The organism is Paenibacillus sp. FSL W7-1332 (assembly GCF_037969785.1).
GTDB lineage: Bacteria > Bacillota > Bacilli > Paenibacillales > Paenibacillaceae > Paenibacillus_AQ.
The window spans coordinates 6311912-6367995 of the sequence record NZ_CP150209.1; the positions used below are offsets into that span (position 1 = coordinate 6311912).

A 56084-nucleotide genomic window follows, 5' to 3' on the forward strand; every position below is an offset into this window, starting at 1 on the left:
GGGAGTATCAACTTTCTTAGAGGAGGAATTTCATGAATCGTGCAAGAGAGCCCTTGAAGCTGAAGCCCAATCTGAAACAGCTCATCGCGCCTGCCGCAGTCGGCCTGATTCTGTTCCTATTATTTCAGGTGTTTCCGTCGACGAATTCGGATTCTACCGAGATGGCATCTCCGAATATCATATCCAAGGAGCAGGCTCGGCAAGCGGCTTCAAGCTTTGCTCAAGAGTTTTTGCAGTTTACGGCTGCAAAAACGGATGACACGCTGGTTACATATCAATCCAAATCGGAACTTTACGGATATCTGGCGAAGGAAAAGAGACTTTCGGAATACAACAAAACCTATGAAGCCAAATATCCCTATGACGTATACCGCGTTCGCTTCAGCAAGCCGGGTGGTGGCGATGCCCTCAATGTGGACGTGCACATGCAAAATTCAGGCATCGTCGGCTTCTCGTACGATTACGCCCGCTCCAGCTATGACCGGATTGAGCTGAACAAGGGCGATGTACAAAGACAGATGCTGCTTGTGGTCGAGGACGGCATGTCATTAGCCGAGAAGCAAGCTCTTGCGGAGCCTTGGCTCCAGCGAGCGGGTTATGACCTGTCGCACCTGGAGCTGGTCACGCGGGAAGGGGAACCCCAGCTCCGGTATGTGGACCCGGATTCCAAGATCAGCGACTCCAGATTGGAGCACCGTTTCACCTTCGAGCAGGGGAAATTACGCTCCTATGAGCCATCTTTTTCGGTTCCGGCCGCCCATTCCGCCTATGTCAACAAGCAGACCCAAGATGCCACGCTGCTGACGCTTGCAGGGTATGGCCTGTTCACCCTCATCCTTGGCATTCTTGCGATTGTGTACAGCGTGAAGACCAGAGCCTACACGTCGTTTAAGCGCGGCCTCTTCCTATCGGCGCTGCTGTTTGTCATTCAGATGCTGAATACGTACAATCTGATTCCCGTTTTCAAATCCGAGGGGATGTCGCAAACCGGCATACTCGGGATGATGATCTTCTATGCGGTCTATTCGCTCATCTTCTCCGCACTGCTCTATTTCTCCCTTGTCGGGGGCAGCGGGCTATGGCTCAAAGAAGACGGGCTTAATCCATGGCCGCGCGCCAAACAACCCGGATACGGTCATTATGTGCTGGACAGCATGAAGCTGGGGTATATGTGGGCTTTCATCCTGCTTGGGGTCCAATCCATTATCTTTGTCGTTCTGGGCCTGACCTTGAATACATGGTCCACCACGGATGCCACACAATCGCCTTACAACATGCTCTATCCTTGGCTCTTCCCGCTGATGGCATGGCTGGCCGGGATATCCGAGGAGGCCGTCTATCGACTGTTCGGGATCAAAATGCTGAAAAAGATCGTCCGCAATACGTTCGTAGCCAGTTTGATCACTTCGATCATTTGGGCGCTCGGGCATACACTCTATCCGATATACCCTGTAATTTCCCGGCCCATTGAACTGGTGATCATCGGCTTGCTGTTCAGCTACATCTTTTTGAAATACGGGTATTTGGCGGCTATGTTCTCCCACGTCATCTTTAATAGCATCTTGATGGGCATTAGCCTGATCCTGCTCAAGGATACCAGCAACTTGCTGATGGGTGCGTTCTACATGGTGCTTCCGGCGATGGTCGCCTATGCGATTTACCGTTTCAATCCAACAAAAAAAGAGAAGCCGTATGTCACGACTCCTCCTCACGAAGTGCCTTAAGAATTTCCGTTGCTAATTTCTCACCGATTGAAAGGGGCTTGAAGTCTTCGACTGAAGCCTCTTTTATTTTTTTGACTGAGCCAAAATGCTTTAACAGCAGCTTGCGGCGCTTCTCTCCAATGCCCGGGATGGAATCCAGCTTGGAGGATACCATCGATTTGCCGCGCTGTTCGCGGTGGAAAGAAATCGCAAACCGGTGAACCTCATCCTGAATGCGCTGCAGCAAATAGAACTCCTGGCTGTCCCGGGGAAGCGTAACCGGCTCCGGCGGGTCTCCGACCATGAGCTGCGCTGTTTTATGCTTGGCATCCTTCACAAGCCCGCAAACCGGGATAAACAGCCCCAGCTCATTCTCAAGTACATCGATGGCGGCGGAAATCTGTCCCTTCCCTCCATCCACCACAATCAGATCGGGAAGCGGCAAGTTCTCCTTCAAGACGCGCTCGTACCGCCGCCGGATGACTTCACGCATCGTATCATAATCGTCCGGTCCCAGCACGGTACGGATCTTGTACTTCCGGTATTCCTTCTTGTCCGGTTTCCCGTTGGTGAATACAACCATGGCCGATACCGGATTGGTCCCCTGAATGTTCGAGTTATCAAATGCCTCAATCCGGTTCAGCGACTGGAGGCCGATCACTTCCCCCAGATTCGCCGCGGCAACCGAGGTGCGTTCTTCATCGCGTTCAATCAAGCGGAATTTCTCGTCCAAGGACACCTTCGCATTATCCGATGCCATGCCCACCATCTGCTTCTTCAAGCCGCGCTGCGGCACATGCACCTTCACGCCGAGCCATTCCTGCAGGGCGGCAGCCCCTCCGGCTGCATCCACGATGCCCGCAGCTTCCGCCTGCTTCTCCTGTGCCTGGGCAAGGGCAGCCTGCTGCGCATCCAATGTCCCTGCGGAAAGCGAATTCGCCGAATCCGCGGCTTCCTCTGCGCTTTGCACACCTGTATCCGCAGCCGTTCCCGTAACCGACTCCGAACCAGCCTCGTCTATCAACAGAGGCTCAGGCAGCAGAATTTCCTGCGGCAATGCAGGATTATCGCTGTAATACTGGGCAATAAAAGACATAAAGTCGCTGTGCGCATCGCCGTAGAACGGAAAAACGGACTTGTTGCGCTGCACCATTTTCCCTTGGCGCATGTACAGGATCTGCACGCACATCCAGCCTTTATCCACAGCATAACCGAATACGTCGCGGTCCCGCGTATCCGTCGTCGTAATCTTCTGCTTCTCCATCAGCGTATCAATATGGATGATCTGATCCCGCAGCTCTTTGGCACGCTCGAAATACAAATCCTCCGCGGCCTCCTGCATCTTGCGCTGCAGCTCCTTCTTGATCTCCTCATGCCCACCGCTCAGAAATGAAGTAATCTCCCCGGTGATCTGTTCATATGCAGACTTCGGAATCTCCTTCACACATGGAGCCAAGCATTGCCCCATATGATAGTACAAGCACACTTCTTTCGGCATGACGCCGCATTTGCGCAAAGGATACATCCGGTCCAGCAGCTTCTTGGTCTGCTGTGCCGCGTAAGCATTCGGGTAGGGACCAAAATATTTGGCTTTATCTTTAAGCACCCTTCTGGTTACTTCCAGACGGGGATGCTCTTCATTCGTTATTTTAAGATATGGATAGGTTTTATCATCCTTCAGCAGCACGTTGAATCTCGGCTGATGGGTTTTGATCAGGTTGCACTCCAGAATCAATGCTTCCATGTTGCTGCCGGTTACAATGTATTCGAAATCGCGGATTTCCGAAACCAGCATCTGGGTCTTCCCGTTATGGCTTCCGGTAAAATAAGAGCGTACCCGGTTCTTCAGCACTTTGGCCTTGCCCACATAAATAATCGTGCCTTCATGATTCTTCATCAAGTAACAGCCGGGCTGGTCCGGCAGCAATGCCAGCTTGTGGCGAATATTCTCCAGCGCCTTCTCCTGCTCCTGAAGCTGTTTGGAAAAATCGTCCATGCTGTCCCTCCTCTCCAAGGAGATTATATAGTATTAACCATAAATATAAAACACTATGAATAACCACACAAAGCGCCTCCGGGTTTCACCGAAGGCGCTGTATGAAAGCAGATGGCGGTCTAGGACCAATCCTGCTTATTGATGTTTTGCAATGATGCCTTTCAAGGCTTCTTTGGAGTTCAGACCTACCACTTTATCGACAGGTTGGCCGTCTTTAAAGAAAATCATGGTCGGAATGCTCATCACGCCGAAACGTGCTGCGGATTCCGGATTCTCATCCACGTTCACCTTAGCAATTTTTACATCATCGCCGAGTTCTGAAGACAATTCGTCCAGAATCGGAGCAAGCATTTTACAAGGGCCGCACCATGGCGCCCAGAAATCAACTACAACCGTTCCTTGACCTTCAACTTCATTCACGAAGGTTTGGTCGGTAACATTGACGATAGCCATTGTATTCTCCTCCTCACAGGATAAGATCAGGTATAGTGCGAATCATAATTGTCGAATGGGTCGACGAATTTAGTATACCACAATCGGCCTTAAAAAGTGAAATATACTCACCTAAAGAAAGAGGATTTCACGGGTTTTTTATGCAATCTTTACAAATGATTTGCGCATTGGGTATACTACTAGTAACAAGTCGGGTGACTGTCAAGTTTTTCGAGTTGGCACGGCATGTTCACCTTTTGAGGAGGCAAGCACCATGGATGTAAACGTACGCGTTAACGATCCACGGGAGCACATCAATGAAGAACCACGCAATGACTTTGGCGATTTGATGATGGGCTTCGTGGGGATGTTTGGTTTCATGACCATCATCTTTTTCGGATTCGTCATTATCAAGTTCTTGGTCGGCTAATACTTGATGACTCCTTGTGCGTAAATAAAAAGTCTGATCCCTGCCGCGTTCCATACGCTAACGGGATCAGACTTTTTACAATTCATGGGAGGTTTGTCCATAGGAAGCTTGCTTGCAATACTAGAATTTACCTCTCTGGTTCTCCCCGAATAAATGAACGACATCCACAAAAGGCGCAATCCGGTTCATCAAGCGCTGACCTTTGTGAAGCTCCTCGCCATCCTTGCTCGTGAAGCTCAGATGCTGTTCAAGCCCGTCGAGCGGATAGTTCGACGTATAGAAGGTCGGCAGCCGGTTCATCCGGAAATTCAGGATGGAGCCGAGGACATGATCCCGAACCCACGGATTCAAATTCTCCGCTCCGATATCGTCAAAGATCAGCAGATCGCAATGCTTCATCGTCTCCACCATGTCCTTCAGCTTCTGTCCGTCCTGCATCATGGTCTTCAGATCTTCCACGAAATCAGGCATATACACGATAACGCCCGAATGGCCTGCTTTCGCGAGCTCATGCATTAGGTAGCCCATCAGGTAGGTCTTGCCCGTACCAAACGAACCGGTGAGATACAAGCCGCGCGGAGACAACCCATTCTCCTTCGTATCCCGGATGTACTTAAACACCTGGTGCACCGCAGGTGCCCGCAGGCGGTCCTTCGCCATAATCTCCATATTGTCATAACCTTCGTTCAAGGCATGTTCATCGACATAAAAGCTGCGGATCCGTTTTTTGATCTGATCCTCATTGGTCTTCGCAATCTGCAGGGAACACGGCGCCTTCCGCTCATAGATCTCCACGGTTCCGTTCATCCGCTGGATATCCAGCTTACTGAAATGTCCCTGGAAATCATTCGGACACCGGTCGAGACCCGGACATGCCTTGCAGTGGGCCTGATCTCCCGCATATTGGTACAGTTTGCTTAAATTCAAACGAATGACCCGGTCATCGATCTCCGGGTATTCGCTCCGCAATGCTTGAATCAGAGGATTCCTGAGCAAATCTTCCATAATCTGCTCGGTTCTGCGCCGGAGCGCAGGACTTTTCATGCTTTCCAGCAGTTCACCAAGGGACTCCATCTCTAGTTCCCTCCTCTCTTAAGCAGGATTCTTTATCCGCCCTTCTTGCTGCCAGCCTGCATTTCTGCCGCAAATCGCATCATTTCTTCGAATTCCTCATCCGATACGGCTTCCGCCTGATCGGATTCCAGAGCCACTGGAATTTCCGGCTTCACCTTTCCGCCTTTAGCGTATGTACGCGTACGTTGTGTGGTCGCCTTCTGCTTGCCTTTCATCTTGGCTTGATCGCGTATATACTGAACAGCTTTCTCATAGCTGTTCACCTGCTTCAGCAGCATATTGGAAGCAATAGCCTCCACGAAATTGCGGTTGATGCGCTGCTCGCCGCCTGCGGCCATGAGTGACATTAAATAATGAATGAGTACGTTGATGACTTCACCCGGCAGCTTGTAACTCAGATCAATCTTTTCGAAAATGTCCAGGAACTGCGCTGGAACCGAGCCCGGGAAGAAGGTCTGCAGGAGCCGGGTATAAGGCTCGTTGCGAAGCATCATATTATATTGGTGAATATCGCACTTCGATTGGAACTGAGTGGGAACCTCTACATAGTATTCCATCTCTACCGCATGCTCCTGTGCCGGCTCTTCCGGATCGGCCGTCATCTCCTGCCGCAAGGCGACGACCTTGCCTGCCGTAATCTGCCGCTTCTCCTGCATCTTCATTCCCTGCCTAAAGTGAAGACTGGCCTTGTGCTGAAGATCATCCAGCACGACCTCGCCATGCTCGGTAAATATGCCGTCCTCGTCCAACAGGCGGCACAAATCCTGCGTGCTAAGATCGTATTTCCGCACCACGTAATTCACGATGCCCATCTGCTCGTGGTCGTAGCGAAGACGCTCCACAAAGACCCGATTACGGGACTCACGCGGGAAACGGAGAATAATGTCCGCATAGTTCAGACCTTCTCCTTGCGGATTTGGCGTCGCCGTGGACTTCCGTGACACCGCGACCTCTTCCAGCGCTTGCTCCAGTTCATAATCAATGACATGCGTGTTCAGCTCAAAAATATCATAAAAGGGAACCGAAATGTTCTCCTTGTTGAAGGAAATACCGGACCATTCAAGGGGTTCCTTGCTCCAAAGCTCTTCTCTTAACGACAGCACGGCGAATTTCCCCACCTTGTCGCGAAGCAGCAGTGTCAGATGCTGAGTGTTAAAGAACTCCGCTGGACTGAGCGGTGCTTGCAGCTCATATTCATAGATATGGTCATCCGTTTCCGGGACAAACATCCGGCTTGTCTGCAGTAAACCTACCGCTTCCAGCTTCGAGGTTTGCTCAATGAGAAATCGGCGTCCTTTTTCACTAGGCTCAAGCCCTAATGTCAAGAATAATCTTCGCTGCTGTTCAATAGCCGAGTAACCCACCTTCTCCACCGGCACATGCGATACGAGAAGACGGTACAGACTGACAGCAAACGCGCCAACCATCGGTTGATAAATCGAACCAAGCATTTTGTCATCCAGGCCGCTTAAGCAGAAGTCACGGTATACGCAGTAACGGTGGTTCTCGGTAAAATGTAAAAAATTAGTCATGCGCATCGTTTATGCTCCCCCTGTCGCCCAAAAATAGACTTCCTCTATTCTATCATAAATCCGTCGTCTCGAAGTCGGTTCTTTCGCATCAAAAATTCTGGAATTCTTGCACCCGCCATTTGCATGCTTCCACAAAATAATAAATGACGGCCCCCAGGTATTGCAGAGCCGCCATCAACACTACATTCAATTTGCGCCAAGCGCGTTAAAACATCCTAAAGCCTTTAATACGCAATGTCTTAATGGTCCATCCGCTCATGTAGGCACCAATCAGACCTGCAACTCCCGTTAAGTAATCCACCAGTTGGAAGGATCCCACGTGAGTCCAGAACGACATTTGGCCCCGATCCCACAAGCTGTATACAACGACCGGCAAAATGACAATCACGAACAGAAAGCAAGGAAACCAGGTCGTCTTCATCAACATATTTAGGATAAAACCGATACCGAACATCATGACAAAAAACAAAATCATCAGCACGAGCACAGGAATAAATTGAAGCATGATCGCTGTTTTCACCTCTTCTTTATCACCTACGCGTAGCAGCTATTCTACTCTATTGCAGCAAGAAACAGCACACCAAGCTTTAGCTAATAGCTAGTTTACTAAAAATAATGTCACAGATCAACGAACAATCGTGAATACATTGTGTCGGCGTTTGCCCTTCCGACTGCGCTTACAGTACAATATAGGAAGTTAATGCAAGCGGTCATCCGCTTCAATTATAACGAACATAACGTTTAGGAGTGATCACATGAACGAAGCTGCAATGACGCTTGAGGGCTGGTATGCGCTGCACGATTTCCGCACCATCAATTGGCCGGCCTGGAAAGCTGCAGATGAAGAAGTACGTGCTTTTGCGCTGGACGAGCTGAACGCGTTCCGCGAGGAATGGGATGCCGTCGAAGCTGCCCAAAAAGGCAGTACCGCTGTATATACCATCGTCGGTCAGAAAGCCGATTTTGTATTCATGCTTTTGCGCGAGACGCTGGAAGAGCTGAACGCGATCGAGAACGCCTTTAACAAAACAACGTTCGCCCAGTTTACCACCAAGGCTTATTCTTATGTAAGCATTGTCGAGCTGAGCAACTACCTGGCCGGCTCCTCCGATGAGGATCCGATGCAGAATCCGCATGTCATTGCCCGTCTGAAGCCGGCCCTGCCAAAATCGAAGCATATCTGCTTCTATCCGATGAACAAAAAGCGGGATTTGTCGGACAACTGGTACATGCTCAGCATGGACGAGCGCAAATCCATGATGAAGAGCCACGGGATGATTGGCCGCGGTTATGCCGGCAAGGTCAAACAGATCATCACCGGTTCCGTTGGATTCGACGATTGGGAATGGGGCGTAACCCTGTTCAGCGACGACGCGCTTCAGTTCAAGAAACTCGTGTACGAAATGAGATTTGACGAAGTAAGTGCGCGTTTCGGCGAGTTTGGCCCGTTCTATGTCGGCAACCTGCTCGATCAGGCTTCATTTACAGATTTAATGAAGGTATAATTCCTTCTGCACATAAACCAGCATGTACAAAATATCCCCACAAAGTGGAGCCTATGCTACGATGTTTATTCCAAATACTTTGCGGGGACCCCAAAAAACTTATAATGTCAAAAAAGGGATGCTCTCAACACGAGAGCATCCCTTCTTCTATTCCTCACCGTCGTCCTCATCTTGCTCTTGCTTGCGCAAGGTTTCAAGATATTCAGCCGTCGCCCGATCCCGGGCACGTCCCTTATCCTTGAGCCGCTCAATAGCAGGAAGTATGAGAATGTCGACCTCCTGCTGAATGGTGTAAGCCAGATCGTACCGCTCCTGCGACTCCAGATAGGAGCCGACCTCCATCAGGGCGTTATAACGATCAAGCTCATCTCTGGTGAGCAGCCCCCGTACTTGAACGCTGCAGTGTCTCATTATAGAAACCTGCCTTTTTTCAGGACGAGCGGAATCCCTCCAATAATGAAGAGGTAGCGCAGATCCACCAACTTTTTCAGCTGGGCCGCTTTCCATCCCTGATATTTCTTATCCCCGACAACCGCAATGCCTTCGCCCCGTCCAAGAGAAGCTACCGTGCCTTTGTTATGGAACTCGAATTTGCGCATCGACTTGTCCCGAATTGCCGCAACGATATTTTGGGCACAGCACACGCCTTGCTGCATCGCCATTTGGGCGGTTGGCGGATAAGGTCTGCCTTCCTCATTAAAAATCAGGGAGTTATCGCCGATAATATAAATGTTCTCGTATCCGGGAGCACGCAAATATTCATCAACCTTGACGCGGCCTCGCATCGTTTCGAAACCGGCTGCTTCCACCAGACGGTTCCCGCGAATGCCGCCGGTCCATACCACCGTTGCCGCCCGGATCTCTTCGCCATTGTTCAGAACGACTCCGCCTGGCAGGCATTCCTTAATCGCAATGCCCATCTTGAAGGTAACGCCTTTCTTCTCTAGAACGTTCATGGCGTACTCCACCAGTTCCGGTGCAAACCCCGGTAACGCGGCAGGCGCGGCTTCGACATTATAAATGTTCACCAGCGTCGGATCGACGTCATATTCCTTGCACAGTCTCGGAATGCGGTCCGCCAGCTCGGCTACAAACTCGATGCCGCTGAATCCGGCTCCGCCAACCACAAAGTTAATGCGCTCTTGCGGTCTGCGCTCATTTTTATATAAAGCAAACTGATACTCAATATGCTCACGTATCAATCGTACCGAGTTAATGCTTCGGATCGTCATCGCATGCTCTGCGAGTCCTGGAATCCCGAAGGTTTCCGGCTCTCCGCCGAGTCCAATGACAAGATAGTCATAGGATAATGTTCCATCTTCAAGAATAACCTTCTTATCGTGAAGGCGGATTTCCTGAACCGAGGATTTGACCAGGTCGATTTTGAATTCGTCGATCAACTTGGAAATGGATACCCGGGTATTCTCAATGCTGTCTGTTCCTGCTGCCGGCATATGCAAATGCGTTGTAATATAATGATAATCATGGCGATTCACCAATGTAACATCGGCCTCATTATAATTCAGCTCTTTTTGCAGCCGCTGCGCTGTCAATATGCCTCCGTAACCCGCGCCAAGGATTACGATCTTCGGTATGCTGCTCATTCTATTGCTCCTTCCAGCTTACTCTTTATATATACAGTATGGTGCACATGTTAACATTCTGTGAAATTGCATCCAAAAAAAGAGAAGAGCCCTAATCAGAGCCCGTTTCAACATTTGACCTGATGGTTCATTAAGGTTCAAAAACAGCTGTAACATTAAGGTTTCCTTACTTCGGCTACAGTTGACAATATATAGGACTACCCTGTAATGAACGCAAGTTATCACGTTAATCATATGCATAAACTATGCAAATATCAAGAAATTTTTTGCCATATAATGTGCAAATCATTCCGCCATTTATCCCCTTACTTACTAAGTAAGCGTATCCATTCCAATGTTAGGTATTTTAACTCATTTCTCGTCTTTTCATGCCGCTTCGGGACGATTATAATAGGTAAGGAATTCGTGAATCAGCTTTATCCGGACAAGAACGTCTGTCTGATTCGAATATAAACTCATTTTATGGAGGTGCTTACCGCATGACAACGATGCCACAAGACAGCAATATGACGGATCTTTTGATTATCGGTGGCGGACCTGCAGGTATGTTTGCTGCTTTTTACGGCGGAATGCGCCAAGCTTCGGTTAAACTTATCGAGAGCATGCCTCAGCTTGGAGGCCAATTGGCTGCGCTGTATCCTGAGAAATATATTTATGACGTAGCAGGCTTCCCGAAAGTAACCGCTCAAGAGCTTGTGAACAATCTGTCCGCCCAAATGGAGCTCTTTAAAACGGACATTCGTCTTGAAGAGAAAGTACAAGCTGTGGAAAAACTCGAAGAACGTCATTTTGTCGTAAAAACGAATTTGGGTGAACACCACGCCAAAGCTGTTATCATTACAGCCGGTGTAGGAGCGTTCCAACCCCGTCGACTGGAGATTGAAGGGGCAGAAGCATACGAAAAGACCAACCTTCATTATTTCGTCAACGACCTCAGCCGCTTCAAAGGCAAGAAGGTTCTCATCAGCGGCGGCGGCGACTCCGCGGTAGACTGGGCGCTCATGATCGAGCCCATCGCCGAGCAGGTTACACTGGTTCACCGCCGTGACAAATTCCGTGCCCATGAGCATAGTGTGGAGCAGCTCATGGCATCGAAGGTGAACATCATTACACCAACCGAGATCACCGAATTGCATGGTGAAGATACGATTACGAAGGTTACGCTTTCACATATTAAGACCAAAGAGACGCAAGAGATTGAAGTGGACGATGTCATTGTCAATTTCGGATTTGTGTCCTCTCTCGGTCCGATCTCCGAGTGGGGCATCGCCATTGAAAGCAACTCCATTGTGGTGGATTCCCGTATGGAAACAAGTATCCCGGGCATTTTTGCAGCCGGCGATATTACCACCTATCCGGGCAAGGTCAAACTGATCGCTGTTGGATTTGGTGAAGCACCTACCGCCGTGAACAATGCCAAGGTTTACTTCGATCCTGAGGCCAGATTGGCACCCGGCCACAGCAGTAACATGAAATTGTAAGGGCAGCTAGAATTTTTAACTTCATCTACATCCATATTCATAGAAAAAAAGGTATCTTCGTTCCGAAAGGGGTTACACCCGCCCCGGAACCGAAGATACCTTTTCTATTCTTCAAACCATATGTAGAACTTGGTTGAAAGCTCCCACATTATATACGTATCATGTCGTAAGTTATCTATTCTATATACGAAAAATCTGATTAATGCAGGATGCTGCCGGAATCGGTGTCCAAGTTCCGTTTATGAATTTCGGCTAGCAGTAGAGTGATGAACTCTCGTTCCAACTTCAACTCAACAGCCATATGATAGGAATCGAGAAGCATCTCATCCGTCAACATAGCCATCCCTCTCACACCCCTTCCTCAAATTTCCTGAATCTATCATATCAGACATGCTAAAACGGAACAACTGTTCGCTTATCCACAACCTCTTGTGGAAATCCTGTGTATAATTTGTTGGTAAGTGTAAAAAACAGGGTCATATCAAAGTGGATTATGGGGATAAATGTTATACACAGGATATAGGGAAATTCTACTATAAAAAAAATTGATCAATTATAATATCGGTAGATTGTGGTTATTTTTTTATTACCCTATTAAAAAATCATATAAACGTCTCCATTTGGGAATATTAAACAAAAAATTCAGCTTGGTCTTGTATTAACCTCCAAAATCCAAATCTTACCCTCGTTGTCTAGTCCGTAATCAAACCCCAGCTCCCCGATTCCTGGAAAGCGGGATTCCAGTATCGTTATGCACTGTCTGGTTAATTGGCGCATTTCATTGCGCTTTTCCCTCGCATTAATGTGGGGCAGTGACAGCCGGAGTGCAGGACCACAACGAAGCAGCGTCCCCCCTTTACATATATTCGTCACAAAAAGCCCTGGGCTCGCGAGCCGCCCAAGCATGGCCCGGAATTCCCATCTCCCTCGATCCTTGACTACCTTTACACGGTAATCCAGCGGACGTCCCTGAATTCTAGCCAAATGAATGCCCTGCTGTATCATGTAGCGCCGTCTCAGCCTCATCCTGCTCAGTACGTATAACAGGGAATTCAATGTATCTACATGAACAGTACGCCTCTTATGGGTTACCAAGTATCCCGTTCCGTCTTTCTGTATTCGGATGACTCCGTTACCACCGGTTCCTATAATCGGCTTAATCACGACCATTTCGTGTTCGGCCAGCATTGAGACCAGGGTATCCCCTCCATACGACTGGGTAGCCGGAATGTAGGGAGCAACCTGCGGATCGGTCAGCAGCGCTTCCGTCTTCAACCACTTGCTGGCCAGTTGTCTTCCCGCCATGCTGCTTTCGCCTCCTTTTATTCATGACATACGTTATCCTATTCCCCTATCCGCGCTTTGTCTTGGATGATTGTCCGTGATGGTATGCCTAATAATCGAGGTTCTTGCTGCCCCACGGGAGCCTCCCTTTGCAAATGCTGTGATCTATCGTATAGTAAGAACAGAACTTTGTCCGTATTAAATCCATCACCTTGGATACCTATAAAGGAGGCTTTGTCACCTTGGCAGCGTTATTTGAAATATTGTACTGGATTGCCATTGTCGGCATGTCGGTTGCCCTAGCAGCCATCACCGTTCTTATCTTTGTCATGGGCTTCAAGTTCATCAAGGATAAGCGCAGAGGGCTCGGAGCGGGCTGCATCGTATTTTCGCTTGTGGCTGCCGGCATGATCGTGCTGATGCTGAACGATACCTTCTTCTTCCCGGTCTGAATAGGAAGAACCCCCAAAAAAGCAGCCTCTCCTTATCGCGGAGTTGGCTGCTTTTTTGGGGTTCATATGGCTACGCGGATGTTCCCGATAACGCAATAAAGACCTCTCCGACAAGATTGTCGGGAGAGGTCTTTAACTGTTGGGACTTAGGCTTTAGCCCTCTAGAGAGTCCTTATTAGCAAGGCTCCTCGTTCGGTTTGCCCGCATCCGTTGCCGTACGGAATGACGAACCGCAGCCGCAAGTGACGGTGGCGTTCGGGTTGTGGATGGTGAAGCCGCCGGTCATGCCGGATTCCTCGAAGTCGATTTCCAGACCGTTCAGGTACTTCAGATCGTCCTTCTCGACAACGACTTTCATATCCTGCAGGTCCATGTATACGTCAGCTTCCGTTTCTTGATCGTCAAAGCCCATTGCATATGAAAAACCACTGCAGCCGCCGGCAGTGACACCCAGTCGAAGGAACATATTGGGCGTTTCCTGTTCAGCAAGCATTTCTTTCAAACGTTCTGCAGCTGAGTCGCTGATTGTAATCATAGGTCACCCTCCTTTTCGTTCACTCTTTCAGTATACTCCTCTTCGCGAATTCGCTCAAGGTTGTTATGATGGCGTTTGATATGTAATGAATAACCTATTTTCATTTCCTCTATTTGTGTTGCTACCCCGAGGGGTCAGGTTTATAATAGGGAAGGAACATGGGCGGCAACTGTTGGATATTTGTCACATCCCCCGGCTAAAAAGCGGCAAAGGTTATGGCTGGTCCACAGTTGTATATTTTTTCACAAACTTACTTATTTATTCAGCCCATTATTGATGTTTGTTGTTATACCACTATAAACGGACCGTTCCCTTAGGGGAGTGATTCACTTTATGATCGCTTTTTCTGCTGGATCTTCTATGCAGGTCAAGTGTGAACAGGAGGATTGAACATGTCCACAATTGTGACACCATTTACCGATCAGAGAATGGCGGAGATCGTTGCGAAAGTCCAAAACGGCGAACGCCTGAATCTTGAAGACGGTGTGTATTTGTACCAAACCGATGACCTGCTGACCCTCGGGCAGCTGGCTAATGAAGCAAATTTGCGCAAGAACGGGAAAAAAGTTTACTTCATTGAGAATATGAGTCTCTATTTCACGAATGTATGCGAATCCCACTGCGCTTTTTGCAATTTCCGGAAAGATCAAGGCGAGGAAGGCTCCTACACCCTCTCCGGCGCTGAGATGATCGAGTATGTCGAGCAGCATATTCATCCCGGGATTCGTGAATTTCACATCGTTGGCGGACATAATAACCATGTGCCGTTCCAGTACTATGTAGACTCCCTGAAGGCATTGAGCGAGCGTTTCCCGGAAGTAACCCTGAAAGCCTATACCGCGGCGGAGATTGAATTCTTCACTCGCATTAGCGGACTCAGCACGAAGGAAGTACTTCAAGAACTGCAGAAAGCTGGTCTTCAGTCTTTAACGGGCGGCGGCGCCGAAATTCTGTCTGACCAATACCGTCAGAAGATGAAGGTGGATAAAGCCAACGTAGATCAATACCTCGACGTTCACCGTACCGCACATAAGCTTGGCATGAAGACGCATACGACCATGCTCTACGGATCGATCGAGAGCCATGAGGACCGGATCCGCCATATGCTGCAAATTCGGGATCTTCAAGATGAAACCGGTGGATTCATGGTATTCATTCCGCTGTCCATGCAGCCGAAGAATAAGAATGCAGGCATCATGCGCCGCAATTCGGCCTACGAGGATTTGAAGACCATTGCCATCAGCCGTCTGATGCTCGATAATATCGACCACATCAAAGCGTACTTCATTAATATCGGACCGCAATTGACTCAAGTTGCTCTCAGCTTCGGCGCTTCCGATGTCCATGGTACGATCCTGAAAGAACGCATCAGCCATGCTGCAGGAGCCTTGACCCCGGAAGGGCTGACACGCAAAGAGCTCGTCTGGCTCATCCAAGGCGCTGGCCGGATTCCGGTTGAACGCGATACCTTCTACAACGAGATCAAGGTTTACGAATAAGTCTTACCAGCAGGATTTAAGCAAACGAGAGACGTTCCAAAAAACGGAAAACAGGTTAAAGAGATAATATAGCGTGGGTAACCTAAGCCGCTTCCAGCGGCGTTTTTCTTGCGAATCGGCGCTCACCTTCTTATCTCTTGAGAAAGGAAGAAATTTATGAAAAAGCTCGTCATTCTCGGCGGAGGCTATGGTGGTCTTGCCCTAATTCAAGAATTATTCAGCAGCTATCTTCCTCCGGACGTGGAGGTCGTGCTCATCGACCGCATGCCATACCAAGGACTCAAAACCGAATACTACGCGCTGGCAGCAGGCACCGTGGCCGATACCGCCGTTCGTGTTAAATTCCCGGTGTATGACCGCCTCCAAATTGTATATGGTGAAGTCACATCCATCGATCTAGAGAAGAGGCTTGTTAACCTGACGAACAACGATCCCGTGGAATACGACCAACTCGCCATTGCTCTGGGATGTACGGACCGTTATCATGGCGTACCGGGCGCAGAAGAATTCACGTTTAGCCTGCAATCTTTTTCTGCATCCCGGGAAACCTATTTGCACCTGAACAACCTCAGACCTTATGGTCATGTTCATATCATTGGCGGAGGCTTAAGCGGCATCGAACTCGCTGCCGATCTTCGTGAAAGCCGGCCTGACCTTAATATCGCCATTTTGGACCGGGGACAACGGGTACTTTCTTCTTTTCCTAACCGTTTGTCTGCTTATATTCATCGCTGGTTTGAGGAACACCATGTGGATATCCACAGCGGGGTTTCCGTATCCCGAGTTGAGAAGGATGCCGTGTACAATCTGGATGTGCCTATCGCAACCGACCTGGCCGTATGGACGGCAGGCATTCAGCCCGTAAAGGTCGTACAGGATCTCGATCTGCCAAAAGACCGCAGCGGACGCATTCTGCTGAACGAGTGGTATCAGGTTCCGTCCCATCCGGAAGTGTACGTGATCGGTGACTGCGCCAGCCTTCCGTTCGTCCCAAGCGCGCAGGCAGCCGGGGCTCAAGCCGAGCAAGTGGGACATGTCATGAAAGCCTTATGGCGTGATGATACGCCAAAGGTATCTCCGCTGAAGCTCAAGGGAACCCTCGGCTCCCTCGGCAAACATGCGGGCTTTGGTCTCATGGGCAGCACGTCGGTGCTGGGACGGGTACCAAGAATATTGAAGAGCGGCGTTCTCTGGAAATCCAAGCGTCATTACTAGCAACGAACAGACTGCAGTCGCTATGTTCTTCCTTACGGAAATGCCAGGTATCCGGCGTCAGTTTTCCTCTTCGCTGTCCTGAAAGCTTTCCAGTCTGGCTATGACAACGTCAAGCAGCTCTTCAGCCGTGGGGGCCTCGACCCATTCGCCATCCACATAAGCGAAGGGCATCAGGTAGCACTGGCCGCAGCTGGTCAGGCAGCCGTATTCGATGACTTGACAATCGTACTTGGCTTCAAGCGTCTGCAGAACTTTATCCGTTCCGAAATAGGAATTGCTTGTGCAAAACTCAATGATAATGGACATTGTTATTAGACCTGCCTTAAGATTGGCATTTTATTTTGCCGGTTTATGTACTATAATATAGGGAGGAAAGGAGTTGAACAAGATGAGTGAAAACACGCAAACCACTGTATATGATGAAGTGGCTGAAGTGCTTGATAAACTTCGTCCGTTCCTTCAGCGCGACGGCGGTGACGTGGAACTGGTTGACGTTGAAGACGGCATCGTTAAGCTGAAATTGATGGGTGCATGCGGTAGCTGCCCTAGCTCCACCATTACTCTGAAAGCAGGGATCGAACGCGCCCTGGTTGAAGAAGTAGAAGGCATTCAAGAAGTAGTTCAAGTATTCTAAATCTTCTTTAACTATAAAGAGTCTTGGTTTCCCTCGTGGAACCAAGACTCTTTTTTTGAAATTAAAGAATATATAAGTTTTCAGCGGAGCATAAGCAATTCTTTAACTGCAATGATATGTTTAGGGAGCCCCGCAAAGTAAAAAGAATTTGGAATTAGCATAGCAGCATGGACTCCACTTTGTGGCGTCATTTTAGGTTATTCCGGTTTAATCAACGGACGGATCGGATCCAGCCCGCCGGATATATCCATGATATTGCCGGTAATGAAATCCGACTTATCCAGGCATAAATATTCGATCACCCTGGCGACGTCCTCCCCGCTTCCCGATCGTCCGCGCGGGGTCAGCCCGTCTTGGATGCCCGATACCTCATCGATAGTCTTCTCCTTGTTGGCTCCGCGAATATCCCCCGGACAGATCATGTTCACGGTGATTCCATACGGGGCTTCTTCCACCGCAAGGGTCTTCGTAAAGGATACCAGGCCCACTTTAGCGGCAGCGTAGGCTGAACGCTGAGGCCACGCGCGGGCTTCCCCGGCATGCCCGAACCCAAAGTGGATGATGCGTCCCCACTTTTTCTCCCGCATGGCAGGCAGAACACGGTGGTCCAGCAGCATGACGCCGGTTAAATTGCCATTCACCATATGTACGATTTCGTCGCGGCTGTACTCCGAGAATAGACGACGTTCCCGAATGAACGGCCCTGCGTTGTTCACCAGGATATCGATGCTTCCCAGCTGCTCCTCCGTCTGATCCACCAATGAATACAGCTCACGCTCGCTGGCGATATCGGCTTTAATCGCAATGGACTTCACGCCAAACCCCTCGATTTCGCGGGAGAGCGCTTCCGCTTCATCCTTGCTGTTTACATAATTTATAGCCAAATGACATCCCTGCCGGGCTAACGACAGCGCCGTCATTTTCCCTAATCCTGTCGCACTGCCTGTAATCAGCGCCACTTTTCCCTTCAAGGCTTTCCCTCCTCAGATGGATATCCTTCCTTCAGTATAAAAGATTTGATATGGCCTAACAACTTGCAAACCCGGCAGAAGGGCCCATTATACAAAAAAAGAAAGGGATTATCCATAAAGACCCACGGTCTTTTGGATAATGCCCTCTCTTCTCGAATACGATGAAACTTATGTTCAGCATCATCGAGCCTTGGTGCTCGAATTAGAATGCCGGAATGACAGCACCTTTGTACTCTTCTTCAATAAAGGTCTTCACGTCCTCGGAAGTCAGCGCCTTCGCCAATTTTTGAATGGCGTCGGAGTCCTTGTTGTCCGGACGAGCTACCAGCAGATTGGCGTAAGGGTTCTCTTTGTCTTCGATAAAGAGAGCATCCTTTGTTGGATCCAGTCCCGCTTCAAGCGCGTAGTTCGTGTTGATGACAGCCAGATCCAGCTCATCGAGCATACGCGGCAGCATCGCGGCTTCAACTTCTTTGAACTCCAGGTTCTTCGGATTTTCCACGATATCCTTAGCGGTAGCTTCAAGCTTGGTTTCATCCTGCAGCTTAATGACGCCATTCTTGGACAGCAGGGTCAATGCACGGCCCGCATTCGATGGGTCACTTGGGATCGCCACAACGGCTCCATCCTTCAGCTCATCGGCCGATTTAATCGTTCTGGAGTATGCACCCAGCGGCTCCACATGCACGGCGATCACGGACTCCAGGTCCAGTTTGCGCTCTTTGATTTCATTATCCAGGTAAGGCTTATGTTGGAAGAAATTCGCGTCGATTTCCTTGGAATCCACTTGCGTATTAGGCAGCAGATAATCCGTAAATTCCACGATTTCCAGGTTCACGCCTTCCTTTTCAAGCGCCGGTTTGATATGCTCCAAAATTTTGGCGTGTGGTGAAGGCGAAGCACCTACTTTCAAGGTTACGGTCTCTTGAGCGCCGCCTCCTGTTGTTCCCCCTGGCTCAGCCGCGTTATCCGCAGGCTTGCTGCCGCACGCAGCCAGCACCGTAACCAATGTCAAGCTGATCAATGCCAATGTCCATTTTTTCATTTTAAAAACTCTCCCTCCGAAAATATATTATTTTTTTATATTGTCTTCCTTGATGCCTCATCCATTCCGTTATTTTCTTGTAAAATGTCGGACCAAGCGATCTCCTGCCATTTGCAGCAGTTGTACCAGCACAATCATTAATACGACGGCCAGAATCATAATCTCGGTCTCATAACGGTAATATCCATACTTGATGGCCAAATCGCCCAACCCGCCGCCGCCGACTTGACCGGACATCGCGGTATACGAGACCAGGGTTACAATCGTAATGGTCATCCCAGCCAGCAAACCCGGGCGAGCCTCCGGAAGGAGAACCCTCCATATGATTTGGCTTGTCGAGGAGCCCATGGCATGAGCCGCTTCAATGACCCCTTTGTCCACCTCATTCAAGGCGGTTTCCACGAGTCTGGCGAAGAATGGCGCCGCGCCTATCACGAGCGGTGGAATGGTTCCCAGCACGCCATAAGAAACACCCACAAGCGATTTCGTAATCGGAATCATCGCAACGATCAGGATAATGAACGGAATCGAACGCAGGATGTTCACAATGAACGACAGGATCGAGTATCCGAAGCGTACCAGGCCGGATGTGGATCTAGCGGCCATGTAGAGCAGCACGCCAATCGGCAGTCCGATAATGAAGCTGAACAATGCCGATGCCCCCAGCATCCGAAGGGTATCCAAGGTTGCCGTCCATATTTCTTTCCAGTCGATCTGGGTAAAATCGAGTTCGAACATTAATGAATCACCTCCACGTCTAATCCTTGCTCAAGGAGCTTCCGAATCGTATCTTCAATAGCGCCCTCTTCCCCTTCAAAACGGACAATGAGTTGGCCGTACGGCGTTTCTTTGATCGTGGAAATGGTACCCTGCAGAATTGCAAAATTCACGCCCGTCTCATGGACGGTATGGGACAGAATTGATTCGTACGTTTTCGATCCAAGGAACGTAATCTGCACCGCCCTTGAAGGTCCGTTTGTCTGTCCCTGGATGGCCAGCCGGAGCGCTTCGCCGCTGTCCATCTCCTGACGGATAAATTCCTGGGTTACCTCATGCTTCGGCTTCAGGAACACTTCCGTTACCGGCCCTTGCTCCACGATGCCGCCTTGATGAATGACGGCGACCCGGTCGCATATGCTCTGAATCACATGCATTTCATGGGTAATCAGCACGATCGTCAGATGAAACTTTTTGTTAATGTCCAGCAGCAGGCGCAGGATCGAATCCGTCGTCTGCGGGTCAAGAGCCGAAGTGGCTTCGTCGCACAGCAGTACTTCCGGATCACTCGCGAGCGCTCTGGCGATGCCCACCCGCTGCTTCTGGCCCCCAGATAGCTGAGACGGGTACTTGTCCCGATGCGCCTCGAGCCCGACCAAGGCCAACAACTCGGATACTTTACGTTCCAGTTCGGCGTTCGGCGTCTTGATCAGACGCAGCGGAAACGCAATGTTATCGTACACCGTCGCCGATGACAACAGGTTAAAGTGCTGAAAAATCATGCCGATTTTGCGGCGTTCCGCCTGAAGCTGCTTCTTGCCAAGCGACGTTAAGTTCTTACCGTTCACCCACACCTCGCCCGAGGTAGGACGCTCCAACAAATTGATACAACGGATCAATGTACTTTTACCTGCACCGGAGTGTCCGATCACTCCGAAAATTTCTCCTTTTTCAATCGACAAATCCAATTCGGACAACGCAGTTGTTAAAGTTCCGGCTTTTCCGTACTGCTTCGTCAATTGCTTGAGCTCAATCAATCCGATAATCCTCCTTTTTCCATAGCTTCATATCTATTTACCCAAAAGAAAAGAGCCTCTTTTTGTAGAATCAAAAAGGGCCCTCTTTACGTAAAAGTCAACGCCTTTTCTCATCTGTCAAAGCCAAAGGATATCCTGTAGCTTTGAAGGAATTAGCACCATGTCACTCCATGCGTCATCGCGTTAAGCAATTACACGCTGGAGTCGGTTGCCGGGCTTCATCGGGCCTGTCCCTCCGCCTCTCTCGATAAGAAAACATCGATATGAAATTTTTCCGATTAATTTGATCTGATTTGATAACATTTAATGAATGCAATAGTTAGTATAGATTCTTTTCAGGTTTTTGTCAAAAGGAATTTCATGGCGATTTTGTGCCTAAGTCCTGACTCCATTTTTCGCCCAAAGCTTGTTCGTATATTTATAAGAGGCCGCCAGACTCCGGCATACCATATCAACGCCCTGTTTGAGATCGTCCAGGTGCTGGCCGATATCCTCCAGCTCGATCTTGTCCGACAGTCCTTGATGACGCTGCCACAAATCATCCTGCATCTCGGAATTCATGTAATGGATTTCGGCGTTGCGCCGTTTCCGGAGGGTGTTCAGCGGTGTTTTGTAACGATCCTTGATCTCCTCCAGCTCTTTGGCCAGCTCTCCGTGGGCCTTCAGGAATTTAAACTGCCGCAGGACCGTAAAATAAGAGAAATGTGCCTTCACCTTGGAGGTATGAAGATCATACAAATCGTTCAACACCGTCCCCAGCTTGTCAAGGATCGAGAATACGCGGATGAAGCCGTTTTTGTAAAAATACACATACCGCTGATATTCCCCTTGCTCCTGAATCGACATGTCATCGATGTAACCCGATTGGATCGATTGGCTGAAATGCCGGGCCGCATTCCAGCTCTGTTCCAGCTCATCCAGGGAAACGATCAACCCCCGGGTCCAAATCTCAAGCTTGCGAAAATCATGCGTCGGATCCTGATTTTTCTCCATTTCCTTCTGCAGCAGCCGGGTTGTTTGGACCATCGATTCGATGGCTTCCTCAAGCAGGCCGTTATTCTGCCGGGGCTGTTCCCCAAGTAGCATTCGAAGCATGGCGGTACCCCCTCGCGTCATCAGATTAACCTTGGTTCTTGGATCGCTATTTGCCAAAATAGGGATTCCACCGCGTTTCAACCGTTTTCACGATATCCTCACGCGGGAATAACTCATCCGGGTATCCCGGTTTCATTCGTTCATCCATCAGGGGATTGTTCTTATAGGATGCCCCCGAAATGAGCAGACAACCCCCATCTCCTTGATATCGGACACGTCTTGCGGATGGCTTGGTTATCATCGGCTCCCCCTTACTATACAACAAAGCCCTCGAGGCAAGGCTCGGGGACTTTGCATAAACGATGTTGCTTGAAATTCGATCTTTTTTTTGCTTTTTTTCTTATACGATCTTTTCGCTTGGCATGCTATGATCCTGCCGCATTTCGGCTTTAACCGGCCTGCTGAGCTGCCAAACCCTGACACTTAAATAACACAGTACGCCGAATAAGGCGGAGATCAGCAAGGTATGTCCCAGTGCGGAGAATACGTAAACCTCCTCGTTATGCATCGTTGCCATAATGAGGGCGCCGCTGAACACCTGCAGCAGACAGAGTACGGTTGCCGAGATGCCCAGCATCTGGATCTCCCGGTTGTCGCGGTTGCGCCAATATGCAAAATGCCCCATCACCGCCACAACGATCAGCAGCAGAAGCGCCGCCACGCGGTGCATAAAGGCGATGCCTACCCCTCCGCTCAGCTCCGGTATCACTTCCCCGTTACACAGCGGCCAGCCGGAGCACCCTTCCCGGGAATCGGTATGGCTAACGAATGCACCGATATAAACCACGATGTAACTGTACAAGGCTGTGCCCCATACTAAATTACGGAAGCCCTTGCTTACCCGAGGCAGACGCTCCAAGTCTATGGGCCCCTTCGCCTGTTCTACCCGCCGCATACCCAAAGCCAGCATGACAGAGCTAGCAAAGGCAATCAGCGAGAAGCCAAAATGCAGCGCCATAATCGCAGCCGATTGAGGCTTAACCACCGCAAGCGCACCCATGATCGCCTGTACAATAACGAATACCGAGGTCCCGATAACATAAGCCATCAAATCCCGGCGATCCCGCTTGTACTTCCAGAACGCAATCAGCGAAGCGAGCGCCGCCAAACCCGCCATTCCGCTAACGGCCCGGTGTGAATACTCAATCATGGAGGATACCGTGTAAGCGGGAACAAATTTACCGTTGCACAGCGGCCACTCCTGACCGCAACCGAGTCCCGAGCCCGTCTTTGTCACAACCATGCCACCGAACGTCGCGCAGAACATAACTAAGCATGTTATGTAACTCAGCCATTTTAGTTGTTTATCATTCACTTATCTCACCTGCTGCTCCTAATCATTCACTATTTAAACCTTTACAGGATCGCATCGTACACAGTCCACATTTCATTATACCTGATTCTGCCGCCACGGTCACTTGAGCGATTGTGACAAAATGTTCAAAAATGAGAAAAACCTTCATGATCCAGGTACTTGACTTCATCGCCATATCTTTATTCGATATATAAAACAACACCGCCGCCAGTTATAGATCAAGGCTGCGGTGCTATGGTCACCCTTACTTATGAATCGTACTGTATACGTCCACGGCACGCTGCAGGAAATCTTCAATTTCCTCGCGCGATTTGCGGAGTTTGTTAACATAGCGAACCAGCTCGCGTCCATCGGAGTATGCAACAAAGCTGGGGATACCCAAAATATTTTGCTGCTGACTCACGTCACCGACAGCATCGACGTCAACCTCTACCAGAGTCAATTGGTTTGAGAACTTCGTCTCAACCTCCGGCATGAATGGATCGATAAACTTGCAATCGCCGCACCAGTCTGCTTTAAATACGGCAACAGTCAGTCGCGGAGACTGGATTGCAACCTGAAATTCTGCTTCCGAAGTGATTTTTTCCATTGATTATCTCCCCTTTACGTCGAGTTCCTTCACCCTTAGTGAATCAAAATGTTGAGTGGAAGTCAAATTTTAGAGCATACTGACATTATGATGTTCACAGGCAGGGATTAACCATCAGAAAGTGCAGGTGACCCCCGAATGCACTCGAACGGAGTCAAAAATAAAAAAAACCAGGGCAAGGATGTATGGTCATGGGCGTCAGCCATTCCGCAGGCCCTGACAGAATCATGGTCGGGGATGATTGCATCATGGCGATTCTCCTTAAAGCTCCGGACAAGCAGACACGAATTGCAATGGGACCCTGCAGCGGTAAGGGGAATTCGCGTAAAGCTCAAGGAAATCCTATACTCCCATCCCTATCTGCAGCAGAGCGTTACCAAGTTTCCGCTGCCTTCCATGCAAGGGTATAGCGATATTCGGATTCATGAACCAGGTGCAGATGTTCAGCTATCCCAAGAAGAGCAGCAGTTGATTCATCATATTCAGGAGGCCGCAGCCGCAGCCAACCGGAGCAACGTAACGCGTACGCAAGCCTATTTGGACTGTTATATATCGCATCCTGAGCTGCATTGGGCTTTGCTGGCCCATATGGTATCGCGTAATGCCGGGTGGAATATGAGCGATCTGAAAGGCGGATTGATGTCGGATCTCACGGATCCGACATTCAAGAGCAATCTGTACCGTTTCCTGGAGCGCTGCAATGCGCTGATTTTCCAGGACGCCTACCCCCAGCTGCTTCTCTATATACACAGTCGAAATAAAGGCAAGCCCCTATTTCATTTACTCCCCCACTTTCATGTTTCATCGTTCATGACACCGTTCTGGGAACAGTTCTGGCAGGATCAGAGCAGTTCGCTGCTTACGGTGGCACTCATCATTAATGAACAGAACTATATTGAGGGGCGTGTGGCGAGACATCCTTTTTACCAACAACATATTCTGGAGAATCCCTTCTTTCGGATGCATGAGCTGACCCGGTTGAATCAAATCGTGTTTCCGCTGGGTCAAGTCCAACGAACAGAGTCGGGGGAAAGCGCTGGGCCAAAGCTCCTATCCCCAACCAGGCCGCTGGCCGGACTTACCATCCCCAAGTTTGACGACCTGTCCATTCGGATCAAGGCTGGCCGTTCGCTGTATGCTTTATTGTTTGGGTATGAGGAGATTTACCGCGCTGTGCTGGCCTTCGCGCGATCCACCAAGCACCAAGGATCGCGCGCTGAATACTGGCCGGGCTTATTTACGCCGACCCTTGAGCAAGCCATGAATCATGGCCACGCGGGATCTGACCTCATCACTTCCGAATGGCTCCCGGGTGGCCAACGTCTGTACAGCCCTTATCTTGAGGAGATCTGGGAGGATGACCCCCCCGAGCCGATTCCCCGGTACGACTGGTTTCAGGGCCGTGCGATGTTTAGGCATATCCGCAAACCGTTACGGCCGCTGCTGCCGGATATTACCCACGCCCATCGGGCCGCTCTGGAGAAAACCTCCATCGTGCATGATGTGTCTGATCAGTTCCATCCGCATTAAAATGAAAAGAGACCGTCCCGATACTGCAAGGAAGGTCTCTTTTCGGTTCTATTTACCACGATAAGTGCGTGTTCAAAAAGGTCGATTTTCAGCACCGAACGTTTGGGTACGTGAGCACCTGATATGTTTCCGCAGGAAACATGCTTCGGAAGCTTTTACTTAGGCCCGGCTGAATTCAAGATTCGATGCAGAGCTGCTTCCTGATTCCCTTCGTGTTAGATATAGAATTTATGAGTTATCAGTGGAACTGATGAAATTCTATATCGCAAGAAAACCTACCTATGCATCGCGGTCGCTCATCCTTGAAGTGGCCTCGATAGAGGTTTTCTTATCAAAAGCGGACTTTTTGAACAACCTCTATAAGTGAAACTTAGTCTATGTCTCTATCCCCGCTCCCGCATACGTGCAGGCTGCAGTCTCATAAGCGGACGGAACACCTTCTGCAGTAGGCGCGGGTAACTGCTCAGCTCCGATTGCCGCAATACGCCAAACACCACCAGCAGGACAAGATATATAATGACTACGGCCACGCCTACAACCAGGCAAGTCAGCAGGAATGCCAACCGTGCCGGCATGACATCGACCATTTGAATACCGGCCAGATTCAGGCCATATCCGATTCCCCCGGCAGCAATCACCGTCAGCACGAAGCCCGTCCAGCGTTTGCCCAGGATGGAGAAGGATACAATCCTTTTAATCGATCTTATATTCAGTATCGTAATGACAAGGAAACAGAGCGCCGTGCTCCCTATGATCCCGTAGATTCCAAAGAACGGAGCAAGCAGGAAGCTGGCTGCAAGCTTGACCACAACCCCAACCATCACGTGAATCATCGAGAGCTTGGCCTTGCCGATTCCGAGAAGAATGGAATTTGTGGTCATCATCGTGATTTGGAAAATCGTACCGAACGTCAGAAATCCAATAATCCCGCTGCCGCCCAAGGAACTGAACAGCAAACCATTAATGGAATAGGATGCCACGCATAGCGCAATCACCATCGGCATGCCTGTTAAAATGGCAATACGCATAGCCAGCGATACTTGCTGTTCCAGATGCTCCTGATCTTTCTTCGCAAACGCTGCAGAGATGATCGGAATGAGCGAGGTGCTCAGGGCAATGGCTAGAATCGGCGGAATCCCCGCGACGCTCTGCGCCCGATTTCCCAGTACAGCGAGGGCTGCAGTCGCCTGTTCCAAACCAATCTGTCCGATCAACAGCGGCTTGACGATCGAGCTGTCAATAAAGTAAACAGCCGGAACCGCCAGGGAAGACAGCACAATCGGTATAGACAACGTGAATATATCCCGGTATATCCCGCCAAGCGGAATGGAACGGTCCGCTGCCGGCATCTTGAGCTCACGATCACTTCGACGAAGTTTAACCGTGAAGTACAGCATGACTGCAAATGCTCCGATACTGCCGAGTACGCCCCCGAAGGAGGCGCCGGCTGCAATCCAGGTATCGTCGTAACCCATCCGCAGCAGCACATAGGCCAAACCGATCGCTGTCACAACCCGTGCAATCTGCTCAATAATCTGCGATATGCCGCCAGCCGCCATATTATTGCGTCCCTGGAAGTATCCCCGCATCATGGCGATGGCCGGAAACAGCAGCAGCGCTGGGGCCAATGCCTGAATGGCCGCGGCGGCCTCCGGCTGCTTAGCAATATGGGTAGCATAATAAGGGGCTCCGAAATAAAGCAGCAGCGTCATGACAACGCCTGCTGCTCCGGCAAAAATAAGCGCAGCATGATAGACACGACGGGCCTCCGCTGGCTTGTTCAAAGCATGGCGCTCAGATACCATTTTACTGAGCGTGCTGGGAATGCCGGCCGTTGCTACCGTTAACAGCATTAAATACACGGCATTGGCGATCGTAAATGAGGCATCCCCTATATCATCCAGCATATGCTCCAGCGGCACCCGCTGGACGAGCCCCAGTACTCGGGCTACCAACGCAGCAGCGGCCAAGATGATCGTACCTTTAATAAATGACTCTTTCTTTGACAAAACCGTACCCTTCTTTCTCCTCCAAAGCGCCTCTTACAGCGATTCCTAAGCGTCTATTAGAAAATCCAAATGAAGAAAATAACAATCATCGCGAGCTGTAAAATAACCTTCACCACAATGCTGCTGAACAATCCAATGACCGATCCGAATCCAACCTTCATGGATTTGCTCGGTCCCGAACCTGCCAGCATTTCACCCAAAAATGCTCCGAGGAACGGTCCGATAATCAATCCAAAAGCGGGAATAACGAACGGCCCGATAATTAAACCGATGGTGCTGCCCCATATCGAGGCTTTGGAACCGCCGAGCTTCTTAACCCCCCAGGCGTTAACCGCATAATCGGCAATGAAGAGCACCACCAGAATGATGGTCTGAATAATCCAGAACCATGAATTGTAATGCTCGAATGTAAAGAACCAGCCGTAAACGAACAGCGCCAGATAAATGGCGACAACCCCCGGCAGAATAGGGTAAATCGCTCCGGCCATCCCAATGATAAACAGAGCGATAACGATAATCCAGCCCAATATGTCCATCAACATCTCACCTTTCGATCAAAATATGATCCCTGATGACCTCAACGATGCCGTCCTCATTGTTGCTGGAAACCACAAGGTCCGCTTCATCCTTAACCGTCTGCTGGGCATTGCCCATCGCCACGCCGAGGCCGGCCTGCTGAATCACAGCCAGGTCGTTCAAGCTGTCGCCTACGGCTACGACTTCGGACATGCTAATGCCGAGCAGCTCGCACACCTGTCCGATTCCGGTCGCTTTGTTAACGCCCTGCGGATTGATTTCCAGGTTATCCGGCGAGGAGTTCGTGATCTCCAGTCCGCCCATATCCTGCAGGCGCATCAAAATGTTGTGACGCACCTCATGATCATTCGTGGTGTAACCGAATTTCAGCCATTCCTGATTCGCGATATCGTCGGTCCAGTTCTCAGAGTTATACAATCTTTCTACTGAATACGCCCAGAACCATGATCCGGTTTCAATGGCCAGTGCGTGCATTTGCTCCACGAGCTTGCTGTCGAGCAATGCGCGGCGGTGTAATTCATATGGCGCACGCCATACCTCGCCTCCGTTCACCGTTACCATCGGTGTCGTCAGTTCAAGCTGTTTGGCATACGGATACGCGTCCTGAAACGGCCGGCCTGTCGATAGACAGACATGAATGCCGTGCCCTACCGCTTCCTTGATCCACTTCACCGTTTCCTCAGACACTTCATGATCGTCCCGCAGCAGCGTACCGTCCATATCCAGTGCCAACAATCGATATTTATGTTTCATGGTATTAACCCCCTTACGAATCACAAGCAAACATAACGACATTTTACCACAAAAGGCATGGCGTCAAAACATTTCCCCTATGAATAGCCGCCCCGGACATGCCAAAACTGAGGTAACGCTAGCCTCAAGTAGTATTTCCCAAGCTCTCGAACAAAGCACACGACCCTTGAAATAAATGAGCAATGTAAAAGAAAGAATATGAATACCTATATGCTACGATATTACTGAAGACAACCCCGAAAGGAGTCATAAAATTCATATGACCAAACTCAATGAGACACCTGTCGTGACGGCAGAGATGTTGATTCGAAGACCCGTTTCAGAAGTATTCGAGGCTTTCATCGATCCTGAGATTACAACCAAGTTCTGGTTTACCAAAAGCAGCGGCAAGCTGGAGGAAGGCAGCCATATTCGCTGGGATTGGGAGATGTACGGGGTCCATGATGACGTGTACGTTCAACATATCGAAGTCAATCACCGCATCGCGATCGAGTCTTCGGACCAGACCAAAACCGAGTGGACATTCACGCCACGGGGCGATCATGAGACCTTCGTTGCCATTACCCACTCCGGATTTACAGGCAATGCGGATGAAATGGTACAGGGAGCTATTGATTCCATGGGAGGATACACCATGGTACTCTGCGGCCTCAAAGCGCTGCTGGAGTTTAACGTCGTCCTTAATCTGGTGGCGGACAAAGCTCCAGACGCCCATGTGTAACGGATAAAAAAACGGCAGCCAACCCATTGAGGGCACTTGGCTGCCGTTTTTGAAAATATCCTCTTATTCGTTACTGCCATCCCCATTCTCACCCTCGGTTTTTTTAGGATGAGGCGTACCGTCGAGTCCGTAAATCTCGTCATACGCGTCAAAAATTTTACGGGCAACCGGCGCGGCACTCTGGGAACCGAAGCCTGCTTCCGGAATGACCACGGCGACGGCCAGCTTCGGATTTTGCCGTGGAGCAAAGGCGATGAACACCCCGTTCTCCACCCGGATCCGAGTACCGTTTTTATAAATATCCTGCTCGGATGTTCCTGTCTTCCGTGCAAAATCATATTTAAAATCTTCAAATGCTCGAAGTCCTTGCGTATTCATCCCTGCAATGACTTCATTCCAGTACTGCTCTGGGAATTCCGCTTTATTTAATACCTCGCGTTTGAATTCCTTGATCACATTGCCGTCCTGATCCACAATCTTGCTCGCAAGCTGCGGCCGAATGCGTTCTCCCCGATTGGCAAGCGTGCTGGCATACTGCGCCAATTGGAGCGTCGTATATTTACCGGACTGTCCGAAGGAGGCGTACGCCATGGCAGCCAGATAACTCCCCGCCTGCTCGATGTTGGTATATTCGATGATGCCTTTATGCTCCTTCGGCAGACCGGATTCGGTTGATACCCCAAGCCCGAATTTCTTCATGTACTTATCCCATACATCAACGGATTCGGAGCCGTACTTGTTGTACAGCTTTTCCCCAATCCAGTCAACCATAAAGGCATTGGAGGAATGCTCGATCGCTTTTCTTGCGTTCAGGGACCCGTAGGCTTTACCGCCGGAGTTCCGAACCCTCGTATTATCTTTACCGAAGAATGCAGCACCTGAATCAGGATAGTAATCGTTCGGCCCAAACAAGTTTTCGTTAAGCCCGATGAGCACCGACAAAGGTTTCATCGTGGAGCCGAGCAGCACGACCGATTCCAGATTGTTGCCGGAGCGCCCGGAACTGTACGGAGAGATCGTACCGTTGCCGTAATACTTCATGACGGTTTCCCAATCGTCGGTTCCATTCTCCCATACGTTGGGGTCATAGTCCGGCATGCTGGCCATGGCGACAATGTTGCCGGTATCCACTTCCATCGCTACCGCATAACCCGTGAGCGCATTCGGATGCGTTTTGCCGGAAACCGGATTGGTGTGCAGCCATTTCAGCTGATCGATGATCGCCTGCTGCGTAGCTTTTTGGATGTCCTTATGAATCGTCGTATGGATGTTGTAACCCTTCTCCGGGGCAATCATGGTCGGTACCCCGTCCGCCATGTTCTGCGGATTAATCGGAATGCCGATATATCCGTTCTTGCCGCGCAGCTCATCCTGGAACATCATTTCGAGTCCGTCTACGCCGACCTTCTCCTGCTCCGTGTAGATAAGTCCCGGATCCTTTTGCTTCTTGTTCTGCTCATCGATCTCCTTATATTTATCCAGTGTCTTAATGCCTCGGAACTCTTTCAAATAACCAATCGTTTGAACGGCGATCTTGTCCGGGTTGTATTGACGCTGGCTCTCTTCCACGACCTCGACTCCGGGATACTCGTTCTTATGCTCCATAAAGTAAGCCACTTCTTTAGTTGAGAGATTCGCCTTAATGCGTCTTGGCTCATAACCCGGCTGCTTGTTAAACTCCAGGTCCAACGCTTTGATCACATCATCCACCGTTAGCTTCTCTGCTTTCGGATCACCGTATTGATCGAAGACCCTGACCATTTCCTCGGCCAGCTTTTCGATTTCCGGACGGTTCTTCTTCCCTCGTTCGGATGAACTGTAATCCTTTAACAGCGTTAAATACAGTGCTTGGGAGGGTGTCGAGTAGGCAAGCGGCGTTCCGGAAGCATCAATGATGCTGCCCCGGATCGGCTGAAGCGGGAAATTTTTAACCTGTCCGCCGGTTTCGAGCTCTTTTAGCTCAGGTCCTTCAACAAACTGCAGTATAGCAAGGCGTATAATAATGACACAGAATATGATAAAAGTGCTGAAAAAAAATAGATTAACCCGCAAGTTAAACTGACTGCCGGCATCTTGTTCTTCTTGTTTGCGCTTATCCGGCCTAAACCCTTTCACGTATGCTTCTCCCCTTTATCCACAATCACATAAACCCATATTAACATAAACGCCCCCCCACTTCATCTGGAAGGGCCCTCCTGATGAGAAAGGGCGGACTTCCCTTGCTCCAAAGTCCGCCCTTCTCCATATCAACACACGATCAAAACACCTGCTCCTTAATATGCGTTTCATTAAAGCGAGGCGGGTTAAACCAGTTTCCGCTCTGTGCCCAGGTCGGGTCCAGCGGTATCCATCGCTTCTCTTCACTCAAGTAGACCTCATTCCAGGCATGCGGACCATAACCGCCTTGGCCATTATATCCCCTGCCGGTTACGACCCGGACTTTCAGATCCTGAGACCGGGCCATCATGGCATACAGCCGGGCATAATCAATGCACACGCCTAACCTGGTGTCATACGTATCCTGCGGTGTCTGCTCTTTCCATATCCGCTGCTCTTCGTACAAGGTCACTTTGTCGTGATCATATGTTATCCGGCTGCCAACCCAATCATAGAGCTTTCGCGCTTTCTCTTCATCGGTTGACGAACCCTTTACAACATGGGCTGCCGTCTGCTCAATGCCCTCGGGAATCTTGTGGTCGATGACCTCATACTTCCGCTGAATGATCCCGTTCAATTCTTCCTGAACCGATTGGGTAAAGACCGGCAGCTTCTCGCGGACGAGAGAGCCCGATAAAGGCTCTATTACTGCCTTCGCCCCCTGTTGATAAACGGGTGAAGCCTCAACGTACCGGCTAAAGCCGTGATCGGGATTCAAACTGACGTAGATGAATAAGATCGCAATAACAATAATGCTCCGCGCTGCGCCCATGATGACGCCAATTCCCGCACCTGTTAGCCGGCTCAGCAGCGATGCCGATGTATCTTTTCTCGTTTCGAAGAGTCCCAGCCTGCCTCCCATAATCAGGGACACGAGCAGACGCAGCATAAATACGATAAGGGCGTAACTTAACATAAACAGCACCGCAAACCGCAGCAGCGGGAAATCCGCCAGCGATTTTACGGCTGTATAATAAATCTGTTCCCAGAAGCGCAGCTCTCGATTCGGTAAAGTGGAGACCGTACCCAGCCAATCGCCTACTTTAGGTGATAACCATAATGTAAAAGGAACGGAGATCGCAAGCCCGACCAGGCGCAGCACCGCATCCCCCAGAAAAAAAACAAGCTTCCCGGCTGACCGGGAGGCTCCGCGACTCCATCCCTGTATTAGTGAAAAAGCCACAATCAGCAGCAGCAAGATGGTGATTCCGTTTCCACCCAGCACACTATCCTTCCATGCCGACATCAACGGTATCCCCTCCTCTCCCCATGATGTCTTGTCAACCGATGTAATCGAGCTGCAGCACGAACAACGCTGCCGCCCTCGTACATTCGCTTCCGATTGCGTTGTTCTATCTTTTTTTATTTAGAGGCCGTATTGCTCTTGGCATCGTCGATAAAGTTCTGAATCGTATCGTTGATATCCCACTTCCCTACCGAAACTCCGCGGAAAGTCACTTCAACCTCTTCGGAACCGGCGCTTCCTTTCAGCTCCAGATTGGGAGCTTTAATGGAGTAGGTACCGTCCTCGTTCGAGGTATATTTCGCTTCCTTCGCTTCTTTCATCATCATGTTCAGCGCTTCTTTTTTTATCGTGTCTACCGTTTCTTCCTTCACCGTGGTTACAACCTCGCCGATTTTATCTAAGGAAATTCCGCTGTACACTAACAATCCCACGATAATAAGTACGGCCAGCGCCCACTTAATGACGGTTCTCACCACGTTCAGCACAATAAACAAGATAATTAAGGCGATGGCAATGACCAGCCAGTTTTGTTTGAGAAATTCAATCCAGACCTGAGTATCCAATACAATTCACTCCCGTTCATCGTTTCAAAAGCGGCGGTTCATGGCCGTCTTATTAATTATACATGATACCCCGCAAAGCTGTCAGCCAACCGGGTCTTTTCACAAAAAGGTATAAGCTTGCCCTTTCGAACGTACAAGTAGTAGTAACAATATCAACTTGCCGGATAGGAGGGTGCCATATTGAAAACCGCTTTATGGCTCTATATGTTTTTGTTTCTGGCGTTTTTTGATTTGCATGCTCAGTATCCTGTACTGACGCCTTTTGCCATCTCTCTTGGCGCAGCCCCTACGTTTATCGGCTGGATGATGGGCATTTATGCTCTGACCCATCTGCCTGGCAATCTGCTTGCAGGCAATCTGATCGATCGGCACGGCAGCAGACGCTACATTATTTTCAGCTTAACCGCCGCTGGTGTGATCCTGCTGCTCCAGGCTCATGTCCAATTGCCCTGGCAGCTGCTCGTGCTCCGCTCAATCAGCGGATTCGTTCTGGCCTTTTTGTCACCGGCCTGTCTGGCACTGCTTGCGTCACTCTCCCGGGATCCTGTTACGCAAGGCAAATATATGTCCGGTCATGGCGTAATACACACTCTTGCCTCCGTCTTGTCCCCGGCCGCCGGCGCTTTCATTGTAGCCAAAGCAGGATTTTCCGGTACATTCCAGAGTCTGGGCTGGCTTTTGATTTTCACCGGTTTGATGGCGTTTCTTAGTCTCCCGAAGCCTCTGTCAGCCACTGCTAAGGATAAAGGTCAGGCTGCTGTTCCGATCAACAACGGGGCACCGGCGCGGCTTCCTTTTAGCTTGCGTTTATATTTGATTCCGTTTGCTATCGCATGCTCTCAAGGAATCCTGTTTTTTGAAATACCGCTGCGAGAAAGCGGGCTGGCAAGCATTATGTCCACCGGACTTCTATTCTCCGTCATTAGTCTTGGAGCTTTGGTCACATTAAGCATGCTGTTTCTTAATCGTTATGCGCCCCATATCAGAGTAGCCATCGGCGTATTGGGGCTGGCGATTTGCTTCTACGCTCTGGCCGCAGCTGACCATGTACCGATTATGATCATCCTGTTTGCACTCGGGCTAGCTAAAGGATTGCTGTTTCCGGCATTATCCTCATTGTTCATCGAGCTAAGCGGCGGAGGCAGACTCGGGAAAGTATTCTCATTTCAATCCATCGCCATGTCGCTTGGTTCCTTTGTCGGCCCTATTGCGGCTGGACAGCTCCGAACGGTGGTGTCACCTTATTTCATCGCGTTTCTGATGCTGATGACCGTTCTGCTGCTGCTCCCCAAACGCAATCGTGAAGCCCCTTTAACGGCCATCTCACCGGAAGCCCCAATCTCAACCGTCTGAGGAAGCTGTATCTGGCTTGAGTCAGCGCCCAAAAAGATGCGGATGGGCCAACACACAGTCCATATGGGTAAATCCACATAAGATACAGTGTGGCAAATGACCACGTACATCTAACCAAGGGGTGAAGTAATCATGAGTCATGTTCATCATCATAAACATTGTCATACAGGAGGCCATGGAAATTCTGTAGGAATGGTTCTTGTATTGTATATTCTGCTCGTCATCATCTTGAGCTGTTTCTACTAGAATACATGGGTTAATCTTGTTGCGGCCATCCACTGGATGGCCGTTTATTTTGCCTGCTTTGCATGATCGGCAAGAAACAAGTTACACTATACATACACCATTCGACATATCCATCATTCGACGGCGGATTATCATTTCCCGGGGAATGCCGCCAAGGATCTCCGTATCATGACAGAGGTGAAAAAAGATGCCGATATTCATCATCGTAGAGGGTAAGAACGACAGGAGTCGACTACGCCGATTGCTGACATCAGATATAACCATCTTGTGCACGTTCGGAACGTTAAACACCGCCAAGCTTGAAAGCCTTCATAAACAGGTGAAGGATCAAGAGGTCTATCTTTTTATGGATAACGACAGCTCCGGCAAAAAAATTCGCGGTGCCCTGCGCGACATCTTTCCTGATGCCGAACAGATTTATACGCGCCGGGGTTACGCCGGAGTTGAAGGAACGCCTGACGAGTACCTGATTGCCCAGTTAGAGAAGGCCGGGCTGGAAGAGTTCATCATTTACCCGCCTCCTGCTGAATTCTGATGACCTTGTTTTAAAATAATAAAAAGGCGTCTCCATCCTTAACGATAGAGCGCGCCTTTTGGTTTTACCTATAGGTTATTCCTTAATTAAGGACTTAATGTCCTTCACAATATCCTCGGTCTTCACTTCGGCCGGGTCTGCTGCATTATAAGTCTTCCGAATATTGTTGTCCCGGTCAACCAATGCAATGGAATTGCCATGCGTGAAATTCGTCGAGTTATTGCCGAGCAGCGGGATTTTGAAAGAGTCCTGCATCAGCTTCCGTGTTTCCTCCTGATCTCCACGAAGGAAGTACCAGCCGCTATAATCAGCATAGAAACGGTCCCCGAATTCCTTAATCTTCTCTTTTGTATCGGTTTCCGGATCAAAGGAGATGGACACGAAGTTAACCTCTTTACCGAAGAGGCCCTCTTTCTTCAAGTCTTCCTGTATTTGCGAAAGTACCAGTGTCGTAATCGGGCACACATCTGGGCAGCTGGTGAAATAGAAGTACATGAGCTTCACCTTGCCTTTGGTATCATCCGATGTGATCGTCTTTCCATCCACATTCTCCATGGAATAAGCGGCAACCTCACGAACGATAGGAAACTTTTCTTTTCCGAATCCCAGCGAATTGTATACCAGGTAAATTGCTGCTATTACACAGACAGCGAGTAGTACCCAAGTCCATTTGTAACGTTTGAATGCATTCATGACCTTCCCCGTTCTCCCTTCGTCTCAGGCAATCCCTGTTCTTATCAGGTTTAGTGTAGCGTTTAAGCCCTTCCACCTATTAAAAGGTGGTATTGAGTATGAGAACGATCAGGCTCAAGGTCAAGTAGTTGATGGAGATAATAAATACTTTTTTGGACCAAGCTTCATCGTCCTTGGCACGGAAACCTTGGAGTGCGGCGTAGAGCCACCAAACAGCCAGGAAGAGTCCGATAACCAGAAAAAAAATACCGGCGTACCCATACGTGTACATCAGAATAGGGATCGGAATAAGTAACACCAGGTAAGGAATCATCTGATACTTCGTGCGTTTAATTCCTTTAACAACCGGCAATAACGGGAAGCCCGCTGCGCGATACTCTTCAACGCGGCGAATGCCCAGCGCCCAGAAATGTGGCGGCTGCCACAGAAACAGAAGTGCGAACAGCAGCACCGCAGCCATATCTACGCTTCCTGTCACGGCCACATAGCCGATCACCGGAGGCATCGCTCCGGAAATAGCGCCTACCGATGTGCTCCATGTTGATGAACGCTTTAGCCATAATGTGTATACCACAACGTATACGAACATTCCGATCGCTCCGAATATCCCGGCCAATACCCCTGAGAACAGGAATAACATAGCTAGTCCAACGACCCCAAGTATGATGGCATACCAAAGAACAACCTTAGGTGTCAGCCGTCCGGTTGGAAGTGAGCGATTCCGTGTGCGCTCCATCTTCATGTCGAGCTCTCTGTCGAAATAGTTATTGAAAACACAGGACGAAGCCATAACAAGCACGGTTCCGAGAAGTGTCATAATCATCAATCCAAATTGGATATCCCAACGCGATGCTAGCCAAAATCCGGCAAAAGCAGCTATCAAATTTGACCGGATGATTCCGGGCTTCGTCACCGTGATAAAATCTTTCCAAGTCCCCGCTTTATCGGGAGGTGCAGGCGCTGCCGAGGCAAGTGCTGCGGATTCTGAAGGAGCCTGGTATCTCAAGTGATTATCCACGTGTAAACGTTCCTCCTTGTATCTGTCGTTATGGAGGAAGTACTGCCTCCGCTATAAAGTTTATCATATCATTAGTAAAAAGTGTTTAGCAATCCTTCGGAATTCGTTCCATCTATATGACAATTCAGTGACATTTGGAAGCGATCTATTCTTGACGTCATGCCGTTGTTTAAGGCACAATTTGTCTATGTAGCAAAGGTGAGTGTCGATCCCGTAATATGAATACAAAGCCCGGAGCGCAATGATAGCGCTCCGGGCTTCCATACTCACGTTATGAGAAAGAGATTACAGCGTGCGGCCAGACCCCGAAAGAGCCTGTTCAGCTTGCTGTACCAAACGTTTTGTAATGTATCCACCCAGGGATCCTGTTTCACGGGAAGTATAGTTACCATAGTAACCGTCCTGAGGAATCGTTACGCCTAGTTCTTGAGCAGCCTCGAGTTTCAAACGTTGTAATGCTGCAGTAGCTTGAGGTACAACCAAATTGTTGCTGCGGCGTGCCATATTAAATATCTCCCTTCACTGAATGTCTGTTATTCCAGTGCAAGCTTGCAAACTTATTATGGCTCCTTCTTGCAACGTTATACGTATTTTTTGAATTTTTATCTTTGGAGGTTTTTTTCATATGAGTAAAGGCTTATCCCTATGGTTTGCGGTCTCTTCGATCGTCCTGCTGACCGCTTCGGCCATCTCCATCAGCTACAACGGATTTCTGGCCGTCGGTCTCGCTCTACTCTCCATTCTCAATATAGGCTGGGGATTCATCATCAAATCCAAACGCAAGCCTTCTTAAGGAAGCACCCTGCTTATTTACGAGCCAGAAAGCCCATCTTGTCCTTGACGCCATCCAGTATTTGAGCCGCAGTCTTCTGTGCCTGCTCTGCTCCCTTGGCCAGAATGTCATGGATCTCACCGGTTTGGCGAATTTCGTAGTATCTGTTTTGAAGTGGTTCCAGAGCGGCTACTACAACTTCGCCAAGCTCCTTCTTGAATGCCCCGTACATCTTTCCTTCAAAACGCGCCTGTACTTCCTGCAGGGATACTCCAGCGCACTCGGAATAAATGCTCATCAGATTGCTAACCTCTGGTTTAGCGGACGGATCATAGACCACTTCGGCCCCGGAGTCCGTTGTAGCCCGGCTGATTTTCTTGCGTATTTGATCCGGCGTGTCCAGCATCGCAATATAACTGCCCTCAACCGGATTACTTTTGCTCATCTTTTTAGAAGCATCGTCCAGCGACATAATTCGTGCGCCTACCTCCGGAATGAACGGTTCCGGCATATTGAAGTAGGAACCAAACCGATGGTTGAACCGTGCAGCTAAATCGCGCGTGATTTCCAAATGCTGCTTCTGGTCATCCCCTACCGGTACCAGATTGGCATTATACAGCAATATGTCTGCAGCCATGAGCGCTGGATAGACAAACAAACCGGCTCCTACGGAATCTTTACCCTCCGATTTGTCCTTAAATTGTGTCATTCGTTCCAATTCGCCCATATTGACCATCGTTGTCATGATCCATCCCAGCTCGGCATGCTGAGGAACATGGGATTGAAGAAAAATATTAGCACGATTCGGGTCGATTCCGGCTGCAACGTACAGTGCCGCAACCGATTCGGAGCGATCTCTAAGCGAACTTGGCTCCTGCGGTACCGTAATGGCATGCAGATCGACGACCATAAAGTAACAATCATGCTCATCTTGGAGCTTAACGAAATTTTTAATGGCTCCGATGTAGTTGCCCAGTGTCAAATTGCCACTCGGCTGAATTCCCGATAATACAGTTTTCATGACTAGCCCTCCATTTATTTACAATATTCTTTTATCCAAAGTCTGCCCCGCTCAAGGAATTATATATGAACGCAAAAAGGCCTCACATCCGCAAGGGACGTGAGACCGTGGTGCCACCCTAATTCGCTGCAGTAAACTCTAATACTTAAGCTGCAGCCTTCCATTCTTGTAACGGAGAATACCCGGCCGGCATATTAAGGAATATCAGTATAATCCCTGTTCAGCCTGGCACTCAAAGGTCCATTCAGCAAAGCGGATCCACCGGTTCACATCAACCACCGGCTTTCTGAAGGATGGGCCGCACCTGCTTACTTGTCCTTGTCATCGTGTTTCAATCATAATGGATCACTATTACATGCAATGATAAAACTCTTGCTCTCCCTTGTCAATTCCATTTTGGAATCAAGTCGTCCGATGTTTTGAAGCATTTCTTTTACCCTTTCCGTAAAAATCTGTTATGATGTGGTTAATCGTCCAGACCATGATTTCTGTTAGTAAAGGAGCATCGATATGAATCAAGTGACCAAAGGCCAGTGGAATGGTTACGACACCTATATTTTAAACAGCGGCCGTCTTGAAGTGACTCTCCTTCCTCGTCTAGGTAACAATGTCATTGGAATTAAAGACCTTGAAAATTCACGCGAAATCCTTCGAAAACCAGATGAAAGTGAGCTTGCCTTCTATCTTCAGAATCCCTATCACTTCGGCATCCCGATGCTCATTCCGCCAGGCCGGATTTCCAAAGGCCAGTTTGAGTACGGCGGAACATCGTATCAATTTGATCAAAATACCGCGAACGACAATCATATCCACGGTCTCCACCGATCACAGGCTTGGTGTGTCAGCGACATAGAGGAAGATGATGATGGGTGCGCCGTTTCGACAGAGTTCATATCATCGGATGATCCGAAATGGATCGCCCAATTCCCAGTACCGCTGAAGCTGGAAATGACCTTCCGTCTTCAGGGGGCCCGCTTATCGCAGAGTCTTCGTGTAACGAATCTGGGTTCCAGCCCTGTCCCGTTCGGCATGGGTTACCATACGTGGTTCCTGCTTGATGGCGAGCCGCATCGCTGGACGCTGGATCTGCCTGTAGAGGGTATTTATACCTTGAATAATGAACTGATCCCAACCGGAGATTTTTCACCGCTTGGCCATCTGGAACAACTGAATTCTGGACTAAACCTGAAGGAAGCCGACCTGGATACGATATTAAAAATTCCAGAGGGCAAACCGGCTGAAGCCATGCTTCAACGGGATGATGGTTATCAAATTCATTATTCGGCTGACCGCGCCTTTTTCAAGCACTGGGTGCTCTATACGAAAGGCGTCGTAGAGGACTTCCTTTGCATCGAGCCGTATACCTGGCTTCCGAACGCGCCCAATTTAAAACTGCCGAATGAAGAAACCGGTCTGATTCATCTGGAACCGGGGCAGACCGTGAACCTGAATACCCAGATCAGCATCCAAAAAACAACACCGGAGGCGGAGCAAGGGGAATAGCAAATCCCCGGTGAACCATAAGATCTTCATATACTTAATGTTTCAACAAGAGCAGCCCTTTGTTTCAAAGGGCTGCTCTTGTTTGTCTAGATAACGACAATTTCATTCGGATAATTTTACCAGCCAATGATCTGCCTCCAGCACGAATGAGATTCCTAGGATTCAGTCATAATATCCACATACAACATCAAAGGAGGTGACATGACATGGCTCAAGGTCGTTCTTCTAACAATCTTGTCGTACCTCAAGCAACTGCAGCTCTTCAACAATTGAAAGTAGAAGCTGCTCAAGAACTGGGTGTGACGCTTCCACAAGACGGTTACATGGGTAACTATACTTCCCGTGAAACAGGTTCTTTGGGAGGTTACATCACCAAACGTCTGGTTCAATTGGCTGAGCAGCAATTATCGGGTCGTTCGAACCTGTAATTCGCATCTCTTCCCTCCAGCCGTAATTAGAAAGAGGCGATCTTCTCCCCAAAGATCGCCTCTTTCGTTATATGTTCTATATGATAAATGATTTCAGGTTTCCGAAGCAGCTTCGGCATATGTATTACGAGGGTACCGAATCATCAAGTTTGCCATGTTATAGTTGGATTCAAGGACAGCATCTACAACAACAATGCCTTGTCGTATCATAAATTCATAACTGATTTCGCCGTGTGTCCAGTGGCGTTTATGTTTCAGACTTTCAAGCGCCATCGTACGAAAAGAGAATTGTTGAGCTTCACTTAGCCCCTCCTCAAGTGGAGCTATGACTCCGTTACGCCCAGCCAATGGATTGTGCCGTATGCCAAATTTACCAATTACATTATTTCGTATTTGTACAAATACTGTCCCTGAACTAAGACCTCCCAACTCTTCTTCCAGCTCTTTAAAAACGATGTCCAATTGTCTAGCCAGTGATAATTGATCTAGTTTTACCATCTCTTCTCCCCTCCTTTATTAGTAAATCCTCCCTATTATTAGGGCTTATGACTCATTATAGGGTAAAGGAATCAATGGATCAACAATATTCAACACATTTGGGTATTTATTACTAAAATTGCACAAATAATTTAGGTTTCGGCTCCTTTTTTGCGTCAACTTTCATTCTTTTACGACAAAAAAAGAAGCCCGAATCGGGCTCCTCCATAGGTTGGAAATTGCATGTATTGAGAGGAAAACGTCCTCCAAGGAAATTCTTATCTGTTATTCCGATGATAATCAACAAATCACGCCATATTCTCCGTCATTTGCAGGAATTGTTTAATGTCGGATACGCAGGAATCTGCTGCACTTTGCCAGAAATCGCGCTGGGTCAGATCCACATTCAGGTGTTTCTTCGCCAGATCCTCCACGGACATCACGCCGGTGTCGCGAAGAAGTGCATCATATTTGTCCGCAAAGCTCGGACCTTCTTCCAATGCCCGAACATAGAGGCCCGTACTGAACATATAACCGAAGGTGTACGGGAAATTATAGAACGGCGTCCCGGTAATATAGAAATGAAGCTTGGATGCCCAGAAATGCGGATGGTATGATGTCAGAGCATCACAATAGGCTTCCTTCTGCGCTTCCACCATCAATTCCGATATTTCCTCGCTGCTGAGCAGACCGCTTTTCCGCTTGTCATAGAAGCGGGTTTCGAACAAGAAACGTGCATGAATATTCATAAAGAAGGCTACGCTGTTCTGAATTTTCTCTTCCAGCAGGGCCAGCTTTTCTTCTTCGCTGCCGGCTCCCTTCACCATCGCATCAAAAACAATCATTTCGGCAAATGTAGATGCCGTCTCGGCAACATTCATCGCATATTTTTGGTTAAGCACCGGAATTCCGCCCATCAGATGCTGATGGTAGGCATGGCCGAGCTCATGAGCCAGGGTCGAAACGTTCGAGGCCGTTCCGCCAAACGTCATGAAGATTCGGGTCTGGCCGCTTGCCGGGAAGGAGGTACAGAAACCGCCAGGGCGCTTGCCGGGACGATCCTCCACCTCAATCCAGCTCTTGTCGAACGCCATTTGCGAGAAATCAGCCAATCTCGGGCTGAACTTGCGGAATTGCTCCACAATGTTAACAGCTGCATCGTCATATGAGATTTTGGTTGCGGAAGTGCGCAGCGGGGCATCTACATCAGTCCAAGACAAACCTTCCAGACCAAGCAGCTTCGCTTTGCGGTTCAGGTATTCCACAAGCACCGACTTCGTGTCTTGGATGACCGCCCACATGGTATCCAGGGTCTCACGGCTCATGCGGCCAATCGCGAGCGGCTCCTTCAAGACATCCTCCCAGCCGCGGTTCTCGTACAGCTTCAGGCGGTAGCCGGATAAATGGTTAAGGGTATCCGCACAGTAATCAGCGGAGTCTCCCCATGCCTGCTCCCACTTTTCAAACATGGATTGGCGTACTTCCCGGCGAGGATCATGCATTTTATTGAATGCCTGTCCTGCGGACAGCATGACCGTCTTACCGTCTTCCTCATATGGGATTTGGATTTTCTTAACGATGGTATCGTAGAACTCTCCCCATCCATGATAACCGTCTACGCCAAGCGATAGAGCCAGGCTCTCTAACTCGGGACTCATCTTGTCTTTGGCGAGATTACGGCTTTCGTTCAATACGAAATCAAGCTCGGACACCTTATCCGTACCGGTCCAAGCCGTCCAGAGTTCGTCATTCATACCACGGAGAACGTTATCGAATTGGTTCTTAATCGATTGCAGGGTCGCGGACAACGACGTTACCCGTCCGGATAATTGAACCGCCTTCTTGTCATTCACATTCTGCGCGGTCAGGCAGCCCACGAATGCAGAGACTTCACGGATGCGGGCATAGGCACTCTGAAACTGCTCAAGGAAGCGTTCAAGGCTTGCTGCGCCATCCATGGTATCCGGAACGGTCAGTGCTTTAACGGCTTGCTGAAGATTATGTACATCCTGCTCAAGTGTCTCAAGAAAGCTCACGAGCTGCGGTGAAGAAGAGCCTCCGGGAAATATCGATTCCAAATCCCAAGTTTGTTGAAGTGCCATTGAACATTCATCACCTTTCGAAATAAAATATGATTTCAAGCGGAATACCATTTGTGTGGACTTAGGGAAAAGTGTATAACTATATATAACTCAATTTATGTTATCCCTGTTACAACCAATTTACTGCTGGAGGAGCTAGAAGCCATGAGACCTTTGCAAATATCACCGGAGACGGCGGTTACACTGTCCAAGCAGCTGGGCGTTCCGCTGGAACAGCTGATGCACATGCCTCAGCATATATTAATGCAGAAAATTGCCGAGCTTGCCAAGAATGAAGAAGCGAAAGCAACGAAAAAAGACGATGAGTCACCATCATCGGAGAACTCATGATTCCTTTTTCCAATACTTGGCCCTATGATGTCGTCGGAAACGACGTATATGTACACAGCTGCCCATTCTGCGGAACCGACAATGTATTGCTGCCGATGAAACCCAAAGAGCTGATAAGCGTAAGGGAAGGGAAAAAGAAGCTGCTGATCTTCCCCTGCTGCCACAACAAAGTAACCGTGCTGGACAGCGACATCGACTACTTGCTCACGGATCAGCGATTACGCTGATTTCGCCGCAGAGCATGAGTTTAGCTATTCGTGTTAGTCCAACAGCCTGCTGACCCACCCTTCAGCGGGCTATTTGCATTATGACTCTGCCTTAAGTGCCTCGTTCTTCTGCTCCCGTATCTGCTCGGATATCAGCTTCCATTGCTCTCTGGATGCGCGTATCATCGCGGCGTCCATAATCTTGTCATCCTGGACCACTCTGGAGAACCATTGAACCGCCTCCTGAAACTGTCCCAGCCTGCGGTGGATCTCTCCGATCAGATACAGCAGCCTAGCATCATTCGCCCCTACCCCTTCCAGCTCGAACACTCGAACATAGGATTCCAGGCTATAACTCAAGAACCGCTTCTCTTGATCCTCGTTGCCCTGATACCGGTACAGCCAAGCGATATGATGCAGCAGGCTGGCCACAATGCGATCCCGCTCCCCGATGACTTGGGCGCAGAGGAGAGCCAGCTTGTACGACTCCAGAGCATCCTCCAGATTGCGCGAGCCGCCCATATCCCTCTTCTCCCAGCGGCATCCGACTTGCTCGTGAAAGAGCGCCTTCTGCCGTTCGTTCAATTTCAGGGTCGAGTTTTCCGTGGAGGCAAAACCGCATTCAGGACAGATCCGCACCACGTAAAAATCGGGATTCTCCGATTTATAATAAGCGCAAAAATCCGTATCTGTACGGTATGCCTTTTTAAAGCTGGGTCTTACCCTGGATGTTTCATATTCATGCTCACAGTGCGCGCAAACCACCTTGATGGAATACAAGGGTTCCAATTTCACGCCATTCGCCATCCCTTCATTCGTGTCTAATTCCTGTTTCGAAATAGGTCTTTGGAACTAAGGAGTGTTCACGAAATGGTGGGCGGGGCCGGACAGACGCTGCAGCACAAAATCACGTAATTCATCCTCCACGCCAATTTCGATTAGGGCTCCTGCCATGCAGCCAAGCCATTCTTCGGCATGGCGATCCGTAATCGGGAATTTCATGTGCCTGGCCCGCATCATCGGATGTCCGAATGCTTCCGAGAACAAGGCTGGCCCTCCAAAAAACTGGCTCAAGAACATATATTGCTTCTCCATCACCGGCATAATATCTTCCGGAAACAATGGCGAAAGCAGCTCATTTTGCTGCACTCTCGGATAAAAAGCTTCGACGAGCGAACGTACACCCTCGGCACCCCCGAGGTTATCATAGATGCTTAAGTTCGGATTCATATCCGCTAATCTCCCATCTGTTTTATGTTACGCTTTCGATTGGATGTACCTATCCATTATACCAAAAAAACGACAAAAAAAGGCGCTAAGCAATGGTTAGCACCTTTTAGAACTTATTAATAACTGCGCCAGTCCTCTTCACTCTGGACGAGAGAAGCACGTATAACATAAACGAAGGCGCATACTAGGATACCTGCGACTATGCTCATGATCATCACTCCATCCAAACATAATACGAAAGATGTGCTTTGATGTTTTTTATTATAGCACAAGATCCCCGAAAATAAAGCACAATTGTAACCGCTTTCTCATGTTTTTTATACTGTTTGTCCTATATCTTGCATAGATTTTTAACAACGGACCTATATTTCCATCATTCACATCGATGCCAGGGGGCGTATTTCTTATTATGACCATGAAAAAAATGGGCTGGCTCTTGCTCGTGACGGCACTGCTCAGCGTAATTGTCCTAATGGCTTTATTTCCCGAAGCGGCGCTCCAATCCGCACTCCGTGGCCTGTCGATATGGTGGGACGTGCTGTTCCCTTCCCTGTTCCCGTTCTTTGTTATTTCCGAGGTGCTGCTGGGGTTCGGCGTAGTCCACCTGATTGGCACGCTCCTGGACCCTATGATGAGACCGTTATTTCGTATTCCGGGGGCCGGAGGATTCGTTGCAGCAATGGGATATGTTTCAGGATACCCGGTCGGTGCCAAATTAACCGCCAAGCTATGGGAACAAAAAATGGTAAATCGGGAGGAAGGTGAGCGACTTGTCGCTTTCACCACCTCTTCTGACCCTATATTTCTAATTGGTGCCGTCTCCATCGGCTTCTTTCATGACCCCAAGATCGGTTTGATCCTTGCCTTGTCCCATTATGGCGGAGGTTTCCTTGTGGGGTTGATTATGAGATTTCATGGCAGGCATGAATCCAAAACAGCAACCGATTCACTCCGCCTGTCGCAGGCTAACACAAGCAGACTCAAGTCCGCCTTGCATGCCATGCATGCGGCGCGTGAGCAGGATGGCCGGGACCTCGGCACCCTGTTAAGACAAGCGATACAATCATCGCTTCAGCTCATTATCGTCGTCGGCGGGCTTGTGGTTTTCTTCTCCGTGTTTCTTGAACTCTGGACCCGCGCCGGCGTTATGCCTGCGCTAACTGAAGCCATCAGTTTGCTGTTATCTCTGGTTGGGATGCCTGAATCCTTATCCACTGCCATCGTAGGCGGATTGTTTGAGGTCACACTTGGTGCCCGATATGCCGGGGAAGCAGGGGCTGCAATTCCATTGCCATACAAAGCGGCCGCGGCTGCCTTTATATTGTCATGGGGCGGTTTGTCCGTTCATGCCCAGATCATTAGCATCCTGAACTCTACCAACCTCAGGTATTTCCCTTTTGTCATTGCAAGACTGATTCATGGTGTGATTGCCGCGGTCGCTGTATTGCTGTTGTGGAGAAGTGTTATGGGATCTTCGATACCGACCATGGCCCTTCCGGCTGTTTCGGATTCCGCCCTAAACGGGTATACCCATATTATGGCGGCTTTCTGCATCCTGCTCGGTTTCCTGATTGCGGTTGCGTTGTTTATTCAGATCATTCGAGGACTGCAGCAGAAAATCCGCAAATTCCCAAGGTGAACATTGTGTTCTTCTCCAAGATTGATTATCATCTTTATATAACCTTACAAAGGAGCTTATCAACTTGAGATATTATGTTCTGGACCGCGGTGACCCATTGTCTGTCGAGCTGACCCAGCAATTTCACAAGCTGGCGGAACAGCGGGGGTTTGTGCTGGATGCAGAATCTCCGGAGATTGTGGTCTCGATCGGCGGAGACGGTACGATGCTGCATGCTTTCCATACTTTTATAGACCGTATTCCTGACCTCGCTTTTGTCGGTGTCCACACGGGCCACTTGGGATTCTATGCTGATTGGAAGGCCGATGAACTGACAGAGCTAATTGATCATATGAGCGGGGAAGGCGAACACGGCAACGTGAAGCCGCGCCTCGTCAAGTACCCCCTGGTTCAACTGGAAATTCATAAGAAATCAGGAACGTCCTCTTACATTGCTTTAAACGAATTCACGCTTAAAGGCGTTGACGGTACCGTTGTCGCGCAGATTGACATCAACGACGTAACCTTTGAGATGTTCAGGGGAGACGGGATTTGCGTGTCCACGCCATCCGGCAGCACGGCTTATAACAAAAGTGTCGGCGGAGCGATGGTGCATCCTTCCATCGATGCTCTGCAGATCGCGGAAATCGCCTCGATTAACAATCGGATTTTCCGTACGCTGGGCTCACCGCTGCTCCTGCCTAAGCATCATCATTGTGATATATTCTCGCGTAAGGAACAGCGTTTGCTGCTTACCATCGATCATGTGAATATCTCGATTGACGACCTCGTATCCGTGCGCTGTCAAGTGGCGGAACAGCAGGTCAGTTTTGCACGCTATCGGCCGTTCCCGTTCTGGAATCGTGTCCGTGATGCATTTCTTGGCTAATATTAAGAAGAACGACTACCTAACAAAAGAACGGCCACCAGCATTACTGGTGACCGTTCTTTTTTATTGCGGCTGTTCAGCCGAAAGATTAGGCTCCTTGGAAGGCTTTGCGTCCTTCTCTTTGGATTCCTTAGGATCGCGTGGCTCGCGTCTGGATTCCTTCGCTTCGCGCCGCTCGCGTTGGTCCTTGTGTTCCTTGCCCGGTTTGGGGCCCTCCTGCTGGGCTTCCTTGCTTCCCTTCGCTTCCCCCTCACCCTGGGTTTCCTTGGGGGATGATTCACGAATCTCCACAGGGTCTTTGGAATTGGCATGGTCTTTGCTATCCTTCTGCTCCTTGGTTTTCTGAAGCACGAAGTGAGCACAACCAAAATTGCAGTATTCGTTAATGTAATCGGACATGCTGGAGAAGGTAGAGTCCTTGGCAGCTTTAGGATGATTATCCCGATAGAAACCTTTAAGCCGAAGCTGATTGTAACCCCAGTCTCCCACGATGTAGTCATAACGGTCCAGCACCTCGCTGTACCGCTCCCGGAAAGCTTCCAGATTCCAGCCGTTTCGATGGTCCTTTAACACTTCATAACTTTTGTTTCCGATAACGATCATTGAAAGCTTCCCCTGCCTTTCCAAAGGTTAAGACTGCACGGTCTCTTCCTTGTTGCGTTCTGCAGATTTCACTTGCTCGTGTGCATGATAGGAGCTGCGCACCAGAGGACCGGACTCCACGTGGCTGAATCCGCGCTTCATTCCCTCTTCCTTCAAGATCGCAAACTCCTCCGGCGTATAGTATTTTTCAACATTCAGATGCTTTGGCGAAGGCTGCAAATATTGGCCGATCGTCATGATATCGCAACCCACCGAACGCAGGTCGTCCATCGCTTCCAGAATCTCATGCCATTGTTCGCCGACACCTAGCATTATGCTGGATTTGGTCGGAATATCTGGCTGCATCGCCTTGGCATTCTTCAGCAATTGCAAGGAACGGGTGTACTTGGCCTTGGCACGTACCCGATCCGACATTCGCTCGACCGTCTCAATGTTATGGTTCAGAATGTCCGGCTTCACATCCATTACGATCTTAAGCGCTTCTTCGCTGCCCATAAAATCCGGAATCAGCACTTCCACCGAGCATAGCGGCAGACGTCTGCGAATGGCTTTAACCGTTTCAGCGAATATGTAGGCCCCGCCATCTTTCAGATCATCCCGTGCTACGCTTGTTACTACGCAGTGACGCAGGTTCATCTGTTCCGCCGCTTCCGCCACGCGTTCCGGCTCCTGAAGATCCAGTTCCGTTGGAAGACCCGTGTTGACAGCGCAGAATCGGCAGGCGCGGGTACAAATATCACCCAGGATCATGAAGGTTGCCGTACGGTTAGCCCAGCATTCATAAATATTCGGACAGCGAGCCTCTTCACACACCGTGTGCAGTGTCTTGGATCGCATCATGCTTTTGATTTCTTTATAATTATCGCCAGTAGTCAGCTTGATTCGAATCCAGTCAGGTTTTGGCTGTTTGGTTTTAGACAAAGAAAAAACCTTCTTTCGAATTTATTGATGTAACTCAAGACATACCCCATCGTTTGCTGTCCCATATTATATCATGAAAACCATCATATTACTTGTTTCGCATCGATATGAGATTAATCTAGTTGCGGCATGGATAAAAATCCTTGTTTCGATTCACCCTACAGTGTAGGCATGACTGTCCGTCCTTAATTATGACAATCCAAAAGGAAGGAGAAGGACACATTGAGGATTTTCCAACCATTGAGCGCAAGCGGTATTATGATTCGCTGCACTGCTGCAGCTGTGGCTGCCTTGACAGCTGCCTGCTGCATGTGCGGGCCTGCGTCCGCATCCGCCTCTGTTGCGGTCAGCACCGCTGACGATACGGTGAAAACATCGGATGTTAACGCCATTTTTGCAGACCGGAAGTCGTTATATGATGAGATTTCCACCGTTACCCAAATTCCTTGGTATCGCCTGGCTGCCATTGACCAGTATGAACGGACACTAACTAGAGTCCACCCCAAGGATCGCAAACATCCGGACCGGACGCTCGGAATCTTCATCCCCTCCACAAGATGGGCCGGGGCGTTAAATCCCAATCAGGAAGATGTAAATCCGACGTCGATCAACGTGTTTTCCGGCATCGGGCTGGATGGGGATGGAGATGGCAAGGCCGATCCGAATAATGATATCGACCTGCTATATACCGTTGCGGCAAGGCTCGCCCCCTACGGTCATGCTGCCGATGACTTCAGCATCGGACTCTGGTCATACTACCAGAATACGCGGGCTGTTCAGCGCGTCATGCAATACGCCAAAATGTACGAGACCTTTGGAAAGCTGGACTTGTTTGACCATGCATTTCCTCTCCCGGTCAAAAGCAACTATTCCTACCGAAGCACATTTGGCATGGGACGCAACTGGGGAGGCAGAAGGGTTCACGAGGGAACGGATTTGTTTGCCTCATACGGAGTCCCCGTTCGAAGCACCTGTTACGGCGTTGTCGAAATCAAGGGCTGGAATAAATATGGCGGGTGGCGCATCGGCATCCGTGATTTGAACAATCATTACCACTATTACGCCCATCTGCAAGGCTTTGACAAAGGAATCTCGCTCGGGGATGTCGTTAAGCCGGGTCAAACCCTTGGCTGGGTTGGGAGCTCAGGTTATGGCAAGCCGGGAACCCAAGGCAAGTTCCCTCCACACCTCCATTACGGCATCTACCGGGACACCGGATTGACCGAATGGGCATTCGATCCTTACCCGCTGCTGAAGCACTGGGAAATGGAAGAAAAACGCTCAAAGAAAAAAACGCGCTCCTGAGTTCAACCCAGGGGGCGCGTTTTCTCCGTTAAGGACATCCATTACTGCGAAGTGAATCATGGAGCGTGCTTCCATATGCTGGCGCCAAATTAATGAATCAGCGCTCTTAGCCTCCAGTGTTGTTATCCCCCGTCTGCCCGGATAAGTCTGCTCCACCAGGTAAAGGTTCCAAAGGTGTCGTTGTTCCATCTGGAGGATTCGTCGGCGTTGTTACCGGCGGAGTAACAGGCGGGATTTCCTGCTCCGTATTATGGCTATTCTCATTGGTAACAGGAGGCGGTATCGCTATGCTCGGCGCGCTTGCCTTATTCTCGCCGACGGCCTTTCCTTGCCCGTCATAATAATACATTGGTACGTCGCCGACCACGAGCAGATAAGAAATGGGAATATCAGTTTCCACAATCTGCGGCTCCATGTCAAAAGGAACGACAACCGCTACCTCTGTTACGATGTGGACGAATACCTCCACCAAAATCATATTAATGCCAGCACCCTGCTGCCTGGTATCCAGTTGAACCTTCACCGCTCCCTGCGGTTCGATCTTCAAAGGAATTTGCGGACCGAATGAAGCGATAATCGGGCTTTTCAGCACCTGTCCCAAGGGAATTTGCTCCTTACGCTTATGAATATCGTCCAGTGTGCTCTGAACAACCTCCGTTGTATGGGAGGTGATTTTTAAATGCTCGGCATAATTCAGCATGAATCCCGTCACTTTGCCCGAGCTGTCCGTTTTCCAGTTGACCAGATTATCGAAATCCTTGCCCTGCGTGACCTGAGAGGTGATCGCTTTATTGATGGCTTCAGTGGCAATCTGTTTAACCCTGATTTGGGCTAAATGCATGATCGGCGGCCGCAGATTCTGCTCAATATACATAAAAAACTCAACGATCCCAAACACAAGGAGCAGAGCGCCGATCAGCCACCATTTTTTCGTGCTTCGTCTTTTGGCAGCCTGAGGACGCCCTCGGCTCTGCGGTACGGGCCGAAAGCCTCTGCGCGGTGGTTTATAAGCTCTCCTTGGTTTAGGCCACGACAGCGACGGAAAGGCCAAACGCCTGCTTCCCCATCTCTTTCGTCTCATGCTTGGTCCCCCCTATTTACGCCCCGAGGAGCATGTTTACCATGGCAAGCTCTCCTGTATAGAGGGTATGCGGACAAACGGCAAAAAAGAAGAGCAAGGATGGGATCCTCGCTCTTCTTCCTTATGGATATTCAATTTCAAGAAAGACTGCAAAGAGGATCTACTTGTCGTCCTTTGGATTGTCTTCTTGATCCTCCACATAATATTTCAGCATCGACAGTTTATTCTCCCAGAAGCGGTCGAAATAAGCCAGCCAATCCTTTAATTCCTTAAGCGGTTCGGCATCCAGCCGATAGCGCGTTTCGCGTCCAACCTTGCGGTCCTGCACAAGGCCCGCTTCCCCCAGAATTCGGAGATGCTTGGAAACGGCAGTCCGCGTCATGGAGAAGTGCCCTGTAATTTCTTTAACCGGCATTTCTTTATCACTTAACAAGCCAAGCAGCTTACGGCGTGTCGGATCTGCGATAGCTTGATAAACATCATGCTTCGGAGCGGCTTGCGACATGGATTAGGCCTCAACGTATCCCGCAAGCTTCTGAACAATGCCTGCCCAGCCGTTGTCCATACGCCCCCGCACGATATCGTGTGCTTCCCCGAACTCGGTCACTTGATCCGCTGTCCATCCGCCGTGAATGAGCGTAAATTCCGTATGATCTCCCTGCTGTACCAGTTCGAACGTAACACTCCAATCCTTGCCCCAGTTAAAAGACAAGCGGTTGGGCTCGTCAATAAGCGTGACCTTGCATGGTGAATTGCCGAAAGGACCTGCATTCAATTGAAACTCAAAGCCTTCCACCGGCTCAAAATTGTTAGGCATAAACCAGGCTGAAATTCCTTCAGCCGTTGCCACGGCTTTCCACACCTTCTCGATGGGCGCTTTCAGCACCAGCGTATGACGAATATCCGGCAGCTTGCCGTTTGATGCGTTGTCCATATCACATAAACCTCACTCATGTTTAATATTATGAAACCATTTGGTTTCCCTTATTGCATTATAGGACACCAAATGGTTTTACGTCAAATAACAATATTCACCTGTTACCCAATCAGCGCACCCTATTGTCCAGCCTCCCTTAAAGCCTTGTAAACCAGGCAGCTTGCCAACTTCTCATGGCCTAGAGCTCGCTAGGACTGAGCCGGGTAGGTCTTGTTCAAGAAGGCAATCGATTCGCGAATCAGCTGCTTTAGGACCTCCACATCAATATCTGCCACTTTATTAATATACACGCAGCCTTTCCCGGCCGTATGTTTACCGAAACTCGGCAACAGCTCCTCCCGCTTCTCATCGCCCGGCGCAAAATACAGGCTGATCTTCGCCTTGCGCGGCGAGAAACCTACCAACGGCGCATCGCCTTCGTGCCCGGTAGCGTAGCGGTAATGGTAGGAGCCGAAACCGATGATGCTGGGGCCCCACATCTTAGCCGGAAAACCGCTCGTCTCCTCAAAAATCTCCAGCAAACGATAAGCATCCTCCCGTTTTTTCGGCGAATCCACTTGCTCTATAAACTCCACCACGCTGTGATCCGTTTCTTTTGTTTTTTGCTCGTACATTAGGGTTTGACTCCTTTCGAATACTCCTGTTATTATGACCAGCCTTATTAAAAATAAGAAAAACGTCATCGACGTACTTGTTAGAAAACAGACCGTATTTAGCGTAAGCTTTCTTGCAATATAAGGAGGTAAGCCTCTAATGCTACTTATCTCTTAAATAAAAAAAGCCGGAGATGATTAGCCATTGATTTCTAATCACTTCCAGCTTTGTCGAGGAGCCGCTCCGGTCTTTATTGACCTGTATATTCTCTTTGCCGTAAAGCCTCGTACATCAGCACCGACGCTGCCATAGCCGCGTTCAACGATTCGGCTTTCCCCGGCATGGGAATACGGATCGCATCGTCCACGAGTTCCGCAACCTCAGGTGAGACACCGCGCCCTTCGCTCCCAATCACGATCCAGCTTGTCCCTTTGAAATCATACTCGAAGCAGGAATGTTTCCCTTCCAGCAGGGTTGTCACCAATCGGGCCCCCCGTTCTCTGGCTTCCGGCAAAATGCTTAGCAGATCGCCCTCCAGCACCGGTAAGTGAAACAGGGATCCCATGGTAGAGCGCAGCGTCTTGGGGTTGTACAAATCCGCGCAGCCGCGTCCCAGAACCACGCCAGCAGCCCCTACGGCATCTGCGCTTCGTATGATGGTTCCTACATTCCCCGGGTCCTGAAGACCGTCCAGAACGATGACCAAACCGTTCTCGCGCAGGATCAGGTCCTGCCATTGACGTGCTTCTTTGCGGACCACGGCAAACACCTGCTGCGGTGACGGTGTATCACTGACCTTCGAGATGACGGCATGAGATACGCCAATCCATTCAGCACCTTGTCCTGTATCCGATATATGACGAAGTTCCTGGGGAATGCCCTTCTCCACATCATACGCAACACACTCGATGTCCACTCCGGATGACAGGGCTTCCTGTACGAGATGAATGCCTTCCACCACATACTTGTTCTGCTTGTCTCGATGTTTTTTCTCCTGAAGCTGTGCCCAGCCCTTCACTCTGGCATTCTGCGGCGATAGTATCTCCATGGTTCATCCATCCGTTCTTTACTTATATATAAAACCGAGTCCCACTCAACCCAGCATACCCGCTTGCGGACAGCTTACTTCGGATAAGCAAGCTCCATCTTCGTTAAGTTATTCTTGTGCCCCACAATAATGAGAATATCGCCTTCCTCAATCCGGTCATCCGGACTTGGAGAAATGTTCATATCCTCATCTCTTCGAATCGCCATGACATTGCAGCCGAATCGTGCCCGAATATCCAGTTCTATCAGATTGTGACCGACCAGATCTCCTGTAGCAAGCATCTCCATAATGCTGTAGTCGTCCGACAAATCGATATAATCCAAAATATTCGGTGACACCAGATGATGGGCAACCCGCAGCCCCATATCCCGTTCAGGGAAAATCACCTTGTCCGCACCGATTTTGTTCAGCACTTTTCCGTGCAGCTCATTCTTCGCTTTCACGATAATGGCCGGTACGCCAAGATCCTTCAAGATCAGCGTAGTCAAAATGCTGGATTGAATATCCTCCCCGATCGCCACGACAACCACATCAAAATTCCGTATGCCCAGCGCCCGAAGCGCTTCTTCATCGGTCGAATCCGCCGATACGGCATGCGTGACCATACTCGCGATTTCCTGAATGCGCTGTTCGCTCGCGTCTACGGCTAATACATCAAATCCCATGCTGCTCAATTCCTTAGCAACACTCGTGCCAAAACGCCCCATACCGATTACTGCGTACTGCTTCTTAGCCATTTATATATCCCCCCACGAGCCTAGGTCATCCATAATCATAATGGTAATAGTATATCATACTGTCCCGAATACTTGAATGTAACTGCCCCGGAACGGGCACATTACCAATGACCCTTTCATAACAAGGAGGAACATGTCCATGTCCATATTGTTAGATCTAAGGCAGGCCGTCATTCATAAAGTCCACAATCAGGACGAAGAAGAGCTGCGCTCCATGATCGAGGGTTCCGTTGACGGGCCTGAAGCTGCCCTGCCGGGACTCGGTGTAATGTTTGAAATGATGTGGAAAGACATGGATGCTACCCAGCAGAACAGCCTTGTCTCTTCCCTCCATGATCATCTAAAAACCGTTACGCCCGGCAACCTTCAAGGATAATCCCATGGTCAACAAAAAAGAACAATCCCCTAAGCTGTGAAAGCTGGGGGATTGTTCCTTTTTGCTGCATATTTATATAACATCACTTACGGAGCGGTCTCAAGAAACTGGGCGGTTGGATTCTTGTCGATGGCGGTTCTCATCGCATACTCATTTTCGAACAAGACAACATAGTTATCCTTCTTGTCTTTGACCAGCGTTGAGTTTATCCGGAACTTGGACGGATCAATATTGTCGTCCACGATCCAGCGGGCGAACTGATACGGCATGCGTTGAAGCTGGACATCAACGCCGTATTCACCCTTCATCCGGTACTCGAAGACTTCGAACTGGAGCTGTCCGACAACCCCGAGAATGGTCTCGTCAAAACTCACGGTGCGGAATACCTGAATGGTGCCCT

At 49.4% G+C, this 56084-nt stretch carries 63 protein-coding genes, 1 riboswitch and 1 other annotated feature (1 of these 65 cut by a window edge); of the genes, 21 read left to right on the forward strand and 42 right to left on the reverse strand.

What is annotated here, in order from left to right:
- Nucleotides 1–32: 32 nt before the first annotated feature.
- Entirely contained in the window at nucleotides 33–1724 is a 1692-nt protein-coding gene (locus MKX98_RS28640; protein WP_220683915.1) for a type II CAAX endopeptidase family protein, read from the forward strand.
- Here the strand turns inward: MKX98_RS28640 and uvrC are convergent.
- A complete protein-coding gene (uvrC, locus tag MKX98_RS28645) occupies nucleotides 1696–3699 on the reverse strand; it encodes an excinuclease ABC subunit UvrC (protein ID WP_339219819.1) in 2004 nt (667 codons plus the stop codon). The two genes, MKX98_RS28640 and uvrC, sit on opposite strands and share 29 nt — an antisense overlap.
- A gap of 135 nt (nucleotides 3700–3834) precedes the next feature.
- Nucleotides 3835–4152: a thioredoxin gene (gene trxA, locus MKX98_RS28650; protein ID WP_009592891.1), complete on the reverse strand. Its 318-nt coding sequence runs from the start codon at nucleotides 4150–4152 to the stop codon at nucleotides 3835–3837.
- 253 nt (nucleotides 4153–4405) lie between these two features.
- Here trxA and MKX98_RS28655 point away from each other — a divergent pair, with 253 nt between their 5' ends.
- Entirely contained in the window at nucleotides 4406–4561 is a 156-nt protein-coding gene (locus tag MKX98_RS28655) for a hypothetical protein (protein WP_006212594.1), read from the forward strand.
- Nucleotides 4562–4681: 120 nt separating this feature from the next.
- Here the strand turns inward: MKX98_RS28655 and dnaI are convergent, their stop codons facing one another.
- From dnaI to MKX98_RS28670, 3 genes are all read right to left on the reverse strand, one after another.
- Nucleotides 4682–5635 carry a primosomal protein DnaI gene (gene dnaI / locus MKX98_RS28660; protein WP_194544535.1) on the reverse strand — a complete coding sequence of 318 codons (954 nt, stop codon included), beginning with the start codon at nucleotides 5633–5635 and terminating at the stop codon, nucleotides 4682–4684.
- A gap of 32 nt (nucleotides 5636–5667) precedes the next feature.
- Entirely contained in the window at nucleotides 5668–7173 is a 1506-nt protein-coding gene (locus tag MKX98_RS28665; protein ID WP_339219821.1) for a helicase DnaB, read from the reverse strand.
- Nucleotides 7174–7372: 199 nt separating this feature from the next.
- Nucleotides 7373–7672 carry a YuiB family protein gene (locus MKX98_RS28670; RefSeq protein WP_015737411.1) on the reverse strand — a complete coding sequence of 100 codons (300 nt, stop codon included), beginning with the start codon at nucleotides 7670–7672 and terminating at the stop codon, nucleotides 7373–7375.
- 250 nt (nucleotides 7673–7922) lie between these two features.
- Here MKX98_RS28670 and hemQ point away from each other — a divergent pair, with 250 nt between their 5' ends.
- The gene (gene hemQ, locus MKX98_RS28675) at nucleotides 7923–8672 is read left to right on the forward strand and encodes a hydrogen peroxide-dependent heme synthase (RefSeq protein WP_071222406.1); all 750 of its coding nucleotides are present in this window, start codon (nucleotides 7923–7925) and stop codon (nucleotides 8670–8672) included.
- Between the two features lie 147 nt (nucleotides 8673–8819).
- Here the strand turns inward: hemQ and MKX98_RS28680 are convergent, their stop codons facing one another.
- Nucleotides 8820–9083, reverse strand: coding sequence for a hypothetical protein (locus MKX98_RS28680; RefSeq protein ID WP_071222405.1), 264 nt, complete (start codon nucleotides 9081–9083; stop codon nucleotides 8820–8822).
- Nucleotides 9083–10276: an NAD(P)/FAD-dependent oxidoreductase gene (locus MKX98_RS28685; RefSeq protein WP_076324836.1), complete on the reverse strand. Its 1194-nt coding sequence runs from the start codon at nucleotides 10274–10276 to the stop codon at nucleotides 9083–9085. The genes MKX98_RS28680 and MKX98_RS28685 overlap by 1 nt, the downstream gene beginning before the upstream one ends.
- Before the next feature lie 479 nt (nucleotides 10277–10755).
- On the opposite strand from MKX98_RS28685, the gene MKX98_RS28690 reads away from it, so the two are divergent.
- The gene (locus MKX98_RS28690) at nucleotides 10756–11757 is read left to right on the forward strand and encodes an NAD(P)/FAD-dependent oxidoreductase (protein ID WP_071222403.1); all 1002 of its coding nucleotides are present in this window, start codon (nucleotides 10756–10758) and stop codon (nucleotides 11755–11757) included.
- 199 nt (nucleotides 11758–11956) lie between these two features.
- On the opposite strand, the gene sda is transcribed toward MKX98_RS28690, so the two are convergent.
- On the reverse strand, nucleotides 11957–12100 hold the full coding sequence (gene sda / locus MKX98_RS28695) for a sporulation histidine kinase inhibitor Sda (protein WP_006212600.1): 144 nt from the start codon (nucleotides 12098–12100) through the stop codon (nucleotides 11957–11959).
- Between the two features lie 299 nt (nucleotides 12101–12399).
- A complete protein-coding gene (locus tag MKX98_RS28700; protein ID WP_194544537.1) occupies nucleotides 12400–13062 on the reverse strand; it encodes a YheC/YheD family protein in 663 nt (220 codons plus the stop codon).
- Between the two features lie 221 nt (nucleotides 13063–13283).
- On the opposite strand from MKX98_RS28700, the gene MKX98_RS28705 reads away from it, so the two are divergent.
- Nucleotides 13284–13493 carry a hypothetical protein gene (locus tag MKX98_RS28705; protein ID WP_071222401.1) on the forward strand — a complete coding sequence of 70 codons (210 nt, stop codon included), beginning with the start codon at nucleotides 13284–13286 and terminating at the stop codon, nucleotides 13491–13493.
- A gap of 175 nt (nucleotides 13494–13668) precedes the next feature.
- On the opposite strand, the gene MKX98_RS28710 is transcribed toward MKX98_RS28705, so the two are convergent.
- Nucleotides 13669–14028: an iron-sulfur cluster assembly accessory protein gene (locus MKX98_RS28710; protein WP_071222399.1), complete on the reverse strand. Its 360-nt coding sequence runs from the start codon at nucleotides 14026–14028 to the stop codon at nucleotides 13669–13671.
- Between the two features lie 392 nt (nucleotides 14029–14420).
- Here MKX98_RS28710 and mqnE point away from each other — a divergent pair, with 392 nt between their 5' ends.
- Together mqnE and MKX98_RS28720 are read left to right on the forward strand one after the other, a co-directional pair.
- Complete coding sequence (gene mqnE / locus MKX98_RS28715) at nucleotides 14421–15527, forward strand: aminofutalosine synthase MqnE (protein WP_113060088.1); 1107 nt, start codon at nucleotides 14421–14423, stop codon at nucleotides 15525–15527.
- Between the two features lie 156 nt (nucleotides 15528–15683).
- Nucleotides 15684–16742 carry an FAD-dependent oxidoreductase gene (locus MKX98_RS28720; protein ID WP_339219825.1) on the forward strand — a complete coding sequence of 353 codons (1059 nt, stop codon included), beginning with the start codon at nucleotides 15684–15686 and terminating at the stop codon, nucleotides 16740–16742.
- A 57-nt stretch (nucleotides 16743–16799) separates the two neighbouring features.
- Here the strand turns inward: MKX98_RS28720 and MKX98_RS28725 are convergent, their stop codons facing one another.
- A complete protein-coding gene (locus tag MKX98_RS28725; RefSeq protein ID WP_194544540.1) occupies nucleotides 16800–17048 on the reverse strand; it encodes a YuzB family protein in 249 nt (82 codons plus the stop codon).
- 82 nt (nucleotides 17049–17130) lie between these two features.
- Between MKX98_RS28725 and MKX98_RS28730 the strand changes: the two genes are divergently transcribed.
- Entirely contained in the window at nucleotides 17131–17376 is a 246-nt protein-coding gene (locus tag MKX98_RS28730) for a NifU family protein (protein WP_006212609.1), read from the forward strand.
- Between the two features lie 197 nt (nucleotides 17377–17573).
- On the opposite strand, the gene MKX98_RS28735 is transcribed toward MKX98_RS28730, so the two are convergent.
- The 8 genes from MKX98_RS28735 to MKX98_RS28770 all read right to left on the reverse strand — a co-directional run bounded on the left by MKX98_RS28735 (nucleotide 17574) and on the right by MKX98_RS28770 (nucleotide 24145).
- Nucleotides 17574–18347 carry an SDR family oxidoreductase gene (locus MKX98_RS28735; protein WP_071222395.1) on the reverse strand — a complete coding sequence of 258 codons (774 nt, stop codon included), beginning with the start codon at nucleotides 18345–18347 and terminating at the stop codon, nucleotides 17574–17576.
- Between the two features lie 202 nt (nucleotides 18348–18549).
- Complete coding sequence (locus MKX98_RS28740) at nucleotides 18550–19392, reverse strand: MetQ/NlpA family ABC transporter substrate-binding protein (RefSeq protein ID WP_194544541.1); 843 nt, start codon at nucleotides 19390–19392, stop codon at nucleotides 18550–18552.
- Nucleotides 19393–19461: 69 nt separating this feature from the next.
- Nucleotides 19462–20130 (reverse strand): methionine ABC transporter permease, encoded by a 669-nt coding sequence (locus MKX98_RS28745; protein WP_194544542.1) that lies wholly within the window; start codon nucleotides 20128–20130, stop codon nucleotides 19462–19464.
- Nucleotides 20130–21146, reverse strand: coding sequence for a methionine ABC transporter ATP-binding protein (locus tag MKX98_RS28750; RefSeq protein ID WP_194544543.1), 1017 nt, complete (start codon nucleotides 21144–21146; stop codon nucleotides 20130–20132). The genes MKX98_RS28745 and MKX98_RS28750 overlap by 1 nt, the downstream gene beginning before the upstream one ends.
- A 107-nt stretch (nucleotides 21147–21253) precedes the next feature.
- Nucleotides 21254–21400: riboswitch (SAM riboswitch) on the reverse strand.
- 121 nt (nucleotides 21401–21521) lie between these two features.
- Nucleotides 21522–22241: a Cthe_2314 family HEPN domain-containing protein gene (locus MKX98_RS28755; RefSeq protein WP_071222391.1), complete on the reverse strand. Its 720-nt coding sequence runs from the start codon at nucleotides 22239–22241 to the stop codon at nucleotides 21522–21524.
- Between the two features lie 46 nt (nucleotides 22242–22287).
- A complete protein-coding gene (locus MKX98_RS28760) occupies nucleotides 22288–22482 on the reverse strand; it encodes a hypothetical protein (RefSeq protein ID WP_339224664.1) in 195 nt (64 codons plus the stop codon).
- Nucleotides 22483–22581: 99 nt separating this feature from the next.
- A complete protein-coding gene (locus tag MKX98_RS28765; RefSeq protein ID WP_339219828.1) occupies nucleotides 22582–23556 on the reverse strand; it encodes a heme A synthase in 975 nt (324 codons plus the stop codon).
- A 244-nt stretch (nucleotides 23557–23800) separates the two neighbouring features.
- Nucleotides 23801–24145 carry a thioredoxin family protein gene (locus tag MKX98_RS28770; RefSeq protein WP_071222388.1) on the reverse strand — a complete coding sequence of 115 codons (345 nt, stop codon included), beginning with the start codon at nucleotides 24143–24145 and terminating at the stop codon, nucleotides 23801–23803.
- Between the two features lie 138 nt (nucleotides 24146–24283).
- Between MKX98_RS28770 and MKX98_RS28775 the strand changes: the two genes are divergently transcribed.
- Nucleotides 24284–25675 (forward strand): DUF2515 family protein, encoded by a 1392-nt coding sequence (locus MKX98_RS28775; protein ID WP_339219829.1) that lies wholly within the window; start codon nucleotides 24284–24286, stop codon nucleotides 25673–25675.
- 383 nt (nucleotides 25676–26058) lie between these two features.
- Here MKX98_RS28775 and MKX98_RS28780 read toward each other — a convergent pair whose 3' ends face one another.
- The 3 genes from MKX98_RS28780 to MKX98_RS28790 are packed head-to-tail and all read right to left on the reverse strand — an operon-like array spanning nucleotide 26059 to nucleotide 28974.
- A complete protein-coding gene (locus MKX98_RS28780; RefSeq protein ID WP_220683909.1) occupies nucleotides 26059–27684 on the reverse strand; it encodes a polysaccharide biosynthesis protein in 1626 nt (541 codons plus the stop codon).
- 56 nt (nucleotides 27685–27740) lie between these two features.
- The gene (locus MKX98_RS28785; RefSeq protein ID WP_071222385.1) at nucleotides 27741–28220 is read right to left on the reverse strand and encodes a DUF456 family protein; all 480 of its coding nucleotides are present in this window, start codon (nucleotides 28218–28220) and stop codon (nucleotides 27741–27743) included.
- A gap of 7 nt (nucleotides 28221–28227) precedes the next feature.
- A complete protein-coding gene (locus MKX98_RS28790) occupies nucleotides 28228–28974 on the reverse strand; it encodes a Cof-type HAD-IIB family hydrolase (protein WP_220683908.1) in 747 nt (248 codons plus the stop codon).
- A 259-nt stretch (nucleotides 28975–29233) separates the two neighbouring features.
- Here MKX98_RS28790 and MKX98_RS28795 point away from each other — a divergent pair, with 259 nt between their 5' ends.
- Nucleotides 29234–29695: an SRPBCC family protein gene (locus MKX98_RS28795; protein ID WP_220683907.1), complete on the forward strand. Its 462-nt coding sequence runs from the start codon at nucleotides 29234–29236 to the stop codon at nucleotides 29693–29695.
- Between the two features lie 63 nt (nucleotides 29696–29758).
- On the opposite strand, the gene MKX98_RS28800 is transcribed toward MKX98_RS28795, so the two are convergent.
- The 3 genes from MKX98_RS28800 to MKX98_RS28810 form a co-directional block, all read right to left on the reverse strand.
- Entirely contained in the window at nucleotides 29759–31810 is a 2052-nt protein-coding gene (locus MKX98_RS28800; RefSeq protein ID WP_339219831.1) for a penicillin-binding protein 2, read from the reverse strand.
- A 142-nt stretch (nucleotides 31811–31952) separates the two neighbouring features.
- Entirely contained in the window at nucleotides 31953–33101 is a 1149-nt protein-coding gene (locus MKX98_RS28805; RefSeq protein ID WP_220683905.1) for a transglutaminase domain-containing protein, read from the reverse strand.
- A gap of 113 nt (nucleotides 33102–33214) precedes the next feature.
- Nucleotides 33215–33661 (reverse strand): hypothetical protein, encoded by a 447-nt coding sequence (locus MKX98_RS28810; protein WP_339219832.1) that lies wholly within the window; start codon nucleotides 33659–33661, stop codon nucleotides 33215–33217.
- A gap of 180 nt (nucleotides 33662–33841) precedes the next feature.
- On the opposite strand from MKX98_RS28810, the gene MKX98_RS28815 reads away from it, so the two are divergent.
- Nucleotides 33842–35014: an MFS transporter gene (locus tag MKX98_RS28815; RefSeq protein ID WP_220683903.1), complete on the forward strand. Its 1173-nt coding sequence runs from the start codon at nucleotides 33842–33844 to the stop codon at nucleotides 35012–35014.
- Nucleotides 35015–35447: 433 nt separating this feature from the next.
- A complete protein-coding gene (locus MKX98_RS28820; protein WP_071222378.1) occupies nucleotides 35448–35795 on the forward strand; it encodes a toprim domain-containing protein in 348 nt (115 codons plus the stop codon).
- Nucleotides 35796–35870: 75 nt separating this feature from the next.
- Here the strand turns inward: MKX98_RS28820 and MKX98_RS28825 are convergent, their stop codons facing one another.
- The 3 genes from MKX98_RS28825 to MKX98_RS28835 form a co-directional block, all read right to left on the reverse strand.
- Entirely contained in the window at nucleotides 35871–36488 is a 618-nt protein-coding gene (locus MKX98_RS28825; protein ID WP_220683902.1) for an SCO family protein, read from the reverse strand.
- 79 nt (nucleotides 36489–36567) lie between these two features.
- Nucleotides 36568–37506, reverse strand: coding sequence for a heme o synthase (gene cyoE, locus MKX98_RS28830; protein ID WP_071222376.1), 939 nt, complete (start codon nucleotides 37504–37506; stop codon nucleotides 36568–36570).
- A gap of 285 nt (nucleotides 37507–37791) precedes the next feature.
- The gene (locus tag MKX98_RS28835) at nucleotides 37792–38010 is read right to left on the reverse strand and encodes an alpha/beta-type small acid-soluble spore protein (protein WP_015737431.1); all 219 of its coding nucleotides are present in this window, start codon (nucleotides 38008–38010) and stop codon (nucleotides 37792–37794) included.
- 121 nt (nucleotides 38011–38131) lie between these two features.
- Between MKX98_RS28835 and MKX98_RS28840 the strand changes: the two genes are divergently transcribed.
- On the forward strand, nucleotides 38132–38299 hold the full coding sequence (locus MKX98_RS28840) for a hypothetical protein (protein ID WP_009592873.1): 168 nt from the start codon (nucleotides 38132–38134) through the stop codon (nucleotides 38297–38299).
- 13 nt (nucleotides 38300–38312) lie between these two features.
- On the opposite strand, the gene trpS is transcribed toward MKX98_RS28840, so the two are convergent.
- Nucleotides 38313–39299 carry a tryptophan--tRNA ligase gene (gene trpS, locus MKX98_RS28845; RefSeq protein WP_071222375.1) on the reverse strand — a complete coding sequence of 329 codons (987 nt, stop codon included), beginning with the start codon at nucleotides 39297–39299 and terminating at the stop codon, nucleotides 38313–38315.
- Between the two features lie 90 nt (nucleotides 39300–39389).
- Nucleotides 39390–39633, reverse strand: a binding site (T-box leader).
- A gap of 176 nt (nucleotides 39634–39809) precedes the next feature.
- Between trpS and MKX98_RS28850 the strand changes: the two genes are divergently transcribed.
- On the forward strand, nucleotides 39810–40802 hold the full coding sequence (locus MKX98_RS28850; RefSeq protein ID WP_339219836.1) for an aldose 1-epimerase: 993 nt from the start codon (nucleotides 39810–39812) through the stop codon (nucleotides 40800–40802).
- Between the two features lie 206 nt (nucleotides 40803–41008).
- Nucleotides 41009–41230, forward strand: coding sequence for an alpha/beta-type small acid-soluble spore protein (locus tag MKX98_RS28855; protein ID WP_007131961.1), 222 nt, complete (start codon nucleotides 41009–41011; stop codon nucleotides 41228–41230).
- A 93-nt stretch (nucleotides 41231–41323) separates the two neighbouring features.
- Here the strand turns inward: MKX98_RS28855 and MKX98_RS28860 are convergent, their stop codons facing one another.
- Together MKX98_RS28860 and MKX98_RS28865 are read right to left on the reverse strand one after the other, a co-directional pair.
- Nucleotides 41324–41728, reverse strand: a complete 405-nt coding sequence (locus MKX98_RS28860) for an O-methyltransferase (RefSeq protein WP_339219838.1) — start codon at nucleotides 41726–41728, stop codon at nucleotides 41324–41326.
- A 287-nt stretch (nucleotides 41729–42015) separates the two neighbouring features.
- Nucleotides 42016–43809, reverse strand: coding sequence for a M3 family oligoendopeptidase (locus tag MKX98_RS28865; RefSeq protein ID WP_339219840.1), 1794 nt, complete (start codon nucleotides 43807–43809; stop codon nucleotides 42016–42018).
- 144 nt (nucleotides 43810–43953) lie between these two features.
- Between MKX98_RS28865 and MKX98_RS28870 the strand changes: the two genes are divergently transcribed.
- The gene (locus tag MKX98_RS28870; RefSeq protein WP_071222371.1) at nucleotides 43954–44139 is read left to right on the forward strand and encodes a YycC family protein; all 186 of its coding nucleotides are present in this window, start codon (nucleotides 43954–43956) and stop codon (nucleotides 44137–44139) included.
- On the forward strand, nucleotides 44136–44366 hold the full coding sequence (locus tag MKX98_RS28875; protein ID WP_071222370.1) for a hypothetical protein: 231 nt from the start codon (nucleotides 44136–44138) through the stop codon (nucleotides 44364–44366). Before MKX98_RS28870 ends, MKX98_RS28875 begins: the two co-directional genes overlap by 4 nt.
- 78 nt (nucleotides 44367–44444) lie before the next feature.
- On the opposite strand, the gene MKX98_RS28880 is transcribed toward MKX98_RS28875, so the two are convergent.
- Together MKX98_RS28880 and MKX98_RS28885 are read right to left on the reverse strand one after the other, a co-directional pair.
- Nucleotides 44445–45140, reverse strand: coding sequence for a DUF2225 domain-containing protein (locus MKX98_RS28880; protein WP_233355083.1), 696 nt, complete (start codon nucleotides 45138–45140; stop codon nucleotides 44445–44447).
- Between the two features lie 57 nt (nucleotides 45141–45197).
- The gene (locus MKX98_RS28885) at nucleotides 45198–45575 is read right to left on the reverse strand and encodes a globin (protein ID WP_071222368.1); all 378 of its coding nucleotides are present in this window, start codon (nucleotides 45573–45575) and stop codon (nucleotides 45198–45200) included.
- Between the two features lie 409 nt (nucleotides 45576–45984).
- Here MKX98_RS28885 and ylbJ point away from each other — a divergent pair, with 409 nt between their 5' ends.
- Nucleotides 45985–47214, forward strand: a complete 1230-nt coding sequence (gene ylbJ, locus MKX98_RS28890; RefSeq protein ID WP_194544556.1) for a sporulation integral membrane protein YlbJ — start codon at nucleotides 45985–45987, stop codon at nucleotides 47212–47214.
- A 64-nt stretch (nucleotides 47215–47278) separates the two neighbouring features.
- Nucleotides 47279–48082, forward strand: coding sequence for an NAD kinase (locus MKX98_RS28895; protein WP_009591431.1), 804 nt, complete (start codon nucleotides 47279–47281; stop codon nucleotides 48080–48082).
- 63 nt (nucleotides 48083–48145) lie between these two features.
- Here the strand turns inward: MKX98_RS28895 and MKX98_RS28900 are convergent, their stop codons facing one another.
- Nucleotides 48146–48685 (reverse strand): YutD family protein, encoded by a 540-nt coding sequence (locus MKX98_RS28900; RefSeq protein ID WP_194544558.1) that lies wholly within the window; start codon nucleotides 48683–48685, stop codon nucleotides 48146–48148.
- A gap of 27 nt (nucleotides 48686–48712) precedes the next feature.
- Entirely contained in the window at nucleotides 48713–49606 is an 894-nt protein-coding gene (gene lipA, locus MKX98_RS28905; RefSeq protein WP_071222365.1) for a lipoyl synthase, read from the reverse strand.
- A 222-nt stretch (nucleotides 49607–49828) separates the two neighbouring features.
- Between lipA and MKX98_RS28910 the strand changes: the two genes are divergently transcribed.
- A complete protein-coding gene (locus MKX98_RS28910; protein ID WP_339219844.1) occupies nucleotides 49829–50911 on the forward strand; it encodes a M23 family metallopeptidase in 1083 nt (360 codons plus the stop codon).
- 106 nt (nucleotides 50912–51017) lie between these two features.
- Here the strand turns inward: MKX98_RS28910 and yunB are convergent, their stop codons facing one another.
- The 6 genes from yunB to MKX98_RS28940 all read right to left on the reverse strand — a co-directional run bounded on the left by yunB (nucleotide 51018) and on the right by MKX98_RS28940 (nucleotide 55308).
- Entirely contained in the window at nucleotides 51018–51992 is a 975-nt protein-coding gene (gene yunB, locus MKX98_RS28915; RefSeq protein WP_194544560.1) for a sporulation protein YunB, read from the reverse strand.
- 160 nt (nucleotides 51993–52152) lie between these two features.
- Entirely contained in the window at nucleotides 52153–52497 is a 345-nt protein-coding gene (locus MKX98_RS28920; protein WP_216530832.1) for a metalloregulator ArsR/SmtB family transcription factor, read from the reverse strand.
- A gap of 3 nt (nucleotides 52498–52500) precedes the next feature.
- Entirely contained in the window at nucleotides 52501–52926 is a 426-nt protein-coding gene (locus MKX98_RS28925) for an SRPBCC domain-containing protein (RefSeq protein ID WP_194544562.1), read from the reverse strand.
- A 191-nt stretch (nucleotides 52927–53117) separates the two neighbouring features.
- Nucleotides 53118–53543, reverse strand: coding sequence for a DUF1801 domain-containing protein (locus tag MKX98_RS28930; protein WP_194544563.1), 426 nt, complete (start codon nucleotides 53541–53543; stop codon nucleotides 53118–53120).
- 230 nt (nucleotides 53544–53773) lie between these two features.
- A complete protein-coding gene (locus MKX98_RS28935) occupies nucleotides 53774–54571 on the reverse strand; it encodes an RNA methyltransferase (RefSeq protein WP_194544564.1) in 798 nt (265 codons plus the stop codon).
- A 74-nt stretch (nucleotides 54572–54645) separates the two neighbouring features.
- Nucleotides 54646–55308, reverse strand: coding sequence for a TrkA family potassium uptake protein (locus MKX98_RS28940; protein ID WP_194544565.1), 663 nt, complete (start codon nucleotides 55306–55308; stop codon nucleotides 54646–54648).
- A gap of 139 nt (nucleotides 55309–55447) precedes the next feature.
- Here MKX98_RS28940 and sspI point away from each other — a divergent pair, with 139 nt between their 5' ends.
- Nucleotides 55448–55684, forward strand: a complete 237-nt coding sequence (sspI, locus tag MKX98_RS28945) for a small acid-soluble spore protein SspI (RefSeq protein WP_071222357.1) — start codon at nucleotides 55448–55450, stop codon at nucleotides 55682–55684.
- 86 nt (nucleotides 55685–55770) lie between these two features.
- On the opposite strand, the gene MKX98_RS28950 is transcribed toward sspI, so the two are convergent.
- Nucleotides 55771–56084 carry the 3' portion of a peptide chain release factor 3 gene (locus tag MKX98_RS28950; protein WP_071222356.1) on the reverse strand. The gene runs 1267 nt beyond the window's last position, so only the last 314 of its 1581 coding nucleotides appear in the window; the start codon falls outside the window, past its right edge — the gene reads right to left on this strand; it ends in the stop codon at nucleotides 55771–55773.

What these genes read in the sequence shown, in the direction of transcription:
- MKX98_RS28640 (WP_220683915.1), top strand. Translation starts at nt 33, where the DNA reads ATGAATCGTGCAAGAGAGCCCTTGAAGCTGAAGCCCAATCTGAAACAG.
- uvrC (WP_339219819.1), bottom strand. Translation starts at nt 3,699, where the DNA reads ATGGACGATTTTTCCAAACAGCTTCAGGAGCAGGAGAAGGCGCTGGAG.
- trxA (WP_009592891.1), bottom strand. Translation starts at nt 4,152, where the DNA reads ATGGCTATCGTCAATGTTACCGACCAAACCTTCGTGAATGAAGTTGAA.
- MKX98_RS28655 (WP_006212594.1), top strand. Translation starts at nt 4,406, where the DNA reads ATGGATGTAAACGTACGCGTTAACGATCCACGGGAGCACATCAATGAA.
- dnaI (WP_194544535.1), bottom strand. Translation starts at nt 5,635, where the DNA reads ATGGAGTCCCTTGGTGAACTGCTGGAAAGCATGAAAAGTCCTGCGCTC.
- MKX98_RS28665 (WP_339219821.1), bottom strand. Translation starts at nt 7,173, where the DNA reads ATGCGCATGACTAATTTTTTACATTTTACCGAGAACCACCGTTACTGC.
- MKX98_RS28670 (WP_015737411.1), bottom strand. Translation starts at nt 7,672, where the DNA reads ATGCTTCAATTTATTCCTGTGCTCGTGCTGATGATTTTGTTTTTTGTC.
- hemQ (WP_071222406.1), top strand. Translation starts at nt 7,923, where the DNA reads ATGAACGAAGCTGCAATGACGCTTGAGGGCTGGTATGCGCTGCACGAT.
- MKX98_RS28680 (WP_071222405.1), bottom strand. Translation starts at nt 9,083, where the DNA reads ATGAGACACTGCAGCGTTCAAGTACGGGGGCTGCTCACCAGAGATGAG.
- MKX98_RS28685 (WP_076324836.1), bottom strand. Translation starts at nt 10,276, where the DNA reads ATGAGCAGCATACCGAAGATCGTAATCCTTGGCGCGGGTTACGGAGGC.
- MKX98_RS28690 (WP_071222403.1), top strand. Translation starts at nt 10,756, where the DNA reads ATGACAACGATGCCACAAGACAGCAATATGACGGATCTTTTGATTATC.
- sda (WP_006212600.1), bottom strand. Translation starts at nt 12,100, where the DNA reads ATGGCTATGTTGACGGATGAGATGCTTCTCGATTCCTATCATATGGCT.
- MKX98_RS28700 (WP_194544537.1), bottom strand. Translation starts at nt 13,062, where the DNA reads ATGGCGGGAAGACAACTGGCCAGCAAGTGGTTGAAGACGGAAGCGCTG.
- MKX98_RS28710 (WP_071222399.1), bottom strand. Translation starts at nt 14,028, where the DNA reads ATGATTACAATCAGCGACTCAGCTGCAGAACGTTTGAAAGAAATGCTT.
- mqnE (WP_113060088.1), top strand. Translation starts at nt 14,421, where the DNA reads ATGTCCACAATTGTGACACCATTTACCGATCAGAGAATGGCGGAGATC.
- MKX98_RS28720 (WP_339219825.1), top strand. Translation starts at nt 15,684, where the DNA reads ATGAAAAAGCTCGTCATTCTCGGCGGAGGCTATGGTGGTCTTGCCCTA.
- MKX98_RS28725 (WP_194544540.1), bottom strand. Translation starts at nt 17,048, where the DNA reads ATGTCCATTATCATTGAGTTTTGCACAAGCAATTCCTATTTCGGAACG.
- MKX98_RS28730 (WP_006212609.1), top strand. Translation starts at nt 17,131, where the DNA reads ATGAGTGAAAACACGCAAACCACTGTATATGATGAAGTGGCTGAAGTG.
- MKX98_RS28740 (WP_194544541.1), bottom strand. Translation starts at nt 19,392, where the DNA reads ATGAAAAAATGGACATTGGCATTGATCAGCTTGACATTGGTTACGGTG.
- MKX98_RS28745 (WP_194544542.1), bottom strand. Translation starts at nt 20,130, where the DNA reads ATGTTCGAACTCGATTTTACCCAGATCGACTGGAAAGAAATATGGACG.
- MKX98_RS28755 (WP_071222391.1), bottom strand. Translation starts at nt 22,241, where the DNA reads ATGCTTCGAATGCTACTTGGGGAACAGCCCCGGCAGAATAACGGCCTG.
- MKX98_RS28760 (WP_339224664.1), bottom strand. Translation starts at nt 22,482, where the DNA reads ATGATAACCAAGCCATCCGCAAGACGTGTCCGATATCAAGGAGATGGG.
- MKX98_RS28770 (WP_071222388.1), bottom strand. Translation starts at nt 24,145, where the DNA reads ATGGAAAAAATCACTTCGGAAGCAGAATTTCAGGTTGCAATCCAGTCT.
- MKX98_RS28775 (WP_339219829.1), top strand. Translation starts at nt 24,284, where the DNA reads ATGCACTCGAACGGAGTCAAAAATAAAAAAAACCAGGGCAAGGATGTA.
- MKX98_RS28785 (WP_071222385.1), bottom strand. Translation starts at nt 28,220, where the DNA reads ATGGACATATTGGGCTGGATTATCGTTATCGCTCTGTTTATCATTGGG.
- MKX98_RS28790 (WP_220683908.1), bottom strand. Translation starts at nt 28,974, where the DNA reads ATGAAACATAAATATCGATTGTTGGCACTGGATATGGACGGTACGCTG.
- MKX98_RS28795 (WP_220683907.1), top strand. Translation starts at nt 29,234, where the DNA reads ATGACCAAACTCAATGAGACACCTGTCGTGACGGCAGAGATGTTGATT.
- MKX98_RS28820 (WP_071222378.1), top strand. Translation starts at nt 35,448, where the DNA reads ATGCCGATATTCATCATCGTAGAGGGTAAGAACGACAGGAGTCGACTA.
- MKX98_RS28825 (WP_220683902.1), bottom strand. Translation starts at nt 36,488, where the DNA reads ATGAATGCATTCAAACGTTACAAATGGACTTGGGTACTACTCGCTGTC.
- MKX98_RS28835 (WP_015737431.1), bottom strand. Translation starts at nt 38,010, where the DNA reads ATGGCACGCCGCAGCAACAATTTGGTTGTACCTCAAGCTACTGCAGCA.
- MKX98_RS28840 (WP_009592873.1), top strand. Translation starts at nt 38,132, where the DNA reads ATGAGTAAAGGCTTATCCCTATGGTTTGCGGTCTCTTCGATCGTCCTG.
- trpS (WP_071222375.1), bottom strand. Translation starts at nt 39,299, where the DNA reads ATGAAAACTGTATTATCGGGAATTCAGCCGAGTGGCAATTTGACACTG.
- MKX98_RS28850 (WP_339219836.1), top strand. Translation starts at nt 39,810, where the DNA reads ATGAATCAAGTGACCAAAGGCCAGTGGAATGGTTACGACACCTATATT.
- MKX98_RS28855 (WP_007131961.1), top strand. Translation starts at nt 41,009, where the DNA reads ATGGCTCAAGGTCGTTCTTCTAACAATCTTGTCGTACCTCAAGCAACT.
- MKX98_RS28860 (WP_339219838.1), bottom strand. Translation starts at nt 41,728, where the DNA reads ATGGTAAAACTAGATCAATTATCACTGGCTAGACAATTGGACATCGTT.
- MKX98_RS28865 (WP_339219840.1), bottom strand. Translation starts at nt 43,809, where the DNA reads ATGGCACTTCAACAAACTTGGGATTTGGAATCGATATTTCCCGGAGGC.
- MKX98_RS28870 (WP_071222371.1), top strand. Translation starts at nt 43,954, where the DNA reads ATGAGACCTTTGCAAATATCACCGGAGACGGCGGTTACACTGTCCAAG.
- MKX98_RS28875 (WP_071222370.1), top strand. Translation starts at nt 44,136, where the DNA reads ATGATTCCTTTTTCCAATACTTGGCCCTATGATGTCGTCGGAAACGAC.
- MKX98_RS28885 (WP_071222368.1), bottom strand. Translation starts at nt 45,575, where the DNA reads ATGAATCCGAACTTAAGCATCTATGATAACCTCGGGGGTGCCGAGGGT.
- ylbJ (WP_194544556.1), top strand. Translation starts at nt 45,985, where the DNA reads ATGACCATGAAAAAAATGGGCTGGCTCTTGCTCGTGACGGCACTGCTC.
- MKX98_RS28900 (WP_194544558.1), bottom strand. Translation starts at nt 48,685, where the DNA reads ATGATCGTTATCGGAAACAAAAGTTATGAAGTGTTAAAGGACCATCGA.
- yunB (WP_194544560.1), bottom strand. Translation starts at nt 51,992, where the DNA reads ATGAGACGAAAGAGATGGGGAAGCAGGCGTTTGGCCTTTCCGTCGCTG.
- MKX98_RS28920 (WP_216530832.1), bottom strand. Translation starts at nt 52,497, where the DNA reads ATGTCGCAAGCCGCTCCGAAGCATGATGTTTATCAAGCTATCGCAGAT.
- MKX98_RS28925 (WP_194544562.1), bottom strand. Translation starts at nt 52,926, where the DNA reads ATGGACAACGCATCAAACGGCAAGCTGCCGGATATTCGTCATACGCTG.
- MKX98_RS28930 (WP_194544563.1), bottom strand. Translation starts at nt 53,543, where the DNA reads ATGTACGAGCAAAAAACAAAAGAAACGGATCACAGCGTGGTGGAGTTT.
- MKX98_RS28935 (WP_194544564.1), bottom strand. Translation starts at nt 54,571, where the DNA reads ATGGAGATACTATCGCCGCAGAATGCCAGAGTGAAGGGCTGGGCACAG.
- MKX98_RS28940 (WP_194544565.1), bottom strand. Translation starts at nt 55,308, where the DNA reads ATGGCTAAGAAGCAGTACGCAGTAATCGGTATGGGGCGTTTTGGCACG.
- sspI (WP_071222357.1), top strand. Translation starts at nt 55,448, where the DNA reads ATGTCCATATTGTTAGATCTAAGGCAGGCCGTCATTCATAAAGTCCAC.